The sequence below is a fragment of the Streptomyces sp. NBC_01012 genome (assembly GCF_045162755.1).
Lineage (GTDB): Bacteria > Actinomycetota > Actinomycetes > Streptomycetales > Streptomycetaceae > Streptomyces.
Map to the genome: position 1 here is coordinate 1,316,495 of NZ_CP108688.1, position 56,310 is coordinate 1,372,804.

53 protein-coding genes (2 of these 53 only partly in view) are annotated in these 56,310 nt (G+C 71.2%); 24 read left to right on the forward strand and 29 right to left on the reverse strand.

The genetic code is table 11. The features are described from left to right. A protein-coding gene (locus OG623_RS05665) for a DUF3626 domain-containing protein (protein WP_406144820.1) crosses the window boundary here: on the forward strand, positions 1-253 show its 3' portion. It extends 578 nt beyond the left edge of the window; the window shows 253 of its 831 coding nt (coding positions 579-831); the start codon falls outside the window, past its left edge; the stop codon is at positions 251-253. Positions 254-281: 28 nt separating this feature from the next. Here the strand turns inward: OG623_RS05665 and OG623_RS05670 are convergent, their stop codons facing one another. From OG623_RS05670 to OG623_RS05690, 5 genes are all read right to left on the reverse strand, one after another. After that, positions 282-1,421 carry an XdhC family protein gene (locus tag OG623_RS05670; protein ID WP_406144822.1) on the reverse strand — a complete coding sequence of 380 codons (1,140 nt, stop codon included), beginning with the start codon at positions 1,419-1,421 and terminating at the stop codon, positions 282-284. A 33-nt stretch (positions 1,422-1,454) separates the two neighbouring features. Next, the gene (locus OG623_RS05675; RefSeq protein WP_406144824.1) at positions 1,455-2,912 is read right to left on the reverse strand and encodes an NCS2 family permease; all 1,458 of its coding nucleotides are present in this window, start codon (positions 2,910-2,912) and stop codon (positions 1,455-1,457) included. Positions 2,913-3,126: 214 nt separating this feature from the next. After that, positions 3,127-5,544 (reverse strand): xanthine dehydrogenase family protein molybdopterin-binding subunit, encoded by a 2,418-nt coding sequence (locus OG623_RS05680; protein ID WP_406144826.1) that lies wholly within the window; start codon positions 5,542-5,544, stop codon positions 3,127-3,129. Continuing rightward, on the reverse strand, positions 5,541-6,143 hold the full coding sequence (locus tag OG623_RS05685; protein ID WP_406144827.1) for a (2Fe-2S)-binding protein: 603 nt from the start codon (positions 6,141-6,143) through the stop codon (positions 5,541-5,543). Before OG623_RS05685 ends, OG623_RS05680 begins: the two co-directional genes overlap by 4 nt. Positions 6,144-6,145: 2 nt before the next feature. After that, on the reverse strand, positions 6,146-7,036 hold the full coding sequence (locus tag OG623_RS05690) for an FAD binding domain-containing protein (protein ID WP_406144829.1): 891 nt from the start codon (positions 7,034-7,036) through the stop codon (positions 6,146-6,148). Positions 7,037-7,323: 287 nt separating this feature from the next. Here OG623_RS05690 and OG623_RS05695 point away from each other — a divergent pair, with 287 nt between their 5' ends. Continuing rightward, positions 7,324-9,045 carry a PucR family transcriptional regulator gene (locus OG623_RS05695; RefSeq protein WP_406144831.1) on the forward strand — a complete coding sequence of 574 codons (1,722 nt, stop codon included), beginning with the start codon at positions 7,324-7,326 and terminating at the stop codon, positions 9,043-9,045. 193 nt (positions 9,046-9,238) lie between these two features. Next, complete coding sequence (locus OG623_RS05700) at positions 9,239-10,024, forward strand: hypothetical protein (RefSeq protein WP_406144833.1); 786 nt, start codon at positions 9,239-9,241, stop codon at positions 10,022-10,024. 76 nt (positions 10,025-10,100) lie between these two features. Here the strand turns inward: OG623_RS05700 and OG623_RS05705 are convergent, their stop codons facing one another. Further along, positions 10,101-10,907: a GntR family transcriptional regulator gene (locus tag OG623_RS05705; protein ID WP_406144835.1), complete on the reverse strand. Its 807-nt coding sequence runs from the start codon at positions 10,905-10,907 to the stop codon at positions 10,101-10,103. A gap of 145 nt (positions 10,908-11,052) precedes the next feature. Here OG623_RS05705 and OG623_RS05710 point away from each other — a divergent pair, with 145 nt between their 5' ends. Then, the gene (locus OG623_RS05710) at positions 11,053-11,901 is read left to right on the forward strand and encodes a (2Fe-2S)-binding protein (protein WP_406144837.1); all 849 of its coding nucleotides are present in this window, start codon (positions 11,053-11,055) and stop codon (positions 11,899-11,901) included. 213 nt (positions 11,902-12,114) lie between these two features. Beyond that, entirely contained in the window at positions 12,115-13,203 is a 1,089-nt protein-coding gene (locus OG623_RS05715; RefSeq protein ID WP_406144839.1) for a DUF2637 domain-containing protein, read from the forward strand. Between the two features lie 9 nt (positions 13,204-13,212). Here the strand turns inward: OG623_RS05715 and OG623_RS05720 are convergent, their stop codons facing one another. Beyond that, entirely contained in the window at positions 13,213-13,623 is a 411-nt protein-coding gene (locus tag OG623_RS05720; protein ID WP_406144841.1) for an ATP-binding protein, read from the reverse strand. Between the two features lie 251 nt (positions 13,624-13,874). Here OG623_RS05720 and OG623_RS05725 point away from each other — a divergent pair, with 251 nt between their 5' ends. Next, a complete protein-coding gene (locus tag OG623_RS05725; protein ID WP_406144843.1) occupies positions 13,875-14,273 on the forward strand; it encodes a ribonuclease domain-containing protein in 399 nt (132 codons plus the stop codon). Positions 14,274-14,370: 97 nt separating this feature from the next. Continuing rightward, positions 14,371-14,757 carry a barstar family protein gene (locus OG623_RS05730; protein ID WP_406144845.1) on the forward strand — a complete coding sequence of 129 codons (387 nt, stop codon included), beginning with the start codon at positions 14,371-14,373 and terminating at the stop codon, positions 14,755-14,757. On the opposite strand, the gene OG623_RS05735 is transcribed toward OG623_RS05730, so the two are convergent. From OG623_RS05735 to OG623_RS05765, 7 genes are all read right to left on the reverse strand, one after another. Continuing rightward, a complete protein-coding gene (locus OG623_RS05735) occupies positions 14,743-15,573 on the reverse strand; it encodes an ABC transporter ATP-binding protein (protein WP_406144846.1) in 831 nt (276 codons plus the stop codon). The genes OG623_RS05730 and OG623_RS05735 overlap by 15 nt on opposite strands. Next, the gene (locus OG623_RS05740) at positions 15,570-16,622 is read right to left on the reverse strand and encodes a FecCD family ABC transporter permease (protein WP_406144848.1); all 1,053 of its coding nucleotides are present in this window, start codon (positions 16,620-16,622) and stop codon (positions 15,570-15,572) included. The genes OG623_RS05735 and OG623_RS05740 overlap by 4 nt, the downstream gene beginning before the upstream one ends. Then, on the reverse strand, positions 16,619-17,662 hold the full coding sequence (locus OG623_RS05745) for a FecCD family ABC transporter permease (RefSeq protein WP_406144850.1): 1,044 nt from the start codon (positions 17,660-17,662) through the stop codon (positions 16,619-16,621). Before OG623_RS05745 ends, OG623_RS05740 begins: the two co-directional genes overlap by 4 nt. Continuing rightward, positions 17,659-18,696 (reverse strand): iron-siderophore ABC transporter substrate-binding protein, encoded by a 1,038-nt coding sequence (locus OG623_RS05750; protein WP_406144853.1) that lies wholly within the window; start codon positions 18,694-18,696, stop codon positions 17,659-17,661. Before OG623_RS05750 ends, OG623_RS05745 begins: the two co-directional genes overlap by 4 nt. 149 nt (positions 18,697-18,845) lie before the next feature. Then, the gene (locus OG623_RS05755; protein WP_406144855.1) at positions 18,846-19,619 is read right to left on the reverse strand and encodes a helix-turn-helix domain-containing protein; all 774 of its coding nucleotides are present in this window, start codon (positions 19,617-19,619) and stop codon (positions 18,846-18,848) included. Between the two features lie 122 nt (positions 19,620-19,741). Further along, positions 19,742-21,484 (reverse strand): pyruvate dehydrogenase, encoded by a 1,743-nt coding sequence (locus tag OG623_RS05760; protein ID WP_406144857.1) that lies wholly within the window; start codon positions 21,482-21,484, stop codon positions 19,742-19,744. Between the two features lie 60 nt (positions 21,485-21,544). After that, positions 21,545-22,975 (reverse strand): protein phosphatase 2C domain-containing protein, encoded by a 1,431-nt coding sequence (locus tag OG623_RS05765; RefSeq protein WP_406144859.1) that lies wholly within the window; start codon positions 22,973-22,975, stop codon positions 21,545-21,547. Between the two features lie 322 nt (positions 22,976-23,297). Here OG623_RS05765 and OG623_RS05770 point away from each other — a divergent pair, with 322 nt between their 5' ends. Beyond that, on the forward strand, positions 23,298-24,284 hold the full coding sequence (locus tag OG623_RS05770) for a helix-turn-helix domain-containing protein (RefSeq protein ID WP_406144861.1): 987 nt from the start codon (positions 23,298-23,300) through the stop codon (positions 24,282-24,284). 36 nt (positions 24,285-24,320) lie between these two features. Continuing rightward, the gene (locus OG623_RS05775; RefSeq protein WP_406144863.1) at positions 24,321-24,803 is read left to right on the forward strand and encodes a DUF456 domain-containing protein; all 483 of its coding nucleotides are present in this window, start codon (positions 24,321-24,323) and stop codon (positions 24,801-24,803) included. Positions 24,804-24,867: 64 nt separating this feature from the next. On the opposite strand, the gene rsgA is transcribed toward OG623_RS05775, so the two are convergent. Beyond that, positions 24,868-26,061, reverse strand: a complete 1,194-nt coding sequence (gene rsgA, locus OG623_RS05780) for a ribosome small subunit-dependent GTPase A (protein WP_406144865.1) — start codon at positions 26,059-26,061, stop codon at positions 24,868-24,870. A gap of 322 nt (positions 26,062-26,383) precedes the next feature. Here rsgA and OG623_RS05785 point away from each other — a divergent pair, with 322 nt between their 5' ends. Next, the gene (locus OG623_RS05785; protein WP_406144867.1) at positions 26,384-26,884 is read left to right on the forward strand and encodes a DUF5949 family protein; all 501 of its coding nucleotides are present in this window, start codon (positions 26,384-26,386) and stop codon (positions 26,882-26,884) included. 143 nt (positions 26,885-27,027) lie between these two features. Here the strand turns inward: OG623_RS05785 and OG623_RS05790 are convergent, their stop codons facing one another. The 6 genes from OG623_RS05790 to OG623_RS05815 form a co-directional block, all read right to left on the reverse strand. Next, entirely contained in the window at positions 27,028-27,435 is a 408-nt protein-coding gene (locus OG623_RS05790; RefSeq protein ID WP_406144869.1) for a rodlin, read from the reverse strand. Between the two features lie 116 nt (positions 27,436-27,551). After that, a complete protein-coding gene (locus OG623_RS05795) occupies positions 27,552-27,773 on the reverse strand; it encodes a hypothetical protein (protein ID WP_406144871.1) in 222 nt (73 codons plus the stop codon). Between the two features lie 240 nt (positions 27,774-28,013). Next, positions 28,014-28,424, reverse strand: coding sequence for a rodlin (locus tag OG623_RS05800; protein ID WP_362896141.1), 411 nt, complete (start codon positions 28,422-28,424; stop codon positions 28,014-28,016). Between the two features lie 129 nt (positions 28,425-28,553). Continuing rightward, the gene (locus OG623_RS05805) at positions 28,554-28,859 is read right to left on the reverse strand and encodes a hypothetical protein (RefSeq protein WP_406144872.1); all 306 of its coding nucleotides are present in this window, start codon (positions 28,857-28,859) and stop codon (positions 28,554-28,556) included. 177 nt (positions 28,860-29,036) lie between these two features. Next, complete coding sequence (locus OG623_RS05810) at positions 29,037-29,270, reverse strand: chaplin (RefSeq protein WP_406144874.1); 234 nt, start codon at positions 29,268-29,270, stop codon at positions 29,037-29,039. Positions 29,271-29,491: 221 nt separating this feature from the next. Then, positions 29,492-29,893, reverse strand: coding sequence for a rodlin (locus OG623_RS05815; RefSeq protein WP_406144876.1), 402 nt, complete (start codon positions 29,891-29,893; stop codon positions 29,492-29,494). A 274-nt stretch (positions 29,894-30,167) separates the two neighbouring features. On the opposite strand from OG623_RS05815, the gene OG623_RS05820 reads away from it, so the two are divergent. Further along, entirely contained in the window at positions 30,168-30,929 is a 762-nt protein-coding gene (locus OG623_RS05820) for a chaplin (RefSeq protein WP_406144877.1), read from the forward strand. Positions 30,930-31,004: 75 nt separating this feature from the next. Here OG623_RS05820 and OG623_RS05825 read toward each other — a convergent pair whose 3' ends face one another. The 5 genes from OG623_RS05825 to OG623_RS05845 form a co-directional block, all read right to left on the reverse strand. Continuing rightward, the gene (locus tag OG623_RS05825) at positions 31,005-31,940 is read right to left on the reverse strand and encodes a dihydrodipicolinate synthase family protein (protein ID WP_406144879.1); all 936 of its coding nucleotides are present in this window, start codon (positions 31,938-31,940) and stop codon (positions 31,005-31,007) included. After that, entirely contained in the window at positions 31,937-32,950 is a 1,014-nt protein-coding gene (locus OG623_RS05830; RefSeq protein ID WP_406144880.1) for an oligopeptide/dipeptide ABC transporter ATP-binding protein, read from the reverse strand. The genes OG623_RS05825 and OG623_RS05830 overlap by 4 nt, the downstream gene beginning before the upstream one ends. Beyond that, the gene (locus OG623_RS05835; protein WP_406144882.1) at positions 32,947-34,923 is read right to left on the reverse strand and encodes a dipeptide/oligopeptide/nickel ABC transporter permease/ATP-binding protein; all 1,977 of its coding nucleotides are present in this window, start codon (positions 34,921-34,923) and stop codon (positions 32,947-32,949) included. Before OG623_RS05835 ends, OG623_RS05830 begins: the two co-directional genes overlap by 4 nt. Position 34,924: 1 nt before the next feature. Continuing rightward, positions 34,925-35,875 (reverse strand): ABC transporter permease, encoded by a 951-nt coding sequence (locus tag OG623_RS05840; RefSeq protein WP_406144883.1) that lies wholly within the window; start codon positions 35,873-35,875, stop codon positions 34,925-34,927. Positions 35,876-35,949: 74 nt separating this feature from the next. After that, on the reverse strand, positions 35,950-37,545 hold the full coding sequence (locus OG623_RS05845; protein WP_406144884.1) for an ABC transporter substrate-binding protein: 1,596 nt from the start codon (positions 37,543-37,545) through the stop codon (positions 35,950-35,952). 170 nt (positions 37,546-37,715) lie between these two features. Between OG623_RS05845 and OG623_RS05850 the strand changes: the two genes are divergently transcribed. The 8 genes from OG623_RS05850 (at position 37,716) to OG623_RS05885 (ending at position 46,761) form a co-directional block, all read left to right on the forward strand. Next, complete coding sequence (locus tag OG623_RS05850; RefSeq protein WP_406144885.1) at positions 37,716-38,447, forward strand: FadR/GntR family transcriptional regulator; 732 nt, start codon at positions 37,716-37,718, stop codon at positions 38,445-38,447. A gap of 158 nt (positions 38,448-38,605) precedes the next feature. Then, a complete protein-coding gene (locus OG623_RS05855; RefSeq protein WP_406144887.1) occupies positions 38,606-39,592 on the forward strand; it encodes an acetylxylan esterase in 987 nt (328 codons plus the stop codon). Positions 39,593-39,681: 89 nt separating this feature from the next. After that, on the forward strand, positions 39,682-41,112 hold the full coding sequence (locus OG623_RS05860) for an exo-alpha-sialidase (protein ID WP_406144888.1): 1,431 nt from the start codon (positions 39,682-39,684) through the stop codon (positions 41,110-41,112). A gap of 138 nt (positions 41,113-41,250) precedes the next feature. Continuing rightward, complete coding sequence (locus tag OG623_RS05865; RefSeq protein ID WP_406144890.1) at positions 41,251-42,447, forward strand: FAD-dependent monooxygenase; 1,197 nt, start codon at positions 41,251-41,253, stop codon at positions 42,445-42,447. 195 nt (positions 42,448-42,642) lie between these two features. Continuing rightward, entirely contained in the window at positions 42,643-43,602 is a 960-nt protein-coding gene (locus tag OG623_RS05870) for a dihydrodipicolinate synthase family protein (RefSeq protein WP_406144892.1), read from the forward strand. Further along, a complete protein-coding gene (locus OG623_RS05875) occupies positions 43,599-44,558 on the forward strand; it encodes an ROK family protein (protein WP_406144894.1) in 960 nt (319 codons plus the stop codon). Before OG623_RS05870 ends, OG623_RS05875 begins: the two co-directional genes overlap by 4 nt. Beyond that, entirely contained in the window at positions 44,555-45,235 is a 681-nt protein-coding gene (locus OG623_RS05880; RefSeq protein WP_406144896.1) for an N-acetylmannosamine-6-phosphate 2-epimerase, read from the forward strand. The genes OG623_RS05875 and OG623_RS05880 overlap by 4 nt, the downstream gene beginning before the upstream one ends. A 53-nt stretch (positions 45,236-45,288) precedes the next feature. Then, on the forward strand, positions 45,289-46,761 hold the full coding sequence (locus tag OG623_RS05885; RefSeq protein WP_406144898.1) for a sialate:H+ symport family MFS transporter: 1,473 nt from the start codon (positions 45,289-45,291) through the stop codon (positions 46,759-46,761). A 17-nt stretch (positions 46,762-46,778) separates the two neighbouring features. On the opposite strand, the gene OG623_RS05890 is transcribed toward OG623_RS05885, so the two are convergent. Genes OG623_RS05890 through OG623_RS05900 form a run of 3 tightly spaced genes read right to left on the reverse strand, consistent with a single transcriptional unit; the run spans position 46,779 to position 50,320 of the window. After that, positions 46,779-47,546: a copper homeostasis protein CutC gene (locus tag OG623_RS05890; RefSeq protein WP_406144899.1), complete on the reverse strand. Its 768-nt coding sequence runs from the start codon at positions 47,544-47,546 to the stop codon at positions 46,779-46,781. After that, a complete protein-coding gene (locus tag OG623_RS05895; RefSeq protein ID WP_406144901.1) occupies positions 47,543-49,063 on the reverse strand; it encodes a M81 family metallopeptidase in 1,521 nt (506 codons plus the stop codon). The genes OG623_RS05890 and OG623_RS05895 overlap by 4 nt, the downstream gene beginning before the upstream one ends. Before the next feature lie 39 nt (positions 49,064-49,102). Continuing rightward, positions 49,103-50,320: an ROK family protein gene (locus tag OG623_RS05900; protein ID WP_406144903.1), complete on the reverse strand. Its 1,218-nt coding sequence runs from the start codon at positions 50,318-50,320 to the stop codon at positions 49,103-49,105. Positions 50,321-50,609: 289 nt separating this feature from the next. On the opposite strand from OG623_RS05900, the gene OG623_RS05905 reads away from it, so the two are divergent. The 5 genes in view from OG623_RS05905 to OG623_RS05925 are tightly spaced (at most 50 nt apart) and all read left to right on the forward strand, a layout consistent with a single transcriptional unit that may run on beyond the window. Further along, on the forward strand, positions 50,610-52,427 hold the full coding sequence (locus OG623_RS05905; protein WP_406144905.1) for a peptide ABC transporter substrate-binding protein: 1,818 nt from the start codon (positions 50,610-50,612) through the stop codon (positions 52,425-52,427). Between the two features lie 50 nt (positions 52,428-52,477). Next, positions 52,478-53,437, forward strand: a complete 960-nt coding sequence (locus OG623_RS05910; RefSeq protein ID WP_406144907.1) for an ABC transporter permease — start codon at positions 52,478-52,480, stop codon at positions 53,435-53,437. After that, the gene (locus OG623_RS05915) at positions 53,434-54,336 is read left to right on the forward strand and encodes an ABC transporter permease (protein WP_406144909.1); all 903 of its coding nucleotides are present in this window, start codon (positions 53,434-53,436) and stop codon (positions 54,334-54,336) included. The genes OG623_RS05910 and OG623_RS05915 overlap by 4 nt, the downstream gene beginning before the upstream one ends. Beyond that, positions 54,333-56,042, forward strand: coding sequence for a dipeptide ABC transporter ATP-binding protein (locus OG623_RS05920; RefSeq protein ID WP_406144911.1), 1,710 nt, complete (start codon positions 54,333-54,335; stop codon positions 56,040-56,042). Before OG623_RS05915 ends, OG623_RS05920 begins: the two co-directional genes overlap by 4 nt. Further along, on the forward strand, positions 56,039-56,310 hold the 5' end (the start) of the coding sequence (locus tag OG623_RS05925; RefSeq protein WP_406144913.1) for an ROK family protein. 667 nt of this gene lie beyond the right edge of the window; only the first 272 of its 939 coding nucleotides appear in the window; its start codon is at positions 56,039-56,041; its stop codon lies off the right edge, out of view. The genes OG623_RS05920 and OG623_RS05925 overlap by 4 nt, the downstream gene beginning before the upstream one ends.

Here is a 56,310-nt window from a genome sequence, read left to right on the forward strand (position 1 = left end):
TGGCACGGCCGTGGAGAAGGCCGCCGGGGCACTGCCCTGCCCCGTCGAATGGCACGACGGATTCCGTCTGGCCACCGCGGAGTTGACGCGTCATCCGGAGTACCGGGGCGCGGAGTACGTCGAGTTGGGCGCCGCACTCGCGGTCGACGGCTTCATCGACGCGCGGATCATCGGGGAGGCGGCCGGGACGGGGCGGCACGATCCGCAGGACCTCAAGAAGGTGTGGCATCTGCTGGCACGCTTCGGCCGGTGAGCGGACCGTCGGCCGTCGGTGGTCCGGTTCAGGCCACCGGGATCAGCGAGGTGACGCTCTCGTGGTGGATCGGGGTGTGCGCCCCCTTCAGCGGCAGGCCGCTGCCGCCGCGCCGCTCCGCGACGATCTCGGCCGCGATCGACAGCGCGGTCTCCTCCGGGGTACGCGCTCCGAGGTCGAGCCCGATCGGCGAGTGCAGCGCGGCCAGCCGGTGCTCGGCGACACCCGCGTCGCGCAGCCTCTCGTTGCGTTCCAGATGGGTGCGTCGTGAGCCCATCGCGCCGACATAGGCGACGGGCAGCCGCAACGCCAGTTCCAGCAGCGGGATGTCGAACTTCGCGTCGTGCGTGAGGACGCAGAGCACCGTGCGGGCGTCGACGTCGGTGGCGGCGAGGTAGCGGTGCGGCCAGTCGACGACGATCTCGTCGGCGTCCGGGAAGCGGGCCGCCGTGGCGAAGACCGGGCGGGCGTCGCAGACGGTGACGCGGTAGCCGAGGAAACGTCCGGCGCGCACCAGCGCGGCCGCGAAGTCGATGGCCCCGAAGACGATCATCCTGGGCGGTGGGACGCTCGATTCGACGAGCAGGGTGAGCGGGCTGCCGCAGCGGGAGCCCTCGGCGCCGATGACGATCTCTCCGGTGCGGCCCGCGTCGAGCATCGCACGGGCCTCGGCCGCCGCCGTACGGTCCAGTTCCGGATGCCCGCCGAGCCCACCGTCGTACGTGCCGTCGGGGTGGACGAGCAGGGGGCGGCCGAGCAGGGCGTCGGGACCCGCGGTGACGCGGGCGACGGCCGCCGCCCCGCCCTCCGCCGCGGCGGCGAACGCGGCGGCGAACACCGGGCGCGCGGGGTCGTCCGCGCGCACCGGTGTCACCAGGATGTCGATGACTCCGCCGCAGGTCAGGCCGACCGCGAAGGCGTCGTCGTCGCTGTAGCCGAAGCGTTCGCGCACGGTGGCGCCGTCCTCGATCGCCTGCCGGCACAGCTCGTACACCGCACCCTCCACACATCCGCCGGAGACCGACCCGATGGCCGTGCCGTCGCTGTCGACGGCGAGGGCGGCGCCCGGCCGGCGAGGCGCGCTGCCGGATACGGCCACCACGGTGGCCACGGCGAACACGCGTCCCTGCGCGGCCCACCGGTTCAGCTCTTCGGCGATGTCCAGCATGGCGTATCTCCTTCTGACAGGGCAGCGCAGGTGTCAGCTGACGCCGAGCCAGCTCTCGATGGGGTGCAGGGCGAAGTACACGAGGAAGACCAGCGTCAGGACCCACATGAAGACGCCGACCTCCCGGGCCCTGCCCTGGGCGAGCTTGATGGCCGTGTACGAGATGACGCCCGCCGCGACACCGGTGGTGATGGTGTACGTGAACGGCATCAGGACCACGGTGAGGAAGACAGGTACGGCCACGGAGCGGTCGCCCCAGTCGACGTGCCGGGCGTTCTGCATCATCATCGCGCCGATGACGACCAGGGCGGCGGAGGCCACCTCCGCGGGCACGATCGCCGTCAGCGGGGTGAAGAAGAGACAGGCGGCGAAGAAGAGGCCGGTGACGACGGAGGCGAGCCCGGTGCGGGCACCCTCGCCGACGCCGGTCGCGGACTCGACGAACACGGTCTGGCCCGAGCCCCCGGCCACGCCACCGATCGCGCCGCCCGCACCGTCGATGAACAGCGCCTTCGACAGGCCCGGCATCCGGCCCTTGTCGTCCGCGAGCTTCGCCTCCGTGCCCACCCCGATGATGGTGGCCATCGCGTCGAAGAAGCCGGCCAGCACGAGGGTGAACACGATCATGCCGACCGTCATGACGCCGACGTCGCCCCACCCGCCGAACTCGACGTTCCCGAACAGCGAGAAGTCGGGCGACGAGACCGCGCTGCCGCTCAGCTCGGGCGGGCCGCTGCTCCACGCCTTGGGATCGATGTCCCCCACGGCGTTGACGACGATCGCGCCCAGGGTGCCGACGACGATGCCGATCAGGATCGCGCCCGGCACGTTGCGCGCCTGCAGCATGAAGATCAGGAGCAGGGTCACCGCGAAGATGAGCACCGGCCAGCCGGCGAGCTCACCGGCAGGGCCGAGCGAGAGGGGCGTGGCCTCCCCCTGGTGGACGAAGCCGGCCTTGAAGAGGCCGATGAGGGCGATGAAGAGCCCGATGCCGATGGTGATGCCGTGTTTCAGCGCGAGCGGGATGGCGTTCATGATCATCTCGCGCAGGCCGGTGACGACCAGGAGGCAGATCACCACCCCGTAGATCACGCACATACCCATGGCCTGCGGCCAGGTCATGGCCGGTGCGACCTGCGAGGAGAGCACACCGGACACGCTCAGGCCCGCCGCGAGCGCGAGGGGCACCTTGCCGATGAAGCCCATGAGCAGGGTGGTGGCCGCCGCCGCGAGCGCGGTGGCGGTGATCAGGCCCGACTGGCCGAGCAGTTGGCCGTCGACGTCCTTGCCGCCGAGGATGAGCGGGTTGAGCAGGAGGATGTACGCCATGGCCATGAAGGTCGTGACGCCGCCGCGCACTTCACGCGCGACGGTCGATCCTCGCTCCGATATGTGGAAGTACCGGTCGAGCCAGGACCGTCCGGCGGGGACACGCGAGCCTGGGCCCGCGTCCTCCGCGCTCGTCCTGGGTTCCACGGACTGCTGGGTCATGATGCCTGACTCCCAAGGTTCACTGGGGCACCCGCGTGGAGCTCTGGAGACTGCGGGATTTGGGATGAATGCGAGGCGCACGACCCGGGGGACGGCCCGAGACGAACTCTTCGTGACGATGGAGCGGTTGAGCGATGGCTCCGGACGGTGCGTGGCGCGGGGAAGTGTGACGTTCACGGCGCTCCCGCACCGTCCGGAGGTTCTTGAGGGCCCGTCAGGTACCGGTGAGGTGTTCGGGTCGTACCGGTGTCCTGTCGAGCGCCAGGCCCGTCGCGTCCCGGATCGCCGCGAGGACGGCCGGGGTGGACGACAGGGTCGGGGCCTCGCCGATGCCGCGCAGCCCGTACGGGGCGTGGTCGTCGGCGAGTTCGAGCACCTCGACCGGGATGGTCGGGGTGTCGAGGATGGTGGGGATCAGATAGTCGGTGAAGGAGGGGTTGCGGACCTTCGCCGTCTTCGGGTCGACGATGATCTCCTCCATGACGGCGACACCCAGGCCCTGGGTGGTACCGCCCTGGATCTGGCCCACGACCGACAGCGGGTTGAGGGCCTTGCCGACATCCTGGGCGCAGGCGAGCTCGATGACCTTGACCAGCCCGAGTTCGGTGTCGACCTCCACGACCGCGCGGTGTGCGGCGAAGGAGTACTGGACATGGCCGTTGCCCTGCCCGGTGCGCAGGTCGAAGGCCTCGGTGGGCCGGTGGCGCCACTCCAGCTCGATGTCGACCGCCTCGTCCTCCAGCACATCGGCCAGGGTGGCGAGCACCTCGCCGCCGTCGGTGACGACCTTGCCCCCCTCCAGGAGGAGTTCGGCGGTGGCCCAGGCCGGGTGGTAGGTGCCGAACCTGCGTCGGCCGATGTCCAGGACCTGTTCCCTGACGGCCTCGCAGGAGTTCTTCACGGCGCCTCCGGTGACGTACGTCTGCCGGGAGGCGGAGGTGGATCCCGCGGAGCCGACCCGGGTGTCCGCCGGGTGGATGGTCACCTGGCTGACACCGAGTTCGGTACGGGCGATCTGGGCGTGGACGGTGACCCCGCCCTGTCCGACCTCGGCCATCGCGGTGTGCACGGTGGCGACGGGTTCGCCGTTGATGACCTCCATCCGTACCCGGGCGGTGGAGTAGTCGTCGAAGCCTTCGGAGAAGCCGACGTTCTTCAGCCCGACGGCGTACCCGACGCCGCGCACCACCCCTTCGCCGTGCGTCGTGTTGGACAGTCCGCCGGGCAGCGCGCGTACGTCGACGGAGCTGCCGCCCGCGTCGGCCGAGAGCCACTGCTGCTCGGGCGGCATGGGGCGGGCCTTGACACGGCGCAGCAGTTCGGCGACCGGGGCCGGCGAGTCGCAGGGCTGTCCTGTGGGCAGCAGGGTGCCCTGCTCCATGGCGTTCAGCTGCCGCAGTTCGACCGGGTCCATGTCCAGCGCCGCGGCCAGCTTGTCCATCTGCGCCTCGTAGGCGAAGCACGCCTGGACCGCGCCGAAGCCGCGCATCGCGCCGCAGGGCGGGTTGTTGGAGTAGAGGGCGATGGCCTCGATGTCGACGTCATCGACGGCGTAAGGGCCGACCGCGAGCGACGAGGCGTTGCCGACGACGGCCGGGGAGGCGGAGGCATAGGCGCCGCCGTCCAGCACGATCCGGCACTTCATGTGGGTGAGCTTGCCGTCCTTGGTCGCCCCGTGCTCGTAGTGGAGCTTCGCGGGGTGGCGGTGGACGTGCCCGAAGAAGGACTCGAAACGGTTGTAGACCATCTTTACGGGCTTGCCGGTGCGCAGCGCCAGCAGGCAGGCGTGGATCTGCATCGACAGGTCCTCGCGTCCGCCGAAGGCGCCGCCCACGCCGGACAGCGTCATCCGGACCTTGTCCTCGGGGAGACCGAGCACGGGGGCGATCTGGCCGAGGTCGGAGTGCAGCCACTGGGTGGCCACGTACAGCTCGACACCGCCGTCCTCGGAGGGTACGGCGAGGCCGGACTCCGGGCCGAGGAAGGCCTGGTCCTGCATCCCGAAGACGTAGTCCCCGCTGACGATCACATCGGCCCGCTCGGCCGCCGCGTCCGCGTCGCCGCGGACGATGGGCTGGCGGTGGACGATGTTGGGGTGCGGGACATGGCCGATGTGGTGGTCGGTGCGGCCCTCGTGGACCAGGATCGCGTCGGGGGCCGTCGCGGACGCCTCGTCGGTGACGAGCGGCAGTTCGGCGTAGTCGATCCGGATCTTGGCGGCGGCGCGGCGCGCGGTCTCGGGGTGGTCGGCGGCGACGAGCGCCACGGGTTCACCGTGGTGGCGGACCTTGCCGTGCGCGAGCACGGGCGTGTCCTGGATCTCGAGACCGTAGTTCTTCATCTCGGCGGGCAGGTCGTCGTAGGTCAGGACGGCGTACACGCCGGGGGTGGCGACGGCCTCGCCGATGTCGATGGAGCGGATCTCGGCGTGCGCGACGGTGGAGCGCAGCGTGTGGCCCCACAGCATGTCCTCGTGCCACATGTCGGATGAGTACGCGAATTCGCCGGTGACCTTGAGGGTGCCGTCGGGACGGAGGGTGGACTCACCGATGCCGCCCCGGGTCTTGGAGCCCTGGGTGATCCGGGTGGGGGTGCCGGCCGGGCCGGACGTGGCTCGTGGGTTCGGCGTCATGGCTGTCGGACCGCCTGTTCCTGTCGGGCGGCCGCGAGGCGGACCGCGTCGAGGATCTTCTCGTAGCCGGTGCAGCGGCAGAGGTTGCCGGAGAGCGCCTCGCGGATGTCCTGGTCGGACGGGGAGGGCCGGGTCTCCAGCAGCTCGTCGGCGGCGACCAGCAGGCCGGGGGTGCAGAAGCCGCACTGCACGGCGCCCGCGTCGATGAACGCCTGCTGGACCGGGGAGAGTTCCTCGGCCTCGGCGCTCCGCCCGTCGGTGGGCCTGGCCTGCCAACGCTGGGCCGCGTCGAGCGAGGTGCCGCAGGTGCCGGCGGCGCAGCCGGTGCCGGGGTGGGCGTCCTCGCGGTGCCGGGCGTAGTCCGCCAGGCCCTCGACGGTGACGACCTCGCGGCCCTCGGCCTGGCCGGCGGCGACGAGACAGGAACAGACGGGCACGCCGTCGAGGCGCACCGTACAGGAGCCGCATTCGCCTTGTTCACAGGCGTTCTTGGAGCCGGGAAGGCCCATGCGCTCGCGCAGGACGTACAGGAGGGACTCGCCCTCCCAGACGTCGTCGGCCTCCTGCTTACGGCCGTTGACCGTGAAGTTGACTCGCATGATCAAGCAGCTCCTTCGAGGGTGCGTCCCGCTCCGCGGTACTGCTCCCAGGTCCACGCCAGCGTGCGGCGGGCCATGATGCCGACGGCGTGCCTGCGGTAGGCGGCGGTGCCCCGTACGTCGTCGATGGGGTTGCAGGACCCGGCGGCGAGCTGGGCGAACTGCTTGGCCACGGAAGGTGTGATGATCTTTCCGCTCTCCCAGAACCCGCCCTCGTCCAGCGCGGCGTTCAGGAACTCCTCGGCCGCCTGCGCCCTGACCGGGGTCGGGGCGGCGGAGCCGATGCCGGTGCGCACGGTGCGGGTCTCGGGGTGGAGCGCGAGGCCGAAGGCGCAGACGGCGATGACCATCGCGTTGCGGGTGCCGACCTTGGAGTACTGCTGCGGTCCTTCGGCCTTCTTGATGTGCACGGCCCTGATCAGCTCGTCCGGGGCGAGTGCGTTGCGCTTGACGCCGGTGTAGAAGGCGTCGATCGGGATCATCCGCGTCCCCCGTACGGACGCGGCTTCGACCTCGGCGCCCGCGGCGAGCAGCGCCGGATGGGCGTCCCCCGCGGGTGACGCGGTGCCCAGGTTGCCACCGACACCGCCCCGGTTGCGGATCTGCGGCGAGGCGACGGTGTGCGAGGCGCGAGCGAGACCGGGCAGCTCGGCCCGCAGATGCTCCATGACGGCGCTGTACGGCACCGAGGCGCCGAGGCGTACGGTGTCCTGGCCCATCTGCCACTCGGACAGTTCACCGATGCGGTTGAGGTCCAGGAGGTGCTCGGGTCGCCGGTGGTCGAAATTGATCTCGACCATCACATCGGTGCCACCCGCGATGGGCACGGCCGCCGGGTGCTCGGCCTTGGCGGCGAGCGCCTCCTCCCAGCTGGCGGGGCGAAGGAAGTCCATGAGTGGCTCTCTTCTTCTCGATCGGGTCGTTCAGCTGGGCTGGGGACGGCCGGCCCGCCGGCCTGGCGGCCTTCGACCGGGTCTGTTCCTGTGTTGTTGACGCGGTGTGTGGCCCAGTACACAAGCCTTGCTCCACTCGGTGCAGTCACCGAAACCATGAAGGAATTGGCTGGTCCCCTTCACCGTCTTGTAGATTCGAACAAATGGCGGTCACCGGTGACCTCACCGACATTCACAAGTGACCTCCGCCTCCCCCGCACCAACGAAGAGAACGGCGGCAATCGACGATGCGGCTGCGCGCACTGCTGGACACCGAGGCTCTGGGCCTGCGGCTGCTCGGCGGCGAGGACGAGCTGGACCGTTCGGTCCGGGGCGTCATGACGACGGACCTGCGCGACCCCAGCCGCTATCTCTCGGGCGGTGAGCTGGTGCTGACGGGCCTTGCGTGGCGCAAGGACGCGTCGGACACGGAGCCGTTCGTACGGATCCTGGCGAACGCGGGCGTGGCCGGTCTGGGCGCGGGCGAGGCGGAGCTGGGGGCCGTTCCCGACGATCTGGTCGAGGCGTGCCTGCGGCACAGACTGCCGCTCTTCGCGGTCGACGAGACCGTTGCGTTCGCGACGATCACCGAGCATGTGGTGCGCCAGGTCTCCGGCGAACGGGCCGGGGACCTGGCCGCGGTCGTCGACCGTCACCGCAGGCTCATGACCTCGGGACCGGCGGGCGGCGGGCCCGAGGTGGTGCTCGATCTGCTCACCTCCGACCTGGACCTGCACGCCTGGGTCCTGTCACCGACGGGCCGGCAGATCGCCGGAGCCGGCGAGCCCCTGCCGCCACGCACCGGCGCCGAACTGGCGGGCCGGCATCTCGCCGCGACCCGCACAGGACGCCCGGGACCGTACCGCGCCGAGGTGGACGACACGGCGTATTCGCTGTTCCCGATCCGGAACACCGGCAGGGGGACGCCGCCCGCACCGGCCCCCGACGTCCGCGAGTCCGTGCTCTCCGAATGGCTGCTGGCCGTGGCGGCGGACGCCGGCGACTGGCCGGCGGCCCGGCTCGACCTGCTCCAGGGCGTCACCCAGCTGATCGCCGTCGAACGGGACCGCCGCGACGCCGCCCGAGCGGTACGCCGCAGGCTCGCCCAGGAGGTCCTGGAGCTGGTCCAGACGGGCGCCGCCCCCGCCGAGATCGCGGCCAGGCTGCGGGTGGCGGCCCCGGTCCTGCTGCCGGGCGTCGGCGCGGCGCCGCACTGGCAGGTCGTGGTGGCCAGGGTCGAGTGGCCGGCGGACAGCACGCGCGCGGAACCGGCGGGCGGCCGGGCGGCACAGGCGCTGCTGGAGGAGATCCTCGTCGATCCTGCCGTGACGGGCCCCGATTCGGCCGACCGGATCGCCGTGGCGCACACCGGTGACGAGGCCATCGCCCTCGTACCCCTGACCGCGCTCCCCGCGCCGGACGCCGAGGGTGAGGACGCACCGGTGGAATCCGGTACTCCCGAGCAGCGGGCCGGCGCCCTGCACGCGGACGCCCTGCTCGACTCCGTCCGCGCGCCGCTCTCCGCCGGTCTCGCGGACGAGGGCCGTCTGACACTGGGTGTCAGCGCCGCCGTCCACTCCGCCGAGGGGCTGCGGGGCGCGCTGGAGGAGGCCCGGCACGCCCGCCGGGTCGCCGCGGCCCGGCCGGGGGCGGTCTGCGCGGCCGGCCACCACGAGCTCGCCTCGCACGTCCTGCTGCTGCCCTTCGTCCCGGACGACGTCCGCCGCGCCTTCACCGCCAGGCTCCTGGACCCGCTGCGCGACTACGACCGGCGGCACCGCGCCGAGCTGATCGAGACGCTGGAGGCCTTCCTGGACTGCGACGGGTCGTGGACCCGCTGCGCGGCACGGCTGCACCTGCACGTCAACACACTGCGCTATCGCGTCGGACGTATCGAGCAGTTGACGGGACGTGACCTTTCACGCCTCGAGGACAAGCTGGACTTCTTCCTCGCCCTGCGTATGAGCTGACTTCGCGGGCCTTTCGGGGCCCTCCGGGGTTCCGGTCGATTGTGAAATCTTTCACCTGACATTGATCCGACCCCTTGGCCCGGCGTGCCAATCCGTGCTGAGATGCGCGCAGACCCTGGCCGAACCGGTGCTCACCGGCCGGCCTCCACAGCTCGATGGCGCGCTCGGGGAGGGCAATGTGGCGCATACCGCCATGTCTGGTTCCGGAACGACAGCAGATGACGATCCGCCGCTCCAGACCGCGGTATGGCGGCTGCGCTCACGGGCCTGTTGGACCGACGCCGCCGCACTGCTCGGCCCCCTGGCGGCCACCGACCCGGCGGCCGCGCTCCAGCGGACCTCGCTGCTGACCGAGCGGTGCCTCTACACGGGAGCCGGCTGGACGGACGCCGAGGACGCCCTGCGCACCGCCGAGGCGCTCGCCCAGGACGACTCCGAGCGCGGGGCAGCGGCCTGCGAGCGCGGCTATCTCGCGTACGCGTCGACCCTGCTCGGGGCGCGCGACCGGGCCGACGAGGCCAGCGTGGCGCTCAGCAGGGCCGCCGCCCTGCTCTCTCCCTCGGCCCCGGGCCGCCCTCTGCTGGACTTCCGCCGGGGCCTGATCGCCCAGAACATCGCCGATTCGCCCCAGTCGGCCCGCGCCGCCTACCGCAGGGCGCACGCAGGCGCCACGGCCCGGGGTGACCAGCTCCTGCTCTCCTTCACCTGGCGGCACCTCGCCTCGCTCTCCCTGGGCGAGGGTGAGCTGGCCGAGGCGCGGCACGGCTTCGCGGAGTCGCTGCGGATACGGGAGGAGCTGGGCTATCTCGTGGGCACAGCCCCGGCGCTCATCTCGCTCGCGGACGCCGAGCCGGAGCCCGAGGCCGCCGACCGGCTGCGCGCGGAGGCCGGCCGGCTGTTCCGGCTGCTGGGCGGTGTGCCGACCTGGCTCGCGCCCCGGCTCGAACCGCCGGACCCGGAGACCGCCGAGGCGAACTGACCCGTCCGGGCCCGAGGGCCCGCCGAGGACCCGCCGAGGACCCGTCCGGGCGCCCGGACGGGAGCCGTCTCGGACGTCAGACGTCGGCGCCGTTGAAGTGTTCCCGTACGAGGGACCGCACCACCGTCAGGTCCTGGGCGATGAGCGCGTCGAGGAGCGCGATGTGCTCCGAGGCATCGGCGAGCAGCTCGGCCCCGTGGCCCGCACGGCTGTCGGCCAGGGGCCACTGGGACCTGCGGTGGAGGTCGTCGGCGACCGCGACGAGCTGCTGGTTCCCCGCCAGCGCGAGCACGGCGCCGTGGAAGGCGCGGTCGCTGTCCGCGTACGCCGCGCGGTCGCCGACGGCCGCCGCCGCGACCGTGGCATCGGCCAGCGGACGCAGCGCGCACCAGCGGGCCGCCGGAACCGCGCGGGCCAGCCGCAGCATGACGGGGACCTCGATCAGCGCGCGCACCTCGGCGAGCTCCGCCAGCTCACGGGGACCGCGCTCGCTCACCCGGAAGCCGCGGTTCGGCACGACCTCAACGGCGCCCTCGACGGCCAGCTGCTGCATCGCCTCACGCACCGGGGTCGCGGAGACCCCGAAACGGGCGCCGAGCGCCGGGGCCGAGTAGACCTCGCCCGGGGCCAGCTCCCCGCCGACCAGCGCGGTGCGCAGGGCGTCCAGGATCTGGCCGCGTACGGAGTGCCGCTGGACCGCACGGGGTGCGGGCGGCTCGCTGTGGGTGTGCTCGCCACGCACGCGTTCATCACGCACCTGTTCGCCGCGCACCCGTTCACCGCGTACCTGTTCGGCACGCACCTGTTCGGGCACGCGGACATCCAGCGGGGTGCCCGCCGACGCGTACGGCCGCACGTCCTCACGCGCTCTGCCCTGCTCCACCGGGAACCTCCTCGCACTGGCGGGTCCGGCTCGCGCGCGCCGGGCCCCTTGTGCACGATAGGCGGAGCGGGTCTCAGTTCAAACACCGATCTCTTCGGGTAAGGTAAGCCTTACCTCTAGAAGATCGTGATTCGGTGGTCCCTGAATGACCGTGCCCGTCCTGCTCGCCGCGACCGCCCCGTCCCCCCTGACGGCGGCGTACACACGTCTGGCCGAGGTCTTCCCCGGACTGCGCGCCGAGGTGCTGCCCGACCACGTCGCGGCGCCCTCGGGCGGCGGATGGGTCGGCGCCGCCGAGCTGGCGGCAGGCGGCGGGGCGCTGGACGAATTCCTGGCCTGGGACGAGGCGCAGGTGCTGCGGGACTACGGCACCCGGGCGCGCCCCGACGTGGTGGCGAGCTTCGGACTGCACCGGTACGCCTGGCCGGCCTGTCTCCTGGTGACCCTGCCGTGGTTCACACACCGCCGGGTGCCGCGGATCCCGGCCTCCGACGTCTCCTTCCACCGGGGCCTGGGCCATCTGACCCTGCGCGTCGGCGAGTTCGCCTGCCTGCCCGACGACCCCGCTGCGGAGCTGCCCGGCGCCCGCGTCGTCCCCGACGAGTCGGCGCTGCGGGCCGAGGTCCTGGACGCCGTGGCGCAGCACCTCGGCCCGGTACTGGACGGATTCCGGCCACGCATGCGGCGCGGGAAGCGCGCCCTGTGGGGCATGGCGACGGACGAGATCGTCGAGGGACTCTGGTACATCGCCCATCTGCTCGGCGAGGAGAGCCGCGCGATGAGGGAGCTCGAACTGCTTCTGCCGGGCACCACCGAGCCGTACGTGGGCACGGCGGGTTTCCGTGAACTCACCGGCCCCGACGGCGAATCGCTCCCCACCCGCGACCGCGCGAGCTGCTGCCTCTTCTACACGCTGCGCCCCGAGGACACCTGCGTCACCTGCCCGCGCACCTGCGACGCCGACCGCGTCCGCAAGCTCACGCCCGCCACCTGAGCCACTGAGCCACACGGCGGCGCTCACACCACCCGGCAGGGCGACTGTAATTCGAACGCAACTCAGGCTCATCGAGCGGCAGTTCGAGCCGATTAGGCCTATCGGGACGTCCAATCCCCCCAATAGGGTCCCGGACCTCTGAAACCGTCTGCGAGAGACGGCATTTCAGCCACAATGGCGCCCGAAACGCCCTCCGTGACGCAAGGGACGCGCATGAGACTGACCGACATCTCGCTCGACTGGTTGCTTCCGGGCGCCGTACTGCTCGTGGGGGTACTGGCGGCGGTGACGGTGGTCGCACGCGGCAGGCGTGCCGCTGACAAGTCCGCGGCCGACGACAGCTGGGAACGCAGCGAGGAGCGCCGCAGGCGCAAGGAAGCCCTCTACGCGACCGCCTCGTACGTCCTGCTGTTCTGCTGTGCCGCGGTCGCCGCAGCTCTCTCCTTCCACGGCCTCGTCGGCTTCGGCCGGCAAAACCTCAACCTCTCGGGGGGCTGGGAGTACCTCGTGCCCTTCGGCCTCGACGGGGCGGCGATGTTCTGCTCGGTCCTCGCCGTGCGCGAGGCCAGCCACGGTGACGCCGCCCTCGGATCCCGGCTGCTGGTGTGGACGTTCGCCTGTGCCGCCGCCTGGTTCAACTGGGTGCACGCGCCGCGGGGCATGGAGCACGCGGGCGCACCCCACTTCTTCGCGGGGATGTCGCTCTCGGCCGCGGTGCTGTTCGACCGCGCGCTGAAGCAGACCCGCAGGGCGGCGCTGCGCGAGCAGGGCCTGGTGCCCCGCCCGCTGCCGCAGATCCGGATCGTACGGTGGCTGCGCGCGCCCAGGGAGACCTTCGGCGCCTGGTCGCTGATGCTCCTGGAGGGCGTACGCAGCCTCGACGAGGCCGTGGACGACGTCCGCGAGGACCGGCAGGAGAAGGAGCAGGACCGGCTCCGCAGGAGGGACCAGGCGAAGCTGGACCGGGCCCAGATCAAGGCCCTGAACCGGCAGCACCGGGTCTGGGGGCGCGGCGCCCGCATCGGCCGCCAGATGGACGCCCAGGCGGCCATCGCCCGCGCACAGAGCGGCGTCCCGGCCGCGGTGGAACCCGCCGCGACGGAACCCGGGCAGCTGCCCCTTCGCCCCCGGCCTTCCCTGCAAGCGGTGAACGGCGCGACTCCCAGGGCCGCTTCGGCGCAGACCACCGTGGCCGGCGAGCAGGGCACCGCCGAACCCGTCGCCGAGGACGACACCCAGGCCCTGCCCCGGCTCGACTCGCTGGAGCAGAAACTCAAGGACCTGGAACAGCAGTTCGGCTGAGGCGAGGCGTCAGGCGATCCCGGCGTCCAGCTCGAACCAGACCACCTTGCCCAGCGCCTGCGCCGTGACTCCCCAGGAGTCCGCCAGGCTCTGGACGAGAAGCAGTCCTCTGCCGTGCGTACCGTCGTCGGCGTTCGGTACGTACGGTGTGGGCTCCTGCCCGGTGAGGAAGTCGCGCACCTCGACCCGCAGTCGCGCCTGCGCCGAGGTCACCGTGACCACGGCGCCGTTTCTCGTATGGATGAGCGCGTTCGTGACCAGCTCGCTGAGCAGGAGCTCGGCCACTTCCGTCTCCTGAGGGCGGCCGCGCCGGCGCATGAAGTCCCGCAGCGCGGCCCGCATCTCCCCCACCGCCGACAGATCGGCGTTCCCGAGTCTGCGGTGCAGCCGTGTCGGACGGCTCTCCTGTCGCCTCGTCATGTCCCCCGTAAGCATGCTGAATCGGCCTCCCTTGATTCCGGTTCATGCCGTCATGTCTCGAACGCCTCCACGGATGCATGCCCCGCAGAGCCGCGGTCACGCGTCCCCGGGCGTCAACATATGAACGGACCGCTGCGCAACCCCGTCCGGGCGGCCGGCGCATTACGTTTGCGTACTCACGGTTAACTTTCAAAAAATTCACCCGTGTTGGCGTTGACGGATGGGGATCTACGCGCGTCATCATGGTGGACATGCGAATCCCCCCACGGATCACCACGCTCGGCGGCATCGCCGCCCTCATGTCCGTCCTCTTCGTCGGCGGCCCGGTCGCCGCATCGGCGGCGACGGCTCCCTCGACCACCGCGGTCGGCAGCGTCTGCTACTCCGCGCTGCCCTCCCAGGCCCACGACACGCTCGACCTCATCGACGCGGGCGGCCCGTTCCCGTACGACCAGGACGGCACCGTCTTCCAGAACCGCGAGGCACTGCTGCCGAGCCAGAGCACCGGCTACTACCACGAGTACACGGTCATCACGCCCGGTTCGTCGGACCGCGGCGCCCGCCGGATCGTGACGGGTGAGGCCACCGAGGAGGACTACTACACCGCGGACCACTACGAGTCCTTCGACCTGGTCGACCACGGCTGCTGATATCCCGCACTCCCCCGGTCAGGTCCGCGCCGTAGTCCCCCACCTGCGGCGCGGGCCATCGGGCCGGCGTCAGGAAGCGCGCTTGTACGCTCCACGCATGACCGTGACCTATGTGATCGACGGCTCCCGCATCACCGGCCTGGACAGCTTCTGGGACGTGATCGGCGAGGCGGTGAACGGGCCCGGCGGCTACTTCGGCCGCAATCTCGACGCCTTCGCGGACTGTGTCGGGGGTCTCGGCACCCCGCGGGACGAGTCCTTCGTCATCGAGTGGCACGACCACGCCCGCTCCGCCCGCGCGTTGGGCCACGAGGAGACCGCCCGCCGGCTTGCCGGTCTGCTCACCCGGGCGCACCCCACCAACCGTGCCCGGATCGAGCGGGAGCTCGCCGATGCCAGGGCGGGCCGCGGTCCGACGCTCTTCGACCAGCTCGTCGGGATCGTCGGCGAACGGACCGGGCCCGGGACCCTACGCCTGCTGTGAGGACGCGCAGGACTCGCTGAGCACATGGTGCCGGCCGATGGGCAGCATCAGCGGCTTGCCCGAGACCGGGTCATCGATGATGCGGCTCCGCAGACCGAACACCGTCTCGACCGTCTCCTCGGTGAGCACCTCCGCTGGGGTGCCCGCGCCATGAATGCTCCCCGCCGCGATGGCGATGAGGTGATCCGCGTACCTGGCGGCCAGGTTGAGATCGTGCAGCACCATCACGACCGTCGTCCCCCGGGTCCTGTTGAGATCGGTCAGCAGGTCGAGCACCTCGATCTGATGGCTGGCGTCGAGGAACGTGGTGGGCTCGTCGAGCAGCAGCAGATCGGTCTGCTGCGCCAGCGCCATGGCGATCCAGACGCGTTGCCGCTGACCGCCCGAGAGCTCGTCCACCGCGCGGTCGGCGAGCTCCGCGGTCTGCGTGGTCTCCAGGGCGGAGGCCACCGCGGCGTCGTCCTTCTCGCTCCACCGGGTGAAGACACCCTGGTGGGGGTGGCGCCCCCGGCCCACCAGGTCCAGCACGGTGATGCCTTCGGGCGCGATCGGTGACTGCGGCAACAGCCCCAGGGTGCGGGCGAGTTCCTTGGCCGGCATCCGGTGCACCTGTCTGCCGTCCAGGAGCACCTGCCCCTCGCGGGGCGCGAGCAGCCGTGACATCGAGCGCAGCAGGGTCGACTTTCCGCAGGCGTTGGCCCCGACGATCACCGTGACCTTGCCGGGCGGCACCGTCAGGTCGAGGGACTCGACGACCACGCGGTCGCTGTAACCGAGCGTCAGACGCTCGGCGTTGAGGGAGTGGGACGTGGTCATATCGAGCCTCCAGCCCGATGGGTGCGGACAATCAGATAGACGAGGTACGGCGCGCCGAGCACCCCGGTGACGACGCCGACCGGGTAGCGGGTGTCGAAGGCGAACTGACCCGCGAAGTCGGCGACGAGGACCAGGAGCGCGCCGACAAGACCGGCCGGCACCAGGAGGGAGCCCCCCGCCCCCACGATCCTGGCCGCGATCGGCCCGGACAGGAACGCCACGAACGCGATGGGTCCGGCGGCGGCCGTCGCGAAGGCGATCAGCCCGACGGCGGCGACGATGACCGTGATCCTGGTGCGTTCGACGCGGACCCCGAGAGCCGAGGCGGTGTCGTCGCCCAGCCGCAGGGCGGACAGGTTGCGGCCCTGCGACAGCAACACGGGGGTCAGCACGGCGAGCGCGACCACGGCGGGCACGACCTGGTCCCAGCCCACACCGTTCAGACTGCCCGTCAGCCAGCGCGTGGCCTCCTGGAGGTCCCACTCGGCGGCGCGGGACAGCACGTACGAGGTGACGCTGTCGAGCATCGCGGAGATCCCGATGCCGATCAGGATGAGGCGTGTGCCGACGACCCCGTCGCGGAACGCCAGCGTGTACACCAGCAGCGCCACGACGAGGGCGGCGACGATCGCGAGGACCGACACCTGGGTCTCGTCGAGCGACAGGGTCACGATCGCGATGGCCGCCGCGGCGCTCGCACCGGAGCTGATCCCGATGACATCGGGGCTGGCGAGCGGGTTGCGCAGCATCGTCTGGAAGGTGACACCCGCCATGCCGAAGCTGAACCCGGCCACCACCGCGAGCACGGCGCGTGGCAGCCGCAGCCGTCCGACGGTGAACGACGCCCCGGGCACCTGCTCCCCGAGGATCACCCTGAGGACGTCGCCCGGAGGGTAGAAGGTCTTCCCGGCCATCAGCGTCACGGCGAACACGGCGACGACGAGCACCAGGAGGACCAGCGCGATCAGGCGTCGGCGGGAGGCGTTCCTGACGCGTCCGCGGGTGACCTCGCGAAGGACGGAGGGCCGGGTGACGGCGGGGGCGCTCACAGGGCACGCACTTTCTGACGGCGGACGGTGTAGATGAAGAACGGGGCGCCGATCAGGGCCGTCACGATGCCCACGTCGACCTCCGAGGGGCGGGCCACGACCCGTCCGACGACATCGGCCGCGGTCAGCAGCACGGCCCCGGTCACCGCGGAGAACGGCAGCAGCCAGCGGTGGTCGACGCCGACCATCATCCGGCACGCGTGCGGGACGACGAGTCCGACGAAGGCGATGGGTCCGGCGGCCGCCGTCGCCGCGCCGCACAGGACGACGGCGCCCACGGCCGCCGTGGCGCGGGCGACTGCGACGCGTTCGCCGAGTCCCGCCGCGAGTTCGTCGCCCAGGGCGAGCGAGTTCAGCGCCCGCGCGGAGAGCAGACAGATCAGGGCGCCGACGCCGAGGAACGGCAGCACATGCCCGATGCGTTCGAAGGAGGCGCCTCCGACCCCGCCGATCTGCCAGAGCCGGAAGGACCCCGAGATGTCGTTGCGGGGCAGGACGACGGCGGTCACCAGCGAGGCGAACGCAGCGGAGGTGGCGGCGCCCGCGAGGGCGAGCTTGAGGGGGGTGGCCCCGCCTCGCCCCAGGGAGCCGACGGTGTAGACGAAAACGGCCGAGGCCGCCGCCCCTGCCATGGCGACCCATACGTACCCGGTCGGCGAGGTGAGCCCGAAGAAGGCGACCCCGGTGACCACGGCCAGTGACGCGCCCATGTTGACGCCGAGGATGCCGGGGTCGGCCAGCGGATTGCGCGTCACCCCCTGCATCACGCCGCCCGAGAGGCCGAGCGCGGCGCCGATCACGACGGCCAGCAGGGTGCGCGGGATCCGCTTCGTGACGGCCGCCTGCTCCAGCGTGCCGTCCGCGCCGCCGAGCGCGCTCCAGACGTCGGACCAGGCCACGGTGCGCGAGCCGACGGCGACCGAGAGCACCGCCACCACGGCCAGCACCACGAGGGTCAGCAGGAGCCACAGGATCCGGACACGTGCCGGACGCCGCACCAGGGCGGCGTCCGGCGTGTGTCGGGTGTCGAGCGTCGTCACTTGACCTTGTCCGCGGCCTTGGCGAGCTCGGCCACGTAGTCCTCCAGCACCCAGGAGATCGACAGCGGCGTGGGGTTCGCGGCGGTGGCCAGCGGGGCGCTGCCCGGCAGGAGGTAGACCGAACCGTTCTTCACGGCGGGGATCTTCGACAGCAGCGGGTCCTTCTGCAACGTCTTGAGCAGGTCGCCCTTGTCGTCGCCGTAACCGGTGATGATGTCGACGTCGTCGAACGCGTCGATCTGCTCCGCGCTCTTGGTCAGCGCGAACTTGTCCGTGCCCTTCGACGCCTCGGCGATGCTGCCGGGGATCTTCAGACCGAGGTCCTCGAAGAACAGGGTGCGGGTGTCGTGGGACGTGTAGAAGCCGATCTCACTCACGTCGTTGGGGTCGACGTGCGTCATGAACATCGCCGACTTCCCCTTCAGCTGCGGGTACTTGGCGACGGTCTTCTTGATGTCGCCCTCGACCTCGTCGATCAGCTTCTCGCCCTCGTCGGCGAGGCCGATCGCCTTGCTGTTCATCTCGATGATCTCGCGCCACGGAGTGGCCCACGCCGCCTCCGGGTACGCCACCACGGGGGCGATGTCGCTCAGCGTCTCGTAGTCCTGCTTCGTCAGCCCGGAGTAGGAGGCGAGGATGACGTCGGGTTCGGTGTCCGCCACGGCTTCGAAGTCGATGCCGTCGGTCTCGTCGAACAGGACCGGGGTCTTGGCGTCCAGCTCCTTGAGCTTGTCCGCGACCCAGGGCAGGACACCGTCGTCGTCATCGTCACCGAAGTTCGCGGCGGCCATCCCGACAGGCACGACGCCGAGGGCCAGCGGCACCTCGTGGTTGGCCCAGTTCACCGTGGCCACACGCTCGGGCTTGGACGGGATCGTGGTCTTGCCCAGCGCGTGCTCGATCGTGACCGGGAACGCCTCGGAGCCGGCCTTGCCGCTCTCGTCCTTCTTGGAATCGGACTCCCCGCCGCAGGCCGTGAGGCCCACCAGCAGGGCAGCCGCGACGGCGACTACGCGAAGGCGGTGTGGACGCATGGATCCGTACTCCAGTTCGGGATGGCTGAGCGCATAAAGTTAGGTAAGGCTTGGCTTTCCTTTGACCTTATGGAACACACAGGGTTGTCGCAATCAGCCGTTTCAGACATTCGTTGTAGCGATCGGGACACCGGGGCAGGGCAGGGACCTCAGCGAGCCCGGAACGCCCCCGGCGTCAGCCCCGTCGTACGCCGGAAAGCGGCGCCGAAGGCACTCGCCGAGCGGTAGCCGACCTCCTCGGCGACCACCTCCACCGCCCAGCCACGGGTGAGGAGCCCGACCGCGTGCTGCGCCCTGACGCCGGCGACCCAGCGCGCGAAGCTGGTGCCGGTCTCGGCGTTGAAGGCCCTGGTCACCGTGCGGGTGCTCACGCCCAGCTCGGCCGCCCACCGCGACAGCGTCCGCTGATCGCCGGGATTCTCGCGCACGGCGTCGGCGATCGGGCGCAGCAGCGGCGATGTCGGGACCTGGACCAGCAGCTCCCGGGTCGACGGAGTCAGCACATCGAGCACCATCGCCTCGGTGGCGGCCCGGGAACCCGCGTCAAGGCCGGTGTCGCCGAGCCGCTCCAGCAGCAGGCGGAGCAGCGGCGTGATCTCCACGGCCACGGGGACGTCGGAGAGCGAGGGGGTGACGGCACGGTCGAAGAAGGTCGCACGGAACCACGTACCGGCGACCGCAGAGCCGGAGTGCAGGGTGCCGGCCGGCATCCACAGGCCCAGGGTCGGGGTGATGGTCCAGGCCCGCGCGCCCACCACGGCCATGGAGGCGCCGCGCTCGTTCCAGAGGAGTTCGTCCCAGGGGTGGCCGTGCGCGTTCCAGCTGGTGTCGCGCGTGACGGTCTCGTCGTAACCGTGGATGACGAACGGCGTGCGGACCGCTCCCGGGTCCTGCTCCGGCACGGTGCGGGTCTCCCTGGTCACGGTGCGGCTCCGGGCCCGCGGGTGGCGGGCGCCTGGCCGTCGCCGGTGGGAGGGGTCGGTCGCATGGCCTCACAGTACCGAGGGAGCCGCGGGTGCCCGGCCCGGCCCCCGCGGCTCCCGGTTCAGGGGCGCGGCACGTTGCGGATGTTGGAGCGTGCCATCTGGAGCATCCTGCCGACCCCGCCGTCCAGGACGATCTTGCTGGCGGAGAGCGCGAAGCCGGTGACCATGTCCGCGCTGATCTTCGGCGGGATGGAGAGGGCGTTCGGGTCGGTGACCACATCGACGAGTGCGGGGCCCTTGTGCTTGAAGGCGTCCTTCAGCGCGCCCTCCAGCTGCTTGGGCTTCTCGACACGCACCCCGTAGGCCCCGGCAGCCCGGGCGAGCTCGGCGAAGTCGGGGTTCTTGTTGGTCGTACCGAACGAGGGCAGTCCGGCGACCAGCATCTCCAGCTCGACCATGCCGAGCGAGGAGTTGTTGAACAGGACGACCTTGACCGGCAGGTCGTACTGGACGAGCGTGAGGAAGTCGCCCATCAGCATGGTGAATCCGCCGTCGCCCGACATCGACACGACCTGCCGGTCGCGGTCGGTGAACTGCGCCCCGATCGCCTGCGGCAGCGCGTTCGCCATGGAGCCGTGGCTGAACGAACCGATGACCCTGCGCTTGCCGTTGGGCGTGAGATAGCGGGCAGCCCACACATTGCACATACCGGTGTCGACGGTGAACACGGCGTCGTCGTCAGCGAGTTCGTCGAGGACCGAGGCGACGTACTCGGGATGGATCGGGACGTGCTTCTCGACCTTGCGGGTGTACGCCTTGACCACGCCTTCGAGCGCGTCGGCGTGCTTCTTCAGCATCCGGTCGAGGAACTTGCGGTCGGTCTTGGCCTTCACACGCGGGGTGAGCGCGCGCAGCGTCTCGCGGACGTCGCCCCAGACGGCGAGATCGAGCTTGGACCGCCGGCCCAGGTGCTCGGGGCGCACATCGACCTGGACGATCTTCACGTCCGTCGGGAGGAACGCGTTGTACGGGAAGTCGGTGCCCAGCAGGATCAGCAGATCGCACTCGTTGGTGGCCTCGTAGGCGGCGCCGTAGCCGAGCAGCCCGCTCATGCCCACGTCGTACGGGTTGTCGTACTGGATCCACTCCTTGCCGCGCAGCGCGTGACCGACCGGGGCCTTCACCCGCTCGGCGAACTCCATGACCTCGGCGTGCGCGCCCGCCGTACCGCTTCCGCAGAACAGCGTCACCCGTTTGGCCGCGTCGATCATGGCGCAGAGCTTGTCGATCTCCTCGTCACCGGGCTTCACGGAGGGCCGCGAGGTGACCAGGGCGTGTTCGATCGACTTCTCGGGGGCCGGCTGGGAGGCGATGTCACCGGGCATCGAGACGACGCTGACACCGCCTCGGCCGATCGCGTGCTGGATCGCCGTCTGGAGGAGCCGCGGCATCTGCTGCGGGTTGGAGATCATCTCGTTGTAGTGGCTGCACTCCTGGAAGAGCAGCTCGGGGTGCGTCGCCTGGAAGTAGCCGAGGCCGATCTCGCTGGACGGGATGTGCGAGGCGAGGGCGAGCACCGGGGTCATGGAGCGGTGGGCGTCGTACAGGCCGTTGATCAGGTGGAGATTGCCAGGACCGCACGACCCGGCGCAGGCGGCGAGGGTGCCGGTGATCTGGGACTCGGCGCCTGCCGCGAACGCGGCGGTCTCCTCGTGCCTGACCTGCACCCACTCCATGCCGGCGTGACGCCGGACGGCGTCGACCACCGGGTTGAGACTGTCGCCGACGACGCCGTACAGCCGCTTGACCCCCGCCCGCGCGAGGATGTCGACGAACTGTTCCGACACGTTCTGCTTGGCCATGGGTGCTCGACCTCTCTGCCTCCGGCTGTCCGTGAGTCCATCAACCCACGGCGCGCCGGGTTACGCCTCCCAGACCGCGGCGGTCGTACGGTCGTCGGCGTACCCCTTGGTCCTCAGCTGGGTGTCGGCCAGATAGGCGGGCAGCCCGGGCGGACCGCCGGTGCCCCAGCGCCGCGCGAGCTCGTCGGCGAGCGCGGGCTCACCGCGCATCGGCTCGGCCATGCCGTTCCCGCAGAGCAGCAGCGTGTCACCGGGCCTGGCGACGGAGACATGGAAGCGGAAGGGCTCCGCCGGTGGTGGCGGCGGGTGCTCGCCGTACGGGGAGGCGGGCGTGGTGATCTGCAGGTCCATCGTCAGCCGGTCACCGCCGGGGCTCTCCTCGCCCGCCTGTCCGTCGGCAGCGGGGAGCTCCGGGTCGAGGTCCTGCCAGACCCCGTCGCGGAGGCGGAAGAACCCGCCGGGTCCGATACCGAAGAAGACCCGGGTGCGGCACTCGGGGTCGGCGGACAGCAGCAGACAGCGCAGTCCGGAGCTGTACGCGAAGGGTTCGAGGCCGAGCTCGGCGGCTCGGGCGCGCAGCTTGCCGTGGGTGCGGTCGGTGAGGCGGTGCAGCCCTGCCTTGAGGTCGCCGCGGTGTCCCGCCCTTATGTCGTCGGAGAGCCTGGCATGACTGCGGGCGACGGATCCGCCGATCCAGCGACAGGCGTCGGCAGCGGCGAGATGGCCCGCTTCCGTGCCCCGGGCGCCGCCGGCCACCGCGACCAGGACCAGGGCGCCCGCACCGTCGCCGAAGCGCGCGGTGAGCAGGGCGTCGCGCCGGGGCTCACCCCGGAAGCGGGCCGAGTCCCCGCGCACGGACGCGGCCCGCAGGGTGTACGTCCCGTACCTGGCGCCGTCCAGGACCGTGTCGGGGACCAGGTCGTCGAGGTCGCCGGGGCCGGATGCGGGCAGCGCGGCGGGCTCGGCGTCGTAGGTGGGGGGCCGGTCCCCCAGGTGTCCGACGACAGGGCGCACCGGCGGCTCCGAGGCCTCCGGCGGCTCGGGTGGCGCCGGCGCGGCAGGTGCCCGTACGGCGAAGGTCCGGGGCCGCGGGGGCCCGGTGGGGGCCTCCCAGGGGGCGCGGCCGATCTCGATGGCGCCGGGGGCCGGGGGCGGCGCGGGCGGCTCCGGGGCGGGGCGGACGGGCGTGGGGCGCTCAGCCGTCGGCCTCCCGGGCGCGGGCGGCTCCGGTGTGCGGTTCGCCTCCGGCAGGCGTGGATCCGGCAGCGGCACCACCACCGGATGGTCGTCCACCTGCGCGGACCGCGCCTCCTGGGTCTCCCCGGCCTCCTGGGCCGCTTCCGGTCCGCCCACGGCGTCCGCCGCGGAGTCGAAGCGGTCGTCGAGACTGTCGGCGGCGCTGCTCGGCCCGGTGTCCGGCGCGGCCTCGTCGTACAGCGCGCGCCACCAGTCGTCCTCGTGGGCGGCGGGCTTCTCCCCCTGCTGACTCATGCTCATATTGTCGACCGCGCGGGGCGCACGAAACCGGCTCATCCGGAAAACTGGCCCGGAAGTGGCATCCGCCCTGGTCCGGCCGGGGAGACCCGCCGGACGTCCCCACCCCCCACGGGAAGGTCGTCCGGCGGGCCGGTCCGTGTGCTCAGCCCACCACCCGTGGGGCGGTTGTTGCTGCGGTGGCGCCAGATTGCCAGAGAGACAAGTGCGACGGGGCATGATGGGCCCGGCGGGTTTACGCCGTGGCTGTTTCCCGCCACGGCACACCCCGCCCGACATGCGCGGGAACGCGCGGGCACCGATCCGGGGAGGGCCGAGGATGCTGTCAGCGATAGGTCTCGACGAGAGACAGGAGGCGGCCTACCGGGCGCTGGTCGCGGCCGGCGCCGCGGAGCTCTCCGACCTCGCACACCGGCTGGCCCTGCCGGAGGCCGACACCGAGCGCGCGCTGCGCCGGCTGGAACAGCGGGGGCTCGTGGCCCAGTCCTCGTCACGGGCGGACCGCTGGGTCGCCGCGCCGCCCGGGGTCGCGCTGGGCGCGCTGCTGACCCAGCAGCGTCATGAGCTCGAACAGGCGGAGCTGGCGTCCGCGCTGCTCGCCGAGGAGTACCGCGCCGAGGCCGCGGAACCCGCCGTGCACGACCTGGTGGAGGTGGTGACGGGCGCGAGCGCGGTGGCCCACCGCTTCCATCAGCTGCAACTGGGCGCCACGTCCGAGGTCTGCGCACTGGTCACGGGGAAGCCGGTCGCGGTGACCGGGATGGAGAACGAGTCCGAGGAGCGTGCGGCGATGCGCGGGGTGTCCTACCGCGTGGTCGTCGAGCGCGATGTGCTCTCGCTGCCGTCCGGGATCGTGGAGCTGTCGGCGGCGCTGGGCCGCGACGAGCAGTGCCGGGTGGTCGACCGGGTCCCGACGAAGCTGGTGGTCTCCGACGCCACGCTGGCCATGGTGCCGCTGACCGGCCGTGGGGCGGAGCCGGCCGCGTTGGTGATCCATGCGAGCGGGCTGCTGGAGTCCCTGATGGGCCTCTTCGAGGCGGTGTGGCGGGACGCGATGCCGGTGCGGCTCGGCGGGAACGGGATCAGCGAGGAGAACGGTCCGGGCGCGGATCCGACCGATCTGGAGATCCTCTCGCTGCTGCTGGCCGGTCTGACGGACGCGAGCGTGGCGAAGCAGCTCGATCTGGGGCTGCGGACGGTCCAGCGGCGGGTGAAGGGGCTGATGGAGCTCACCGGGGTCACCACCCGGCTCCAGCTCGGCTGGCACGCGTACGAGCGTGGCTGGGTGGCCCGCGCCCCACGCTGACGGGCGGGACCGGGCGTACTCCGGCACCCTGGTCGAATGAGTGTGTGGCAGCTCGTTGCCGTCGGAGCGGTGATGCTGCTCGGCCTGGTGGGCGTGCTGGTGCCGGGTGTGCCGGGGCAGGCGATCGTCTGGGCCGCGGTCCTGTGGTGGGCGCTGACCGACCCGACTCCGGTCGCCTGGAGCGTGCTGATCGGCGCGACATGTCTCCTCCTGCTGAACCAGGCGCTGAAGGCGCTGCTGCCCTCGCGCCGCCCACGCGAGTCCGGGGCGCCGCGCAAGACGCTGGTGGTCGGCGGGATCGCGGCCATCGCCGGCTTCTTCGTGGTCCCCGTGGTGGGCGGGGTCCTGGGATACGTGGGCGCGGTCTACGGCGCGGAGCGCCTGCGCCTGGGCAGCGGGGCGGCGGGCTGGACGTCGCTCAGGTCCGTGATGCGGGCGACGGGGTACTCGGTGCTCCTGGAGCTCTTCTGCTGCCTTCTGGTGGTCGGAGGGTGGCTGGGCGCCGTCTTCTGGGGCTGAGGACCGCCGGACACGGGACCGCCGGGGGCGAGGCAGGCGCGCCCCGCCCCCGGCGTCACACGGCCTAACGCGTCCTGCCGCGCTTCAGCTCCATGGCGGCCCGGCCCTCCGCGCCCCTGCGCTTCCATTCGCGCAGGGTCTCGGTGCGCAGCCTGGCGTCCGTCTTCGCCGCGATCCGGTGGTTCTCCCGGAGCAGCTTGCGGTAGCTGACGAGACGGCGTTCGGGCAACGACCCGTCCTCGACGGCGCCGAGCACGGCACAGCCGGGTTCGGCCGCGTGCGCGCAGTCATGGAAACGGCACTGTTCGGCCAGGTCCTCGATCTCCGAGAAGACCTGGCCGACGCCGGCCTCCGCGTCCCAGAGACCGACCCCGCGCAGTCCGGGGGTGTCGATCAGGACTCCGCCACCGGGCAGCACGAGGAGGTTGCGCGTGGTGGTGGTGTGCCGGCCCTTGCCGTCCACCTCCCGCGCTTCCTGCACATGCATCGCGTCCTCGCCGAGCAGCGTGTTGGCGAGGGTCGACTTGCCGGCGCCGGAGATCCCGAGCAGCACGCTCGTACCGCCGCCGACGATCGCGCCGAACACATCGACGCCCTCGCCCGTGGTGGAGCTGACGGGGAGCACCTGCACCCCGGGGGCGAGGCGCTCGATGTCCTCCACGAGGTGGGACACCGTGGCGGGCTCGGGGACGAGGTCCGCCTTGGTGAGCAGCACGAGCGGCTGCGCCTCGTACGTCCGGTGCTCCGTCGGCCCGGCCCCGTCACCGAGCAGTGCGGCGCCCTCGGTGCTGGACATGGCCAGCGCCAGGAACCGCTCAAGACGTCCCAGGTCCAGCTCGACGGCGAGCGAGACACAGATGACGATGTGATCGATGTTGGTGGCGAGCACCTGCCCCTCGGAGCGCTGCGACGACGTCGAGCGTACGAACGCGGTGCGGCGGGGCAGGAGCGTACGGACGAACTGCGGGTCGCCGTCGGCGTCGACGGCCACCCAGTCCCCGGTGCAGACGATCCGCATCGGGTCGCGGGGCACCACGAAGGCGGTGTCCGCCCTGAGGGTGCCGTGCTCGGTGACCACGTCGCACAGACCGCGGTCCACCCGCACCACGCGCCCCGGCAGGAGTCCCTGCGCGGCGTACGGGGCGAAGGTGTCGGCCCATCCGTCGTCCCAGCCGTAGGCGGCCAGCGGATGCGACGGGGTGGAGGCCTGCGAAGTGGAGGCCTGGGAAAGCGAGGCCTGGGAAAGCGAGGAAGACAAGGGAAACCCTTCACAAGGGCGGCCCCGGCGCCGCGCGCTCAGGCGCGGAGAGAAGAGGTCAAGGTCAGCCGGCGGCCACGGGGGTGGGAACGACGCACTTCGGGTCGTGGGCAGTGCCCATCGCAACGACAGTCATCAATGTCCTCACCTCCTGCTTCCTCGAACTGCGCACACCGTAGCCCGGGGGCCGCCCGGCCCGTCAACGGGTTTTCCGGGAGTCGGGAGCACACGCACAGTGGATTGTGCCGAGTTGGCAGAGATATTCCCCGATCAGGTGATACGCGTGCACAAGGACCGGTCTCGGCCCGTTAGGGTGCCGGACATGACCTCACCCAAATCCGCCACCATCCCTTTCTCCCCTGCCCAGTTGGGCACCCAGATCCTGATCGGCTGGAGCGGGTCGAATCCCGGAACAGGGCGTGAGACCGCTTTCCTGCTCACCTATGCGCTGGGCGACGCCCCGGGCGGACAGGAGGCCGGCGAGACGGCCATGCGCACCGCGCTCGAGCGCAGCGGTCTGCGGGTGGGAGGCGAGACGCTGGACGCCTCGGAGCTTCCGAACCTTCCGGTCAAGCTGATCGTCCAGGCCGGCCAGGCCGTCCTGACGCTGCCTCACTTCACGGCGCAGTACCCCGTACCGCCCGAGTGGCTGGCGGTGGCGCGGTCGGAGGGCAGGGTGCACGGGATGTTCGCCACGCGTCCGTGGCCCGCAGCCGTCCCCGGACAGCCGGTCAGCGAGGAGCTGCTGCGGTCCTTCGTGGGCGACCCCGAGGTCATCAGCTCCTCCGCCCACTGCCTCATGCCGGTACGCAGCCTGGGCTGACCCGCACCCCCGCGCCGAGCGACGCACGGAGCGATGCCCACCACCCCCCGTGGAGTGGTGGGCATCGCCGTATGCACGCGCCGGACAGCCGAATGCGGACGGCCCCCGGGCGATACGCCCCGGGCCGCCCGCATCCGTCGGTGTCAGTTGTTGCCGACGCCGTTGCCCGAGAGGACGGGGATGTCCGACAGGATGTGCGACAGCGGCTCGTCACCCTTGGCCTGGGTGGAGTTGTCCGTGCACTGCTGGTTCTGCGGGTTGGACAGGACGTTGACGTCCTGGACGGCGACCGGCACGAGGCCGACCAGCGAGCCCACGTTGGCCTTGGCCGGCAGACCGACGCAGAGCTTGTTCAGCGAGCCCTGCACGAGGCTGAGCTGCGGGCTCTGGTCGCCCTTGGTCGCGCTGTTGCCGAACGCGGTCTCGGAACCGTTGCCGTTGACCGTGGTGGTGCCGTGGTCGTCACCGATCGCCATGGCCGAGGGGGCCGCGGCGGCGGAGAGACCGATCAGGGACACAGCCACAGCGGCGCCGGCCATCATCTTCTTCATTACGCTTCACCTTTCGGAGCGTCCCGTTGTGGAACGTACTGTTAACCAAAACCGGAGGGTTTGGTTCCGCTACACCACTCGAACGAGTTGCAGCGAGTTACTTGTCGACGTGGCCGCTATCTGCGGCCTTCCTCCGCGCGGGCAGCGGGGACGAACGCGCCCGTCCGGCCCTGCGCGGAACCGCGGGCCCCGGCCGGGCCCGATGCCTTCGCCGGGCCCCGCCCGGCCTCGCGCCGTGCCGCGTCCCGCCATTCGGCGAGCAGCCGGTCGTAGATGGGCGTGGAGCTCTCCGGCAACCGGTCGCGACCGGACGCGTGATGACTGTCGTACGGGTCCATGAGGCGCACCTACCCGTCCACGCGCCCGGCGTGGACCGGCGGTGCGGCAACCGGCCCAATTCCCGCACTATCGGGCTACCCGACGGACATACGGGTGGGGCCGGCCCGCCCCCGCGATCGGCCAACGACCGGTCGCGGCAAGGGTGGAACGGCCCCACGCGTCTCTTCATCGACCACGGCGAGGCGGGAACGGTGCACCCTGGGCCGGAATGGGCGCAGGGGAGCCGAAGTCGCGGGGTGTCAGCTGTTGCCCGCGCCGTTGCCCGAGAGGATCGGGAGGTCGTCCAGGATGTGCGAGAGCGCCTCGTCACCCTTGGCCTGGGTGGAGTTCTCGGTGCACTGCTGGTTCTGCGGGGAGGACAGGACGTTGATGTCCTGGACCGAGACCGGGACGAGCCCGAGGAGCGAGCCGACGTTGGCCTTCGCCGGGAGCGCGATGCAGGGCTTGTTGAACGAGCCCTGGATCAGGCCGATCTGCGGGCTCATGTCGCCGTGCGTGCTGCTGTTGCCGTAGTACTGGTCGGCGCCGTTGCCGTTGACCGACGTGGTGCCGTTGTCGTTGCCGATCGCCATGGCCGAGGGGGCCGCGGCGGCGGAAACACCGGCGACGGAGGCGGCGACTGCCGCCGACGCCAGAATCTTCTTCATCATGAACGTGCCCTTCTGGTATTTCTGTTGCCCGCCTGTCCGGAGCACTCTGTTCAACTCCCCGGAGGGAATTCGGTTGCGCCATTTCACCCGAACGATTTCGAAAAGGGCGGGCAGAGGCCGTGCGGAGGATCAGCCGCCCACCGGCAGCCCGCCGATGAGCGGGCCCGCCGCCTTGGCCACCTCGCCCACCGCGTCCGCCGACCGGCCGACCGTGCCGTCCTCGTGCACTGCTTCGGCGGTCTGCTCCACGGCCCCGACCACGGGGTTCACCACCTGGTCGGGGATCTGCGGCGCGGTGGACGTCAGCTCGTTCACGCCGGTGGTGAGGCTCATCCTGGGGGCCGTGGGGGTGGCGGTCGCGGCGAAGGCGGGGGTGGCCGCCCCGAGAGCGGCCACGGAACCCGCGACAACGGCGACGGTCTTCGCGTACTTCATTTCCGGCATCCCTTCTACGGGCGGCGTACGCCGCCTTTGACCGGAACAACGATCAAGCCGCGCACGGGGAAACTGCGCACACGGTATTTTCACCGCGGACAGCGAGAAGGCCCCGGTGCGCCTTACGCGCACCGGGGCCTTCTCATGACGAGCCGTCGGCTCGGAACGACCGGGAGATCAGTCGTTGACGCAGGTGTTTCCGAACGCCGGGTTGAGCAGCCCGATCACGTTGACGGTGTTACCGCAGACGTTGACCGGAATGTGGACCGGAACCTGCACGACGTTGCCGGACAGGACACCCGGGGAACCGACAGCAGCGGCCTCGGCGCCGGAGTCGGCCATGGCCGGAGCAGCGGCGCCGAGCGCCATGAGGGTTCCGGCGGCGACGGCGGCAACCTTGGTGAACTTCACTTTCGTCCCTTTCTGCAGCGGAGTCCTGAGCGGACACGTCTTTCGTGCCGCACGAGCGATTACATGAATGCACTCGTGACTCCGGAGCTGTCATACGTAACGATTGGCAGGCGGCATCGAAACGTTATGTGCGCTGTTTCTCGGAAAACCGCCCGTATGCCGCAGGCCCGGGCCGCACGATGGAGGAGTGTCGGCGGCCCGGACCGGTCGTTGTGGCCCGGTCAGCTGTTGCCGGCGCCGTTGCCCGAGAGAACCGGGATGTCCGACAGGATGTGCGACAGCGGCTCGTCGCCCTTGGCCTGCGTGGAGTTGTCCGCGCACTGCTGGTTCTGCGGGTTGGACAGGACGTTGACGTCCTGGACGGCGACCGGCACGAGGCCGACCAGCGAGCCCACGTTGGCCTTGACCGGCAGGGCGACACACGGCTTGTTGAGCGAGCCCTGCACGAGGCTGAGCTGCGGGCTCTGGTCGCCCTTGGTCGCGCTGTTGCCGAACGCGGACTCGGAACCGTTGCCGTTGACCGTGGTGGTGCCGGTGTCGTCACCGATCGCCATGGCGCTGGTCGCCGAGAGACCGAGGATGGAGGCGGCGACGGCGCCCGTTGCCAGAACCTTCTTGATCACGATTAACCCTTCTCGTACCGAGTGCCCCGCAGCGGAGCGCCCTGATCAACTCGTCGCCGGGCGTTTGGTTCCCCTCGTTCGCCCTCGTTCACCCGAATGCCGGAACCGCCCGTCGAGCGAACACGCGTACGTGACCCTTTCGAGTGGTTACACAATTTCCACGGATCTCCAAGTTTCCCCCGCAACCTTCGCGTCGTTATGGATTCGTCCGCGTCGATGGAATGACCGCCACCAGGGTCACCGCCCACGCGAATTTCCCGGAGAAGGGCATGTAATGCGACAGGTTCTGAATAAAAGCATGATCGTCATGGCGGCGGCGTCGGGCATCCTGACCGCCGCCGGCGGTTACGCGCACGCCGACGCCTCGGCCGACGGGGTCGCCGCGAACTCCCCCGGCGTCGGCTCGGGCAACGCCGTGCAGGTGCCGGTGCATGTTCCGGTCAACGTCTGCGGCAACACGGTGAATGTGATCGCCCTGCTCAACCCGGCCTTCGGCAACACCTGTGCGAACGTCAGCTCGGCCGACCACCACGACGACCACGCGTACGGCGACGAGCACGGCGGTGCGTACGGCGACGAGCAGGACGGCGCCTACGGCGGCGGGCACGGCGGCCACCACAGCGGCTCCGGCGCGAGCGCCGACGGCAAGGCCGTCGGTTCACCCGGCGTCCTGTCGGGCAACCTGGTCCAGGCACCGGTGGACGTCCCGGTGAACGCCTGCGGCAACAGCGTCAACGTCGTCGGCCTGCTCAACCCGGCGAGCGGCAACACCTGTGTCAACGACAGTGCTTACGAGCACCCGCCGGTCGAGCCGCCGGTGGAGGAGCCGCCTGCCGAGACGCCTCCGACGGAGGAGCCGCCCGCCGAGGTTCCCCCGGCCGAGCAGCCGCCGGCCGAGACGCACGTTCCGAACACGCCCGGCACCCAGCTGGCCCAGACCGGTGCGGGTGACATCGGTATGGCCGCCGGCGCGAGCGCCGCGCTGCTGCTGGGCGGTGCGGTGCTCATGCGCCGTACCCGCGCATCGCGCAGGTAGTCGGACAACGCGGAGGGGCCGTCCGGCAGCGCGGTCGCTGCCGGGCGGCCCCTCCGTCCGTTTCGCTCCCACGGGTCAGGCGCGGGACAGGCCCGCCCGGTCGAGGTGCTTCGCGATCACGGCCGTCTCGGCGTCGTCGAGGCGGCGCATCGGGGGGCTCATCACGTTGGTCGCGATGACGCCGCGCAGCATCAGGGCGGTCTTGAAGGCGCCGAGCCCGGCGGCCGTCGCCGACGCGGTGCCGGGCACGGCGGCGGTGACGATGTCGAACAGCCCGACGAGCCGGTCCTGTTCGGCCTTGGCCGCGGCCCAGTCTCCGCGCACGGCGGCCTCGTGCAGCCTCACGTAACCGTGCGGGTCCACATTGCCGAGGCCCGGCACGGAACCGTCGGCGCCGCTCAGCATCATGGCGTCGACCACCAGCTCATGGCCTGTGAGGACCGAGAAGCCGGACAGCTCCTGGGCTCCGATGGCCAGTCGGCGGAAGGAACCGTCGTCGCCGCTTGAGTCCTTGACCCCGGCGAGCACCCCGTCATCGGCGAGCGGGAGGAGCAGCTCGGGGTCCAGCTTGCTGTGTACGCACACCGGCACGTCGTAGGCGAGGACCGGGCGGTCGACGGCGGCCGCGATGTCCCTGAAGTGGCGGTCGATCTCGGTGGCGTGGGTGCGCGTGTAGAAGGGCGCGGTGACCACCACGGCGTCGGCGCCGAGGCCGGCCGCCGCCCTGGCCCTCTCGATCGCCCGGTTGGTGGTGGTCTCGATGGCGCCGACCAGGACCGGGACCTGCCCCGCGGAGGCCGAGGTGATCACCTTGATGACCTCGTCCTGCTGTCCGGGCGTCAGATAGGCGGTCTCGCCGGAGCTGCCCAGCGCGAAGAGTCCGCTGACGCCTCCGTCGATGAGGTGGCCGACGACCCGTTCGAGGGAGGCCCTGTCCAGCTCCCCGTCAGCGGTGAGTGGCGTGACGACGGGCGGGATCACTCCGGTGTACGGGGCGGTACGGGCGGTCATGCGGTGCTCCTTGCGGGCGGTACGGGGGTCCGGTCTTCGGTGGCCGGCGCGGGGGCGGGTGTCTGGGGGTGGACGCAGTGCCAGCGGTGCTCCCCGGTTCCGAGGGTCTCGGCCGGGAAGAGCGCGGAGCACTCCGCGTCGGCCTTCCAGCAGCGGGTGCTGAACGGACAGCCGGGCGGAGGGTTGGTGGCGGAGGGCACCGGGCCGGTGAGCACGATGCGTTCCGTCACCTCCAGCAGGCTGGGCGTCGCGGAGAGCAGTGCCTCGGTGTACGGGTGCCTCGGGGCGCCCGTCACTTCGGCGGCCCTGCCCTCCTCGACGATGCGGCCGAGGTAGAGGACGGCGATGCGGTCGGCGAGGTAGCGCACGGTCTGGATGTCGTGCGAGATGAACACCATGCCGAGGCCCAGGCGTTCGCGCAGGTCGACGAGGAGGTTGAGCACCTGGGCGCGTACGGAGACGTCGAGCGCGGAGGTCGGTTCGTCGGCGACGATCAGTTCCGGTTCGAGCGCGAGGGCGCGGGCGATGGCGACGCGCTGGCGCTGGCCGCCGGAGAGCTGTCCCGGCAGCGCGGCGAGGGTGTGGCCCGGCAGCCCGACCAGGTCGAGGAGTTCCTCGACGCGGGCCTCACGCTCCTCCCGGGTGCCACGCCGGTGCACGTTCAGCGGGTCGAGCAGGATCTGGCGGACGGTGAGGCGCGGGTTGAGCGCGGTGGAGGGGTCCTGGAAGACGACGCCGACGGCCGAGCCGAAGTCGTTGCGCCGTTCGGAGCCCGTCATCTCCCACAGGTCGCGGCCGTGGAAGGTGACCTCGCCCTCGGTGGGCTTCTGGAGTCCGGTCAGCACCCGGGCCAGGGTGGACTTTCCGCACCCGGACTCGCCGACCAGGCCGACGATCTCGCCGCGCTCGACCTTCAGCGTGGCGTCGGTGAGCGCATGGACGGCGTCGCGGCTGAAGAGACCTCCGCTGCGTGCCTTGTGGCGTACGTGAACGCCGTCGAGGCTGATCACAGGGCGCTCCCTTCCAGCTTCTTCGCGGCGGCGTCGGCCGGGTGGTGGCAGGCGAAGCCGTGGTCCTCGGCGGTGCCTCGCACCGTGAGGACGGGGGTCGTCGTACGGCAGAGATCGGTCGCGGCTCCGCAGCGCCCGGCGAAGCGGCATCCCTCGCCGAAGCTCTGGGGGGCGGGGACGACTCCGCGGATCTGGTGCAGTCGGTCGGCGCCGGCTTCCACGGAGACGACGGAGCCGAGGAGGCCGCGACTGTAGTGGTGGGTGGGGTCGGTGAGGATGGACCGGGTGGCGCCGATCTCGGCGAGCCGGCCCGCGTACATGACGGCGACCCGGTGCGAGAGGTCGCCGACCAGGGCGAGGTCGTGCGAGACCAGCACCATGGCGAAGCCGAGCTCGTCGCGCAGCCGGACGAGGAGTTCGACGACCTGGGCCTGGACGGTCACATCGAGGGCGGTGGTCGGTTCGTCCGCGATCAGCAGGCGGGGGCTGCGGGAGAGTGCCATGGCGATGAGGACGCGCTGGCGCTGGCCGCCGGAGAGCTCGTGCGGGTAGCTGCGCAGGGTGCGTTCGGGCGAGAGGCCGACGAGTTCGAGGAGCTCGGCGGGGGTCTTGGTGCCGCCGCGCGAGGTCAGCTGCTTCAGCTGGGTGCCGACGAGCACGGAGGGGTTGAGGGAGGAGAGCGCGTCCTGGTAGACCATCGCGATCTCCGGGCCCATCAGGGCGCGGCGTTCCTTGGGCGGGAGCTTCAGCAGGTCACGTCCGCGGTAGAAGATCTCGCCGCTGACCTCGGCGTTGCGGGCCAGGAGACCCATGACGGCGAGGCTGGTGATGGACTTGCCGCAGCCGGACTCGCCGACCAGGCCGAGGGTCTCGCCCTCGTGGACGGTGAAGTTCAGCCTGTCGACGACGGGGATCTCGCCGTAGCGGTCGGGGAAGCGGATCGCCAGGTCGCGTACGACGAGGAGTTCGCCGGCGTCGTCGGGTACCGGGGTGATGGTGGGCTCGGTCGCGTCGATGCGCGCGGCGAGCTGGGCGAGGGCGGCGTCGATGTCGACGGTGGATGCGGCCTCGACCGGGTCCGGCGCCGTGGTGGTGGCGGTGGGGTCGGTGGCCGCCCGGGCGCTCCTGGGTGCCGCGGAGGCGTCCGTGAGGCCTTCGGAGAGGACGTTGAGCGCGAGGACGGTGATCAGGAGGGCCAGGCCGGGGAAGAAGGTGGCCCACCAGCCGCCGGCGAGGAGGATCTGCCGGCCGTAGGCGAGGACGCTGCCCCAGCTGGGGTCGGGGTCCTGCACACCGGCGCCGATGAAGGAGAGGCTGGCCTCGAAGATGATCGCCTCGGCGACCATGACGGTCGCGAACACCATGACCGGTGCCATGCAGTTGACGGCGACGTGGCGGAGCACGATGTAGGCGCGCCTGGCCCCGATGACCTTCTCGGCCGCGACGTAGTCCTCGCCGTACTGTGCGAGCACGTTGGCGCGTACGACACGGGCCAGGGACGGGCTGTAGACGAAGGCGATCGTGAAGATGATCACCGGGATGCTGGTGCCGAAGACGGCGACCAGGACGGCGGCGAGCGCGATCGGCGGGAACGACATCACGACGTCGAGGGTGCGCATGATCGACTCGTCGCCGAGCTTGCGTGACGTGGCGGCGAGCGAGCCGAGCACGGATCCCACGACGAGGGCGACGGCGGTCGCGCCGAGGCCGATGATCAGCGAGTAGCGCGATCCGTGCACGACGCGGGCGAAGATGTCGCGTCCCGCCCGGTCGGTGCCGAACCAGTGGGCCGCGCTGGGTGCGTCCACCGGGGTGCCCGTGGCCAGTGGGTCCTGGGTGAGCAGTGGGGCGAACACGGCGCCGAGTACGACGAGGATCAGGATGCCGAGGGCGACGCGTGAGGTGACCGGGAGGGCACGGAAGGCGATGCCGGGGCGGGAGAGCTTCTTGGCCAGACGGCCCGTGGCGAACATGTCACACCGTCCTGATGCGCGGGTTGACCAGCAGATAGAGCAGGTCGACGATGACGTTGACCACCAGGAAGGCGATGGCGATGGTCAGTACGGTGCCTTGGACCAGGGCGACGTCGCCGCCGGTGACACCTTCGAGGATGAGTTTGCCCATGCCGGGCAGGTCGAAGATCGCCTCGATGACGACGGCGCCGCTGAGCAGATAGCCGACCTTGACACCGAGCACGGTGAGCGGGGTGACGAGCGCGTTGCGGAGCACCGAGCGGATCACGAGGAGGACCGGCAGGCCGTTGCCCTGGGCGGTACGGACGTAGTCCCGGTCGAGTTCGGTGACCATCGAGGTGCGGATGAGGCGGGCGAGCGAGGCCGCGACGGGCACCGCGAGTGACACGGCGGGCAGCACCATGGTGGTGAGCCACCCGCTGAAGGAGTCGGCGGGGTTGGTGTAGCCGCCGGTCGGGAAGATCTGGATGTTCAGCGCGAACTGCTGGATGAGCAGGACGCCGAGCCAGAAGGAGGGCACGGCGACCCCGGCCATGGAGAGCACCCGGAAGAGCTGGTCCGGCCAGCGGTCGCGGTACATCGCGCCGAGTACGCCGCCGAGTACGGCGAGGACGATGGCGATGATCAGCCCGAGGACGGTGAGCTGGAGGGTGAGCGGGAAGGCGGCGGTGATCCGGTCGGCCACGGGCTGGCTCGGTGGGACGGTCATCCCGAGGTCGAGGTGGAGCAGCTGGCCGAGGAAGTGGAAGTAGCGGACGGGCAGCGGGTCGTTGAGCCCGTTGGCCTCGGCGAAGGCCTCCCTGGCCTCGGGGCCGGCGCTCTCTCCGAGCGCGTTGAAGGCCGGGTCGGCCGGCGAGAACTGCAGCACCACGAAGACCAGCAGCGCGATGCCGAGGATCATCACCGGCATCATCGCGACGCGGCGCAGCGCGAGCCGGAGAAAAGCAACCATCGTCGGGTTCCTTGCGATTGGGCGGACAGCGGGTCCGGGCCGCCCGGACGGGTGGCGGCCCGGACCGGTGGGCGTCAGGCTCGGCCGACGTCCAGGAAGGACAGGCCGGTGGTGGACAGCGGCTTGAAGCCGGTCAGCTGCTTGTCGCTCCAGGCCGTGGGCAGCTTGCGGTGGAGGATCGGGTAGAGCGGGACCTCCTCGGAGATGAGGTCGGTGGCGTCGCCCCACAGCTGCTTGCGCGTCGCCTCGTCGGGGGACTGCGCGGCCTTGTCGAGGAGTTGCCTGAGCTTCTTGTACTCGGCGGTCTTCGCCCAGCCGTAGCGCTTCTCCGGCCAGAACCCGTAGTAGAACCAGCGCAGCAGGAGGTCGACGTCGTTGCCGAAGACGGACGGGTCGCCCGGGGCCACCAGGATCTCGAAGTCACCCTTGTCGACCTTGGCGTACTGCGCGGCGCTCTGGGCGATGTTCAGGGTGGCGTCGATGCCGGCCGCGGCCCAGCTCTCCTTGAGCAGCGGGGCGATGTCCTTGACCCAGCCGGTGTCGACGGTCAGCACGGTGAACTTCAGCTTGCTCACGCCGGCTTCGGAGAGCAGCTTCTTCGCCTTGGCCACGTCGTGGGTGTAGACGGTGGAGGCCTTGTGGTAGTCGGGGTGGGTCGTCGGCACGTAGCCGGTGGCCGCCGCCGCGTTCCCGACCATGGCCGTCTTGATGATCTTCTCGGTGTCCAGCGCGTGGAAGAGGGCCTGGCGGACCCGCTTGTCGGCGAAGCGCTTGTCGGTGGTGTTGAACATCAGGAAGAGCAGTCCGAAGGACTGCACGGACTCGGTCTTCGCCGTGCCGGAGAGCCCCTTCACGTCGATGTACGGCACGTCCTCGATGGCCTGGACGCGGCCGGACTGCATCGCGCTGACACGGGCCGACTGGTCCGATATCAGGCGCCAGATCATCTTCTGGGCCTTGGCGGGGTGCGAGCCGTTGTACTTGTCGTACTTCTCGAAGACGATCTTGTCCTCGCGGGTCGCCTCGACGAACTTGTACGGGCCCGAGCCGACGGGCTTGGCGTCGAATCCCTTGACGTCCGCCTCGACGATCTTCTTCGGCACGATCCGCGCGACGGCGATACGGGAGGGGAACAGCGCGAAGGCGTACTTCAGCTTGAACTCGACCGTCCTGGTGTCCACGGCGGTGATCGTGTCGATGAACGGCACGAACTGGGCCATCAGCGACGCGTTCTTCTCGTCCAGGATGCGTTCGAAGCTGAACACCACGTCGTCGGCGGTGACGGCCGATCCGTCGTGGAAGGTGGCGCCCTCGCGGAGGGTGGCGCGATAGGTGGTGGCGTTGATCTTCTTCGGCAGCTCGGTGGCGAGCGCGGGGCGGGCCACGAGTGTGACCGGATCGAGATCGACCAGGCCCTCGAAGATGTGCATGTTGGCCGCGTACGGCGTGGCGCCGGAGGTGATCATCGGGTCGAATCCGGTCGACAGCGGGTACGAGATGCCGGCCTCGATGGTGCCGCTGCCGTCGCTCCCGCCGGCCGCTCCGTCGGCGGTCGAGGAGGGCCCGCCGCACGCGGAAAGGCCTGCCGTGAGGGCTGCGGCCGCGCCGATGACGCTGGTGTAACGCAGGAAGGTGCGGCGCTCGACGCCGGCTGGCCTCAGCTCGGGCACGGGTCCTCCAAAGGGACGCAGGGAAATGGAAAAGGGTGGAGAACAGCTGTTTCGGCGGCTCGCGGGGCGCCGACGAAGATCTGAGCATCAGACGTCAGATGTCTGATGCCTTGATAGCGTGGGAACGTAGCTTGACAATCGAGAGGGGTCAAGAGGTGGGGAGTTCACATATGTCCGGCACGCGACCCGGTCGCACCCTGTTGCGGCAGGAAGTCGTCGAGGGCATCAAGCGCTACATCCTCGACGAGAGGCTGCGCCCCGGGGACCCGCTGCCCACGGAACCGGCCCTGTGCGAGGCGCTCGGAGCCAGCCGCTCCAGCGTCCGGGAGGCCGTCAAGATTCTCGACGCGCTCGACATCGTCGAGGTGCGCCACGGCCACGGGACGTACGTCGGCCGGCTGAGCCTGTCCGCGCTGGTGGAGAGCCTCACCTTCCGCGGTCTGCTCTCGCCCGACGACGACTTCCAGGTGATGGCCGACCTCGTCGACGTGCGTGAGCTCTTCGAGCGGGGCATGGCCGACCGCATCGTCTCCTCGCTCAGCCCCGGGCAGCTCGACAGCCTGGACGCCCTGGTGGAGACCATGCGCTCCACCGGCTCGGGCGAGGGGCACGGCTTCGTCGCGGCGGACCGGTCCTTCCACGCCCTGCTCGTGGCCCCTCTCGGCAACGACCTGATCGGCCAGCTCTCGATGGCCTTCTGGGACGTGTACACGATCGTGGCGCCGCATCTCGACGGCTTCACGCACGCCGACGAGACGGCGACGATCGCCGCCCACCAGAACATCGTGGACGCGGCCAGGGCCGGCGACATCCCCGCCTTCCTGAAGGCACTCGACGAGCACTACGCGCCGGTCAGGCGGCGGATCGCCGAGGCCAGGTCGCGCGGGGCCGGCCGGCCCTGACCGTGGGCATCACACCTCCCGCCCCAGCTCCGGGGCGGGAGCAACGCCCACCGCTCCACCCTTGACGTCCGGCCACCAAGCTCCCTAGGGTCCCGTTGCCAACAGGACATCTGACGTCTTCTGTCCTGTCGCTTCCCGTACCCCAGGAGGGCACAGCCATGCCGTCGGCCGATCTCCCGCTCGCGGAATGCCGCACCTACCGGCCCGACCTCCCGCTGCCCGACGGCTTCGACGCCTTCTGGTCCGCCACCCTGGGCGAGGCCCCCCACGACGGGGTGCAGGACAAGCCCCGCTACCGGCAGGTCGACTGCGGGCTGAGCCAGGTGCGTACGTACGACGTGAGCGTCCCCGGCTACGGCGGCCGCCCGGTGCGCGGATGGCTCCACATGCCCGTCGGCGCCACCGAACCGCTGGGCTGCGTCGTCGAGTTCCTCGGGTACGGACGTGGCCGCGGGCTCCCGCACGAGCAGCTGATGTGGGCCTGCGCCGGATACGCGCACCTGATCATGGACACCCGCGGCCAGGGTTGGTCGGCGGCGGGCGGCGTCACCGCCGACACGGACGCCGGGGCGGCCGGCACGGTGCCCGGCTTTCTGACCCGGGGCGTCGAGAGCCCCGAAACGTACTACTACCGGCGGGTGTTCACCGACGCGGTCCGCTGCGTGGAGGCGATGCGCGAGCACCCGGAGATCGATCCGGCCCGCATCGTGGTGACCGGGTTCAGCCAGGGCGGCGGCATCGCGCTGGCCGTCGCGGGGCTCGTGCCGGGCCTTGCCGGGGTGATGCCGGACGTGCCGTTCCTGTGCAACATCCCCAGGGGCGCGCGGATCGCCGGAGTGCCGCCGTACACCGAGATCGCCGGCTACCTCCAGCTCTACCGCGACCGCACCGGGTCCGTCTTCCGCACGCTGTCGTACTTCGACGCGGCCCACCACGCCACCCGGGCGACCGCGCCCGCGCTGTTCTCCATCGCCCTGATGGACGAGATCTGCCCGCCTTCCACCTGCTTCACGGCCTACAACCGTTACGCGGGCCCCAAGGACGTCCGCGTCTACGAGTTCAACGGACACGAGGGCGGCGCCGAGCACCACCGGGCGGAACAACTCGCCTGGGTGCGCTCCTTGTTCGCCGGCCTCCCGACCTGACAGACCGACCGCTCCTGACGCGTCGGCCCGTCACGTCGCACACCGCTCGCTCACTGCACCTCTCCCCCTCAGCAGAAGAGAGACCGTTCATGCAGCGCAGAGTCACCATCGCCATGCTGTCCGCCGCTGTCCTGGTGGCCACCGCCGCGGGCACCGCCCATGGCGCCACCGGCGAACTCACCTCCCAGGACATCGCCACCGCGGGCGTCGGATCCCCGTACTACCGCATCCCGGCGCTGACCACCTCCACCCAGGGCACTCTGCTCGCCGCCTACGACGCCCGCCCCACGCTCGGGGACCTGCCCGGCAACATCGGTGTCGTCCTGCGGCGCAGCACCGACGGCGGGGCCACCTGGGGCACCCAGCAGGTCGTCCGGAAGGAGGAGTCGCCCAAGGGCTTCGGCGACCCGAGCCTGCTCGTGGACCGCACCACGGGGCGGATCTTCGTCTTCTACGCGAGCTCCGTGAACCAGGGCTTCTTCGGCTCGGCCACCGGCAACGACGAGACCGACCCCGATGTCCTCCAGGCCGACTACAGCTACTCCGACGACGACGGGGTGACCTGGACGCACCGCCGGATCACCAGCCAGATCAAGAACCCGGCCTGGGGCGGCATGTTCGCGGCCTCGGGCGAGGGCATCCAGGTGCGCAACGGCGCGTACAAGGGCCGGCTGATCCAGCAGTACGCGATCCGTGACGACGGCGCCAACTACGCGGTCAGCGCGTACAGCGACGACCACGGCGCGACCTGGAAGATGGGCAATCCGGTCGGGCCCGGCGGTGACGAGAACAAGACCGTCGAGCTGAGCGACGGCCGGATCATGCTCAACAACCGCTCCGCGCCCTACCGTACGATCGCCTACTCCACGGACGGCGGCGTCAACTACACGCCGTTCACGCAGGACACCAATCTGCCCGACCCCGCGAACAACGGCTCCGTGATGCGCTACGCCCCGGATGCCGCACCCTCGGATCCCACGTCCTCGTGGCTGTTGTTCAGCAACACCGAGAGCACGTCGTCACGGAGCAACCTCACCGTGAAGATGTCCTGCGACAACGGCAGGTCCTGGCCGATCAGGAAGGTCGTCGACCCCGGCAGCGCCGCGTACTCGACACTGACCCGGCTGCCCGACGGCCGGCTCGGACTGCTCTACGAGCGTGGCGGCGTCGACGCCATCACCTACTCCTCCTTCGACCTGACATGGCTCGGCGGCACCTGCGCCGACATCACCCTCACCCCGCCGGACACCCTGAAGGCCGGGACCACCACGGAGATCACCGTCCGGGTGGTCAACCGCATGGACGTGACCCGCAGCGCCGGCACCCTCGATCTGACGGTGCCCGAGGGCTGGTCCACGAAGCAGGTGGCGTTCCCCGCGACCAAGCCCGGTGAGGGCGCGAACATCAAGGTCCCGGTGACGATCCCGGCGGGCGCGTCGGGCGACGCCCGGCTGACCGCGACGTACAAGGCCGACGGCAAGCAGGCATCGGGCAGCCGCACGGTGGCCGTCACCCCGTAGCCGGACCCCGCGAACCCGACGGGGACGTCGCGCCGGTTGCGGTGTCACCGTCGGGTGAGGGAGCCCGCCGCGCCTGTACCCGTACTCCACCCGAGGGCTGCGAGGATGGGCGCCGTATCCGGAAGGGGCGGTGTGACGGTGACACGCTTACGTATGGGTGTGGTCGGCGGGAGTATCGCCGGCTGCGCGATGGCGGTGGCGGGTGCCCGTGCGGGCGCCGAGGTCACCGTGTACGAGCGCAGTGACGGAGAGCTCCGCGGCAGGGGCCTGGGGATCGTGATCCCGCCCGCGCTGCACCGGGAGTTGACCGGGGTCGGTTATCTGGACGCCGCCATGCCGACGGTCCCGCTGGCCACCCGGGTGTGGGTCACCCGGGTGGCCGGGAGCCGGTCGGCCCGGGAGTTCGCGCGGCAGCCAGGTCCGGTCACGGCCTGCAACTGGGGTCTGCTGTGGCAGGCGTTGCGGCGGAGCGCGGGCTCCTCACCGGCGGTGCGCTACCACCGCGGGCGCCCCGTCCTGGCCGTCGAGCGTACGGAGGCGGGGCGCGCCCTCGTCCGTACGGAGAGCGGGGCGCGGGAGTACGACGTGGTCGTGGGCGCCGACGGGCACAGGTCGCTCACCCGGCGGCTGCTCGCACCTGACCTGCGCCCCTCCCCCGCCGGGTACGCGGTGTGGCGGGGCACCCTGCCGTTGAGCGCGCTCGCCGGCCACCGGCGCCCGCTGGAACTGCTGCGGGATTCCTGGGTCACCCTCGGCTTCAGGGGCGGGCACGGGATCTTCTATCCGATCCCGCGCGGGGCCGGTGAGGGCGAAGGGGCCGACGACCGGCTGCTGGCGTACGCGATCTACGCGAAGCCGCACGGCACGGACGCCCCGGACACGGCGTACGTACGGGAGATCGCCGATGAGCACTTCCCCGCGGAGTGGGCCGAGATCGTCGCCCGGGGCGCGCACACCGCGATGACCTGTCACCCCGTCACCGACCTGCACGCGCCCGGCGCGGCCGAAGCGCCGTTCGTGCTGGCGGGGGACGCCGCCGGGGTGACCCGTCCGCACACGGCGAGCGGCGCGGTGAAGGCGCTCCAGGACGCGCTCTGCCTCGAGCGTTCGCTGCGCGGGTCCGCGTCACCCGCCGAAGCGCTCGGGCGGTACGCGAGTGAGCGCACCCCCGAGGGGGCGCGGCTGGTGGAGCTGGGCCGCCGGATCGGCCGGGCGCAGGTCGAACGGACCCCGCACTGGGAGTCCTTGGACCAGGCCGGGGTGGAGGCGTGGTGCCGGGACACGCTGGCGGGGACGACGAGCTATCTGTACGGGGGCGAGGGCTCCGGCCGATGAGCGGCGGCCGGCGGCCGGTCGCCGGTGCCTCTTGACCGGCCGCCGGGGCATCTGCTTAAGGTGACCGTAGACATAAGACATCTTACGTCTCATGTCCTGGTTCCGTCTCCCGGTCCGGACGACCCGTCCGGGGCCCTCCTGGCGACCGCTCCGGAGGGGGACGGGCCTGTTCCGAACGAGCTGGAGCCCTTCACCATGGCCTTGACCGCACCGCTGCACGGCGTCGTACCGCCGGTCTGCACCCCGCTCGACGACCGCGGAGAGGTCGACACGGCCTCCCTCACCCGGCTCGTGGGTCACCTCGTCGACGGCGGCGTGCACGGGCTCTTCGCCCTCGGCTCGACCAGCGAGGTCGCCTTCCTGACCGACGACCAGCGCGCCATCGCGCTGAGGACCGTGGTCACCGCCGCCGCGGGACGCGTCCCCGTGCTCGCCGGGGTCATCGACACGACGACAGCCCGGGTCGTCGAGCACGCCAGGACCGCGGCGGAGCTCGGCGCGGACGCGCTCGTGGCGACCGCGCCCTTCTACACACGTACGCACCCGAAGGAGATCGCCCAGCACTTCCGCCGGCTGCGCGCCACCGTCGACCTGCCGCTGTTCGCCTACGACATCCCGGTGGCCGTGCACTCCAAGCTCTCCGCCGCCCTGGTGCGCGAGCTCGCCGACGACGGCACCCTGGCCGGTCTCAAGGACAGCAGCGGTGACGAGGGCGGGCTGCGCCGGATGCTCGTCGAGCTCGGCGGACGCGAGGGCCGCGCCGCGGGCCCCGCACCGCACTTCAGCGTGCTGACCGGTTCCGAACTCACCGTGGACGCGGCGCTGCTGGCCGGCGCCGACGGCGTCGTACCGGGGATCGGCAACGTCGACCCGGCCGGCTACGTCCGGCTGTACGAAGCGGCGCGCGCAGGTGACTGGGAGCTCGCGGCCCGGGAGCAGGAGCGGCTCATCGAGCTGTTCGCCATGGTCGACGTCGGCCCCGAGCAGGACATGGGCCGCAGTTCGTCGGCGCTCGGCTCCTTCAAGCACGCGCTGCGGCTGCTCGGCGTCATCGACAGCGGCGCCACCGTCTTCCCGCAGATCCAGCTGTCCGCCGAGTCCATCGCGCTGATCGCGGAGCGCCTGCGCGCCGCCGGTCTGCCGCCGGTCCGATGAGCGCGCAGGCGGCCGGAGCCATGGCGACCGGGGCCGTGGTGACCGGCCTCGACCTCGGCGGTACGAAGATCGCGGCCGCGCTCTTCGCGGCCGACGGCACGGTGCTGGCCCGGCACACCCGGCCGACCCCCGCGAGGGACGGGGCGGCGGCGGTGCTCGACGCGCTCGCCGCCGCCGCTGCCGAGGTGGACCCCGGCCGCCTGGCCACCGTGCTGGGCGTCGCGGCCGCCGGGGTCGTCGATCCCCGGAGCGGCATGGTCACCAGCGCCACCGACTCGATCAGCGGCTGGGCGGGCACCGCGCTCGGCGTGGGCCTCGCGGACCGTACGGGTCTGCCGGTGGCCTGCGACAACGACGTACGCGCCACGGCGGGACCCGAGCTCGCCGCACTGCCGGGCGGCCACGGTTCGCTGCTGTTCGCGGCCGTCGGCACGGGCGTGGGCGGCGCACTCGCCGTCGACGGGCGGATGCTGCACGGCGCGTCCGGCATCGCGGGCCACATCGGCCATCTGCCCAGCGCGGAGGCGGCCGGGCTCCCCTGCACCTGCGGAGCCACCGGGCATCTGGAGGTCATCGCATCGGGCCCCGGCATCACCGCCCACTACGAGCGGCTCACCGGCGCCCCGGTGGACCGGCTCGAAACGGTGGCCGCCAGGGCTGCCGAGGGCGACGCCGCCGCCGTACGCGCGATCACCACCGGCGCGGCGGCTGCCGGAGGAGTACTCGGCGGCCTCGCGAACGCGCTCGGCCCCGACCGGGTCGTCGTCGGCGGTGGCGTCCCCCGGATCGGGGCGCTGTACGGCGACGCGCTGACGGCCGCCTTCACCGCCGAGCTGATGCCACCCCTGCGGGGGCTCGTCCCCGAGCCCCCGCTCCTCGGGCACGACGCCGCCGTCATGGGCGCCGCCGCCCTCACCACCACCCTTCCCCTCCACCACCCGGGAGCTCACCGATGACCGCACTGGACCTGGCCGACACGCTCAAGGGCCGGCTGATCGTCTCCTGCCAGGCGCCTCCGGGCGACCCGATGCGCGAGACCGGCACCCTCGTACGCCTCGCGCTCTCGGCCGTCGCGGGCGGCGGCTCCGCGATCCGCGCCAACGAGCCGGAGGTCGTCGCCGCGATCACCGCGGCCGTGGACCTGCCGGTCATCGGCCTGTGGAAGGACGGCGACACCGGCGTCTACATCACCCCGACCGTCCGGCACGCCCTGGCGATCGTCGAGGCCGGTGCGGCCGTGGTCGCCGCCGACGCCACCGACCGGCCGCGCCCGGACGGTTCCACCTTCGCCGAGCTGGTCACCGCCGTGCACGCGGCGGGCGCCCTGGTCATGGCCGATGTGTCGACGCTCGACGAGGGGATCGCCGCCGCCGCGCAGGGAGCGGACTTCGTCTCCACGACGCTGTCCGGCTATGTGCCGGGGACCCCGAAGCAGACCGGCCCCGACCTGGACCTTGTGACATCTCTCTCGGCCGCGGTCTCTGTACCGGTCGTCGCGGAAGGACGTATCAATACCCCCAAGGAGGCTGCCGAGGCTCTCGCCCGCGGCGCCCACAGTGTCGTGGTCGGCACGGCCATCACCGCACCCACCGCCCTGACCTCCCGCTTCGTCGCCGGACTCGCCCGGCCCTGAGCAGCCCCCACCAGGCGGGACGGCTGCCCGGCAACGGCCGGCCGCCCCGCACCATGGAGCGCACCGTGCAGAAACCACCCTCCACGCTCCCCTGGTACCGCGAAGTGAGCGGTACGCAGTGGAAGTCCTTCTTCGCCGCCTGGCTCGGTTACGTACTCGACGGCTTCGACTTCGTCCTGATCACTCTCGTCCTCACCGAGATCAGTGACGACTTCGGACTGAGCACGGTGCAGGCCGCCAGTCTGATCTCCGGCGCCTTCATCACCCGGTGGCTGGGTGGCGCGGTACTGGGTGCACTCGGTGACCGCTACGGCCGCAAGCTCTCCATGGTGCTGAGCATCCTGCTCTACTCGCTGGGCACCTTCGCCTGCGGGTTCGCCTGGAACTACCACAGCCTCTTCGCGGCGCGGCTCGCCATCGGCATGGGCATGGCCGGTGAGTACGGGGCCAGCGCCACGTATGTCATGGAGAGCTGGCCCGCCCGGCTCCGTAGCCGGGCCAGCGGCTTCCTGATCTCGGGGTTCTCCGTCGGTTCGGTCCTCGCCGCGCAGGTCTACGACTGGGTGGTGCCCTCGCTCGGCTGGCGCTGGATGTTCTATCTGGGCCTGATACCGATCGCGGTCGCGCTGTGGATGCGGCGGGCCCTGCCGGAGGCCGAGGAGTGGACGGCGGACGTCGCGGACCAGGGGGCCAAACCGAACCCCTTCCGGCCGCTGTTCCGCACCCCGCGCCTGGCCACGGTCAACACCGTGCTCGTCGTGGTCGCCACGCTCTCGCTCTTCATGGTCTTCACCCCGAGCGGCGAGGGAATGGTGCCGGCCCTCTCGGTGGTCGCGGGGCTCGCGCTGCTGGCGTTCGCGGTCCAGTTGGGCGGGAAGCGCGGCTGGCTGCTGTACGTCTCGATGATCGTGACGCTGTTCTTCGCGTTCCTGTACTCCTGGCCCATCCAGTCGCTGCTGCCCACCTATCTGAAGTCCGACCTGGGTTACAGCACCGGCCAGGTCACCGACGTCCTGTTCTTCGCCGGCTTCGGCACGATGGTGGGCTGCTGGGGCGCGGGTTTCCTGGGCGACCTGATCGGCGCGAAGAAGGCGTACGCGCTGACGCTGCTGGCATCGCTGGCCTTCGTCTTCCCGGTCTTCGCGGTCCACGACAACCTGCTGGTACTGGGCTGTCTGCTGTTCCTTCTCCAGGCGACGAGCTTCGGGATCTCGGGGCTGCTGCCGCGGTACATCGGCGGCCATTTCCCGACCGCGAGCCGAGGGGCCGCGCTGGGATTCACCTACAACGTGGGTGCGCTCGGCGGGGCGGTGGCCCCGGTGCTCGGGGCGCGTCTGGCGTCCGGGATGGACCTGGGGCAGGCACTGGCGGTGCTGACCTTCGCGGGGACGGTGATCGTGGTGCTGCTGGTCGGCTTCGACGTACCGGCCAGGCTGAACAGGCTGGCCGACCCGGGCGCGGTGGCGGACCATCTGGCCGAGCCGTCCGCGACCACACGGTCGCGGACGGCGGACCGCCCCGGGTAGGCACGGCAGCGGTGCGATCAGGCCGCCGCTTCCAGCGCCCGTCGTGCCTCGGCCACCACCGCGGGATCGGTGACGAAGTGGGTGTCCTGCTCGGCCGACGCTCCCCGGTCGCCGAGCGGTACCCAGGTGCCGCCGCGCCGAAGCGGTGCCCTGGACTTGGCCGAGAGGTGCACGGCGGCGACTCCGGCCGCCGTCAGCGCCGGGATGTCGGCGGGGCGTACGCCGCCACCGGCCATCACCTCCACCTCGGGTGCGGCCGCGGCCATCGCGGCGATCGTCGCCAGCCCATCGGCCGCCGCGGGGGCGCCGCCCGAGGTGAGGACCCGGGTCAGGCCGAGCAGGGGCAGCAGGGCGGCGGTGGCCACCGGGTCGGCCGACCGGTCGACGGCCCGGTGCAGGGTGATGTCCACGGGGCGGCCCGTGGCCCGAGCCGCCCCGGCGATCCTGGCGAGCGCCTCGGTGTCCAGGACGCCTTCGTCGGTCAGCGCGCCGATCACCACGCCGGATGCGCCGGAGGCGATGACCGACCGCACCTCGGCGGCCATCAGCGCGATCTCCTGGGCGTCATGGACGAAGTCGCCCGGCCGGCATCTGACCAGTACGTGCACCGGCAGTCCCTCCCCCACGACCGCCTCCACCAGCGCGGCCGACGGGGTCAGACCGCCGAGCTCCAGACCGGTGCAGAGCTCCACCCGGTCGGCGCCGTTCTCCCGGGCGGTGCGGGCACCGGCCGGGGAGGTGACGGCAATCTCCAGGGCAGGACAGGGACGCGCACCCGGACTCACTCGTCGTCCCCGGTCAGCGGCCGGTCCGAGGCGGGGATGATGCGCGCCGACAGATCAGGGGCGGCCATCTCGCGGTCGAAGGGGAACATCGGGCGGCGGATGCGGTGGTGGCCCAGGCGCACCAGGTCCTGGTCCACACCGCCGGGGGTGAGCGCCATCTTCCAGCCGGTCGACATGTCGAAGAGCTCGGGCTCCAGATAGCCGATCTTCACGACGACGATGTCGGCGCCGCGCGGGTCGAGGTCCAGGTCGGTGAAGTCGTGCTCGTGGTGGTAGGGCTTGCGGAGCCCGGTGAGGATCGCGTACACGCTGCCGACCCGGATCACGACCTCGGTCCTGGCGTCGCGGTCACCGTGCCTGATGGCGTGCACCGTGCCGGTCAGGGTGACCGGGCCCGCGTGCCGGTCGTCCACCTCGGCGCCCGCGGTGACCGTGACGGTGGCACCGACACCGGCGGCGACGGCGGTCTCCACGGCGGCGGGGCCCGGCACCGATGCGTAGATGACGGTCGGGCCGTCGTCCTTCCGGAACTCGGGGCGGGCCAGCAGCCTGGTCAGGCCCCAGGTCATGTCGCCCGCGCCCCCGGCGGTCGGGTTGTCCCCGGTGTCGCTGATGAAGTACGGGCGCAGATCGGAGTCCAGGGCCTCGTCCAGGATGCCGTCGAAGGTGCCGGTGGGGGCGACGAAGGCGAAGTCGTCGCGGGCCTCCCAGAAGCCCCGGGCCAGGCGCTCGGCGCCGGCCGACACGGCAGCCGTGTCGGTGCCGGTGACCACCACCGCCGCACGGTTGCGGGGTTCGTCGGCCCAGGCGTAGCCGACCCAGATGGCGGCGTCGGTCACGCCGTCGACCGCCTCGACCTCGTCCACGGCCGCGTACACGCTCCTGGCCGGCTCGATCCGGGTGGAGGTCTGCTCGCCGGCCAGCAGCACCGGCACCGGCACCCATGCCTTGACCGGGCGGGGCGCTCCGGAGACCAGCAGGTCCACCAGGTTGCGGACGGCCCGCTCCTTGGTCTCCATGTGGTCCTCGTGCGGGGCCATCCGGTAACAGGTGATCAGGTCGCTGCCGTGGACGAGTGCGCGTGAGACGTTGCCGTGCAGGTCCATCGAGGTGGAGATGATCACGTCGGGTCCGACGGTGGCGCGGATGCGTTCCAGCAGAACCGCCTCGGCGTCGTCGACGCCCTCCACGGTCATCGCGCCGTGGATGTCGTACCAGAGGCCGTCCGGGCGGGGCAGGGCCGCGAGCCGCTCGATCAGCTCGTCGGTCAGCTCGGCCCAGGCGGCGGCGGTGACGGTGCCGCCCGGCAGCGACTTGCCGACCAGCGCGCCGTGCCAGTCGGCCGCCTCGCGCAGTTCCTCACCCGGGGCCAGGAAGGGGTAGCGGTCCAGCACCTCGGCGCCGCGCGAGGGGTGGAAGGCGGCGGCCCCGGTCCGTGCGGGAGAGAAGGTGGAGGACTCGATGCCGAGTCCGGCTATGACGACGACCGGCTGGGCGGTGGTACGGGATTGCGACATGGCTCCTCGTGGGTGTGGTGGGGCGATGGGGCTGGGGCGTCAGACCGGGCGGGGCGCGAGTGTGCCGGGCGGGCCTGAGCCCACCTCGTGCAGGGCGTGGGCCAGGGCGCGCTGGAGGGCGAACTGCCCTGCGCCGACCAGTCCCGCGTCGGCGCCGAGGCCGGCCCGCTCGATGGTGAGGTGCTCGGTGACCAGCGGGTGGCAGCTCTCGTAGAGCCGGCTGCGCACGGCGGCGACGAACGGTTCAAGGGTGGAGAGGATGCCGCCGAGGTAGACGGCCTCCGGATTGAAGAAGTTGACGTTGGCCGCGAGCACCTGGCCGAGGTGGTCGCCGGCCCTGCGGACGGTGCGGGTGGCCAGCGGGTCCGCGTCGATGGCCAGTTGGACCACGTCCTCCAGACTGTTCACATCGGCCCCGCCCTCGCACATGATGCGGACCAGGGCGGCGCCCGAGGCCACGGTCTCCAGGCAGCCGGTGTTTCCGCAGGAGCAGGGGATGTCGGCAGCGGCGTCGATGCGGATGTGGGTGATGTCCCCGGCGGCGCCGGTCGCGCCCCGGTAGAGACGCCCGTCGACGATCACACCGGCGCCGATCGCCGATCCGATCTTCACCATGATCGTCTGGCGGCGTCCGTCGAGCCGTACGGTGTGCTCACCCATGGCCATGCAGTTGGCGTCGTTGTCCACGGCCGCCGGGATGCCGAAGCGTTCCTCCAGCCAGGCGGTGACCGGGAAGCGGTTCCAGCCCGGCATCCGCGAGGGCAGCACGACCGAGCCCGACGCGATGTCCACAGGACCGGGCAGCGAGAGCCCGACCCCGCGCAGACCGCCGCGTCCGCGCTGTTCGGCGAGCGCCTCCAGGGTGTCGGCCAGCCGGGACAGGGCCGCCTCGGGACCGTCGGCGACCAGGAACGGGACGGTCGAGACGTCGGTCAGACCGCCGCCCGGCAGCACCACGCCGATCCGGGCGTGCCGGCCACCGAGGTCCGCGGCGACGGCGAACTCGTCGCGGCTGCCCAGTCTCAGGACCTTACGAGGGCGCCCGCCGGTGGAGGCCTTGGTGCCCTCCTCGGCGATCAGCCCACGCTCCACGAGCTGGCCCACCGCGAGAGAGACGGTGGACGCGGCGGCCCCGAGCTGTGCGGCGAGTTCGGCGCGTGACGACGCCTGACCCGACGCGATGAGTTCCAGGACCCGTACGGCGACGGCCGAGGTCCCCTTGGTGGCCTTGCGGTCCCACGCACTTATTCCAGTCATGTACAAAGTTACTTCCGCAACGGTGGGTGTGGCGAAGACAGTACGCCCGCGCTTCGCGTGGGGGAACAGCTCCATGAAGAAAGTACGCCGTCCGAAAACCCTGCTCGAATACCCACAAATCCACCCTTACCAGCGGACAGAACGGGGCGAGAAGACTTTCGTCGAATTCGTAGAAACTTACTTGTTACTAATTCTTGTTTGTTTCTTCGGCAACTCGGGCGTTAGCTGTCGTCAGCGCAGCGCCGGTCACCTGTGGACGCATGCGGGCCCCTTCACTCTGAGGAGAATCATGATCCTTGCTCACACGGCGAACAGCCGCCGCTGGGCCCTGGTCGCGGGCGCCGCCGCCACCGCGACCGCTCTGCTGTCGGGCTGTTCCGGCGGCGGCACCTCATCGTCCGCCTCCGCCTCGTCGGACACCATCAACTACGCCCTGCCGGCCAACTTCACGCCGAACTGGATCCTTCCGGTCGGCACCGCGGCCCATCTCAACACCAACAACGCCTCCATATCCCAGTCCGTGTGGGAGCCGCTGATCGCGTACGACGGCTCCGCGGGCAAGGTGGGCTGGAACAAGGACAACTCACTCGCCACCGCGGCGGACTTCTCGAAGGACAGCAAGAGCGTCGCGATCACGCTCGGCGACCGGCACTGGAGCGACGGCGAGCAGATCACGTCCCGCGACGTGGAGTTCTGGTTCAACCTGGTCAAGGCGAACAAGGCGGACTGGGCCAGCTACAGCCCCGGCAAGGCGCCGGACAACTGGACCTCGCTGAAGATCGCCGACGACACGCACTTCACCATCACCTTCGACCGGGCCTACAACCAGCAGTGGATGCTCGCCAACGAGTTGAGCATGATCCGCACGATGCCGCAGCACGTCTGGGACAAGACCAGCGACTCGGGCACCGTGTCGGACCTCGACCACACCCCCGCGGGCGCCAAGAAGGTCTGGACGTATCTGAACGAGGCCGCCAAGAAGATCTCCGGCTATGCGACCGACCCGCTCTGGAAGACGGTCAGCGGCCCGTACACCATCAAGTCGTTCTCCACGGCCGGCAAGGTCCAGCTGGTGGCCAACCCCAAGTACGACGGCGGGGGCAAGGCCAACATCAAGACCGTGAACCTGCTGCCGTTCACCACCACGGAGGCCGAGGAGAACGCGCTGCGGGCGGGCACCGTCGACTACGGCTACATCAACGCCACCAACCTCAGCCAGGAGGCGTCCTTCACCGCGAAGGGCTACAGCGTGAAGCCGTGGTCGGGCTGGGCCGTCACGTACATGCCGTACAACTTCAACAACCCCGCCATGGGCGCGGTGTTCAAGCAGCTCTACGCCCGCCAGGCGATCCAGATGTCGGTGGACCAGACCACCCTCTCCAAGGTCGTCTTCAACGGCACGGCGGTCTCCACCTACGGCCCGGTCCCGCAGGGCCAGACCTCGTCCTTCGTCTCCCCGGAGCAGAAGAACAACCCGTACCCCTTCTCCACCGCCAAGGCGAAGAAGCTGCTGACCGACCACGGCTGGACCGAGCAGAGCGGCACCATGATGTGCACCGACCCGGGCACCGGTGACCACCAGTGCGGCGCCGGTGTGGACAAGGGCACGAAGTTCAGGATGCAGGTGCTCTCGCAGTCCGGCTCGACCGTGACCGACAACATGATGAGCGCCCTTCAGTCGTCGTTCGCCAAGACCGGCATCGACTTCGGCATCAAGACCGCCCCGGTCAACTCGGTCCTCTCGCAGTCCGGGCAGTGCAAGGCGGACGACGCCGACTGCACGTGGCAGCTCTCCTTCTTCGGCTCCGCCGGCAGCTGGTACTTCCCGGCCTACCCGAGCGGTGACGCGCTCTTCGCCACCGGCGGCGGCTCCAACTTCGGCAACTACTCCAACTCCGCCGTGGACGAGCTGATCAACGAGACCACCACCTCCTCCTCCGACGCGGCGATGCAGAAGTACAGCGCGGCCCTGGCGAAGGACCTCCCGGTCATCTGGCTGCCCGAGCCGGACTACCAGGTCTCCGTGGTCAAGAAGGGCCTGGGCGGCTTCGCCCAGGACTCGCTCGCCAACTTCCACCCCGCCATGTGGAAGTGGACGTCCGAGTGAGCCCGGCCGGTGACCATGCCTGCCACTGAGCCGAAGCGACCGGAAAGCACATGAGTACCTCCTCGTACCTGATCAGGCGGGCCCTCCAGGCCGTCGTGGTGATCGTCATCGTGACGGTCGTGGTCTTCGGTCTGCTGCACGCCCTGCCCGGGGGTCCCGCTCGCGGGATCCTCGGCCCGCAGGCCACGGCGCAGCAGATCGCGTCCTTCAACCACGAGCAGGGCCTCGACAAGCCACTGCCCGTGCAGTACTTCTACTACCTCAACCAGCTGCTCCACGGCGACCTGGGCGTCTCGTACACCCTCAACGAGCCGGTGTCCCAGCTCATCACCGAGCGGCTCGCCAAGACCCTGCTGCTCACCGCCCTGTCGGCGATCGTCGGCCTCGTGCTGGCCATCCCGCTGGGCATGTGGCAGGCCGTCCGGCGCAACAAGCCGGTGGACTACGTCATCACCACGCTGAGCTTCATCGCCTACTCCACGCCCGTGTACTTCCTCGGACTGATCCTGGTGCTGGTGTTCAGCCAGGCGATGCCGTGGTTCCCGTCGCAGGCCCCGCAGGGGGACACGCTCGCGCAGGTGTTCTCCGAACCGCAGGCGCTGGTGCTGCCGGTCGTCGCCGGCGCCGCGTCGATGATCGCGGTGTTCAGCCGCTACATGCGGGCGGCCACCCTGGAGAACCTCTCCGAGGACTACGTCAGGACGGCGCGGGCCGGCGGCTCCCGCTCCCGCGCCATCCTGTGGCGCCATGTGTTCCGCAACTCGCTGACGCCGGTCGTCGCCATGCTCGGCTACTACGTGCCGGTGCTGTTCGGCGGCGCCCTGGTCGTCGAGCAGCTCTTCAACTACCCCGGTATGGGGCTGCTCTTCTGGACCGCCGCACAGTCCTCCGACTACCCGGTCCTCCTGGGCTGCGTGCTGGTCATCGCGGTCGCCACCGTCGTCGGCACGCTCCTCGCCGACATCGTCCAGCGCATCATCGATCCCCGAGTGAAGGCAGGCCGGGCATGAGCGCCGTCATCCAGCCGGGCAAGGTGCCCGGCACGGCCACCACCGCCGCCGCCACGGCGTCCGGCTCCCGGCTCGCCCTGCGGCGCTTCCTGCGCAACCGGCTCGCCGTGGTCGGGCTCGGTGTCGTGGTCCTCATCTTCCTGTTCTGCTTCATCGGTCCGCTGGTGTACTCCACCGACCAGACCCACACGATGCTCCAGCAGGTCAACCTCGCCCCCAGCGGCTCGCACTGGCTCGGCACCGACGCCGTCGGCCACGACGAGCTGGGCCGGCTCATGTACGGCGGCAAGGTCTCGCTGATCGTCGGGCTCGCCGCGGGCACCCTGGCCACCGTGATCGGCACCTTGTGGGGCGCTGTCGCGGGGTACGCGGGCGGCTGGATCGACGCGGTCATGATGCGGATCGTGGACGCGGGCATCGCCATCCCGGCGCTCTTCATCCTGCTGGTGGTCTCGGCCATCACCACCCCGGGCCTCACCGGGCTGATCGTCATCCTGGGCTTCGTCTCCTGGCTGGTGCCGTCCCGGCTGATCAGGGCGGAGACGCTGAGCCTGAAGAACCGCGACTACGTCCTGACGCTGCGGGCGATCGGCGGTACGCACGCCCGGGCGATCACCCGGCACATCCTGCCGAACTCGGTCTCGACCATCATCGTCGCGGCCACCTTCCAGATCGCCGACGCCATCCTGCTGGTCGCCTACGTCTCCTATCTGGGCCTGGGCGTCCAGCCGCCGGCCACCGACTGGGGCGGCATGCTCTCGGCCGGTCTGACCGCCGCCTACTCCGGCTACTGGTGGCTCATCATCCCGCCCGGCCTGGCCATCATCGTGGTGGTGTGGGCGTTCAACGCGATCGGGGACGGACTCCGCGACGCATTCGACGTGAGGGGACGCGGATGACCGCCACCCAGGGCCCCGCCGCCCCGCAGGCCGGGCCGATTCTCGAACTCGACGACCTCGGCGTCGTCTTCACCACCGAGACCGGGGAGGTACCGGCGGTCCGTGGTGTCTCCCTGCACGTCGGGCCCGGCGAGACGCTCGCCCTGGTCGGCGAGTCGGGCTCCGGCAAGTCGACGATCGCGCTGGCCGCGATGGGCCTGCTGTCCGACAACGCCCGCGCCACCGGCAGCGCCACCATCGTCGGCACCCAGGTGGTCGGCGCCCAGGAGCCGGGTCTGGCGGCGCTGCGCGGCCGGACCGCGTCCATGGTGTTCCAGGAGCCGGCCACCGCGCTCGACCCGCTGACCCGGATCGGCAGGCAGATCTCCGAGGTGATCCGCAACCACCGCGAGGTGACCGCCAAGGAGGCCGCGGCCGAGGCCGTCGCGCTCCTGCGCAAGGTGGGCATACCCGAGCCGGAGAAGCGGGCCCGCGCCTATCCGTTCCAGCTCTCCGGCGGGCAGCGCCAGCGTGTGGTCATCGCCATGGCCATCGCCAACGACCCCGTCCTGCTGATCGCCGACGAGCCGACCACCGCGCTCGACGTCACCGTGCAGGCCGAGATCCTCGACCTGCTGCGCGGGCTCGCCGCCGAGACGGGCACCGGCGTCCTGCTGGTCACCCACAACATGGGGGTCGTCGCCGACTTCGCCGACCGGGTCGCCGTGATGTACCGCGGCGAGATCGTGGAGACCGGACCGGTCGAAGACGTGCTCCTGCGCCCCTCCCACGCCTACACCCGGCGCCTGCTGGCCGCGGTCCCGCGTCTTTCGGTGGCCGAGGCGGACACGCAGGCACCCACGGCCTCCGCCGGGCGCGAGGACACCGAACCCGTGGTCGCGCTGGACGACATATCCGTGGTGTTCGGCCGCGGGAAGAACGCCGTACGGGCGCTGGACGGGGTCTCCCTCACCGTCCACGCGGGCGAGACCCTGGGCCTGGTGGGTGAGTCGGGCTCCGGCAAGTCCACCGCGTCCCGGGTCGCGCTCGGCCTGATCCCGCCGAGCTCCGGCACCGTCTCGCTGTTCGGCGCCGACCTGCGGCGCACCGGATCCCGGGCACGCCGGGCGCTGCGCGCCGGCATCGGCGTGGTCCTCCAGGACCCGGTGGCCTCCCTGGACGCCCGGATGACGGTCGGCGAGTGCGTCGCCGAGCCGCTCAGGGTGCACCGCCGTGGCCTCTCCGCCAAGGACCGCAGGGACAAGGTCGCCGCCATCCTCGACCGGGTCAGGCTGCCGGGCGACCTCGCGGGGCGCGCACCCCGCGAGCTGTCGGGCGGTCAGCGCCAGCGGGTCAGCCTGGCCCGCGCCCTGGTCCTGGAACCCCGGCTGCTGGTCGCCGACGAGCCCACCAGCGCGCTCGACGTGAGCGTGCAGGAGGCGGTGCTCGAAGTGATCTCCGAGCTCCAGGACGAGCTGGGTTTCGCCTGTCTCTTCGTCTCCCACGACCTCGCCGTCGTCCAGCACTTCGCGCAGCGCGTGGTGGTGCTGCGGGGCGGCCGGATCCAGGAGCAGGGCCCCACCGGAGCAACCCTCCTGCACCCGGAGACCGACTACACCCGCAGGCTGCTGGCCGCCGTGCCGGTGCCCGACCCGGTGATCCAGCGCGGCCGCAGGGCCGAACGTCTGGCCGCCCTCACCGCAGGCCTGACGGAGGCCAAGGAATGAACGCGTACGACCGCACGCTCTTCGCCGGAGTGGACATCGGCGGCACCACCACCCAGGTGGTGGTGTGTGCCGGCGACCTGACCGTGCTCGACCGCGCGGAGGTGCCGACCCCGGCGGCCGACGGCGGCCGGGCGATGCTCGAAGCGGCCCTGGGCGCACTGACTCCCCTGCTGGAGCGCACTCCGGGACGGCTCACCGGCTGCGGGGTCGGCGCCGCCGGCGTCGTCGACTCCGCCACCGGCCACATCCTGGTGGCCAGCGACTCCTT

What these genes read in the sequence shown, in the direction of transcription:
- OG623_RS05670 (WP_406144822.1), bottom strand. Translation starts at nt 1,421, where the DNA reads ATGCTGGACATCGCCGAAGAGCTGAACCGGTGGGCCGCGCAGGGACGC.
- OG623_RS05675 (WP_406144824.1), bottom strand. Translation starts at nt 2,912, where the DNA reads ATGACCCAGCAGTCCGTGGAACCCAGGACGAGCGCGGAGGACGCGGGC.
- OG623_RS05680 (WP_406144826.1), bottom strand. Translation starts at nt 5,544, where the DNA reads ATGACGCCGAACCCACGAGCCACGTCCGGCCCGGCCGGCACCCCCACC.
- OG623_RS05685 (WP_406144827.1), bottom strand. Translation starts at nt 6,143, where the DNA reads ATGCGAGTCAACTTCACGGTCAACGGCCGTAAGCAGGAGGCCGACGAC.
- OG623_RS05690 (WP_406144829.1), bottom strand. Translation starts at nt 7,036, where the DNA reads ATGGACTTCCTTCGCCCCGCCAGCTGGGAGGAGGCGCTCGCCGCCAAG.
- OG623_RS05695 (WP_406144831.1), top strand. Translation starts at nt 7,324, where the DNA reads ATGCGGCTGCGCGCACTGCTGGACACCGAGGCTCTGGGCCTGCGGCTG.
- OG623_RS05700 (WP_406144833.1), top strand. Translation starts at nt 9,239, where the DNA reads ATGTCTGGTTCCGGAACGACAGCAGATGACGATCCGCCGCTCCAGACC.
- OG623_RS05710 (WP_406144837.1), top strand. Translation starts at nt 11,053, where the DNA reads ATGACCGTGCCCGTCCTGCTCGCCGCGACCGCCCCGTCCCCCCTGACG.
- OG623_RS05715 (WP_406144839.1), top strand. Translation starts at nt 12,115, where the DNA reads ATGAGACTGACCGACATCTCGCTCGACTGGTTGCTTCCGGGCGCCGTA.
- OG623_RS05720 (WP_406144841.1), bottom strand. Translation starts at nt 13,623, where the DNA reads ATGACGAGGCGACAGGAGAGCCGTCCGACACGGCTGCACCGCAGACTC.
- OG623_RS05725 (WP_406144843.1), top strand. Translation starts at nt 13,875, where the DNA reads ATGCGAATCCCCCCACGGATCACCACGCTCGGCGGCATCGCCGCCCTC.
- OG623_RS05730 (WP_406144845.1), top strand. Translation starts at nt 14,371, where the DNA reads ATGACCGTGACCTATGTGATCGACGGCTCCCGCATCACCGGCCTGGAC.
- OG623_RS05735 (WP_406144846.1), bottom strand. Translation starts at nt 15,573, where the DNA reads ATGACCACGTCCCACTCCCTCAACGCCGAGCGTCTGACGCTCGGTTAC.
- OG623_RS05750 (WP_406144853.1), bottom strand. Translation starts at nt 18,696, where the DNA reads ATGCGTCCACACCGCCTTCGCGTAGTCGCCGTCGCGGCTGCCCTGCTG.
- OG623_RS05760 (WP_406144857.1), bottom strand. Translation starts at nt 21,484, where the DNA reads ATGGCCAAGCAGAACGTGTCGGAACAGTTCGTCGACATCCTCGCGCGG.
- OG623_RS05765 (WP_406144859.1), bottom strand. Translation starts at nt 22,975, where the DNA reads ATGAGTCAGCAGGGGGAGAAGCCCGCCGCCCACGAGGACGACTGGTGG.
- OG623_RS05770 (WP_406144861.1), top strand. Translation starts at nt 23,298, where the DNA reads ATGCTGTCAGCGATAGGTCTCGACGAGAGACAGGAGGCGGCCTACCGG.
- OG623_RS05775 (WP_406144863.1), top strand. Translation starts at nt 24,321, where the DNA reads ATGAGTGTGTGGCAGCTCGTTGCCGTCGGAGCGGTGATGCTGCTCGGC.
- OG623_RS05785 (WP_406144867.1), top strand. Translation starts at nt 26,384, where the DNA reads ATGACCTCACCCAAATCCGCCACCATCCCTTTCTCCCCTGCCCAGTTG.
- OG623_RS05790 (WP_406144869.1), bottom strand. Translation starts at nt 27,435, where the DNA reads ATGAAGAAGATGATGGCCGGCGCCGCTGTGGCTGTGTCCCTGATCGGT.
- OG623_RS05795 (WP_406144871.1), bottom strand. Translation starts at nt 27,773, where the DNA reads ATGGACCCGTACGACAGTCATCACGCGTCCGGTCGCGACCGGTTGCCG.
- OG623_RS05800 (WP_362896141.1), bottom strand. Translation starts at nt 28,424, where the DNA reads ATGATGAAGAAGATTCTGGCGTCGGCGGCAGTCGCCGCCTCCGTCGCC.
- OG623_RS05805 (WP_406144872.1), bottom strand. Translation starts at nt 28,859, where the DNA reads ATGAAGTACGCGAAGACCGTCGCCGTTGTCGCGGGTTCCGTGGCCGCT.
- OG623_RS05820 (WP_406144877.1), top strand. Translation starts at nt 30,168, where the DNA reads ATGCGACAGGTTCTGAATAAAAGCATGATCGTCATGGCGGCGGCGTCG.
- OG623_RS05825 (WP_406144879.1), bottom strand. Translation starts at nt 31,940, where the DNA reads ATGACCGCCCGTACCGCCCCGTACACCGGAGTGATCCCGCCCGTCGTC.
- OG623_RS05835 (WP_406144882.1), bottom strand. Translation starts at nt 34,923, where the DNA reads ATGTTCGCCACGGGCCGTCTGGCCAAGAAGCTCTCCCGCCCCGGCATC.
- OG623_RS05840 (WP_406144883.1), bottom strand. Translation starts at nt 35,875, where the DNA reads ATGGTTGCTTTTCTCCGGCTCGCGCTGCGCCGCGTCGCGATGATGCCG.
- OG623_RS05850 (WP_406144885.1), top strand. Translation starts at nt 37,716, where the DNA reads ATGTCCGGCACGCGACCCGGTCGCACCCTGTTGCGGCAGGAAGTCGTC.
- OG623_RS05855 (WP_406144887.1), top strand. Translation starts at nt 38,606, where the DNA reads ATGCCGTCGGCCGATCTCCCGCTCGCGGAATGCCGCACCTACCGGCCC.
- OG623_RS05860 (WP_406144888.1), top strand. Translation starts at nt 39,682, where the DNA reads ATGCAGCGCAGAGTCACCATCGCCATGCTGTCCGCCGCTGTCCTGGTG.
- OG623_RS05870 (WP_406144892.1), top strand. Translation starts at nt 42,643, where the DNA reads ATGGCCTTGACCGCACCGCTGCACGGCGTCGTACCGCCGGTCTGCACC.
- OG623_RS05875 (WP_406144894.1), top strand. Translation starts at nt 43,599, where the DNA reads ATGAGCGCGCAGGCGGCCGGAGCCATGGCGACCGGGGCCGTGGTGACC.
- OG623_RS05880 (WP_406144896.1), top strand. Translation starts at nt 44,555, where the DNA reads ATGACCGCACTGGACCTGGCCGACACGCTCAAGGGCCGGCTGATCGTC.
- OG623_RS05885 (WP_406144898.1), top strand. Translation starts at nt 45,289, where the DNA reads ATGGAGCGCACCGTGCAGAAACCACCCTCCACGCTCCCCTGGTACCGC.
- OG623_RS05895 (WP_406144901.1), bottom strand. Translation starts at nt 49,063, where the DNA reads ATGTCGCAATCCCGTACCACCGCCCAGCCGGTCGTCGTCATAGCCGGA.
- OG623_RS05900 (WP_406144903.1), bottom strand. Translation starts at nt 50,320, where the DNA reads ATGACTGGAATAAGTGCGTGGGACCGCAAGGCCACCAAGGGGACCTCG.
- OG623_RS05905 (WP_406144905.1), top strand. Translation starts at nt 50,610, where the DNA reads ATGATCCTTGCTCACACGGCGAACAGCCGCCGCTGGGCCCTGGTCGCG.
- OG623_RS05910 (WP_406144907.1), top strand. Translation starts at nt 52,478, where the DNA reads ATGAGTACCTCCTCGTACCTGATCAGGCGGGCCCTCCAGGCCGTCGTG.
- OG623_RS05915 (WP_406144909.1), top strand. Translation starts at nt 53,434, where the DNA reads ATGAGCGCCGTCATCCAGCCGGGCAAGGTGCCCGGCACGGCCACCACC.
- OG623_RS05920 (WP_406144911.1), top strand. Translation starts at nt 54,333, where the DNA reads ATGACCGCCACCCAGGGCCCCGCCGCCCCGCAGGCCGGGCCGATTCTC.